Origin of the sequence: Lachnoanaerobaculum sp. Marseille-Q4761 (assembly GCF_017565785.1) — a bacterium.
GTDB lineage: Bacteria > Bacillota > Clostridia > Lachnospirales > Lachnospiraceae > Lachnoanaerobaculum.
This window is the reverse complement of the sequence record NZ_JAGEKB010000003.1, coordinates 461,372-519,042: the sequence shown is the minus strand read 5'-3', so window position 1 is coordinate 519,042 and position 57,671 is coordinate 461,372. Positions and strand designations below refer to the sequence as shown.

Below are 57,671 nucleotides of genomic sequence, written 5' to 3'. Positions count from 1 at the left end.
TCATACTATGGAAAATTATATAAAAGTAAAAGAGGATATCAGCAAAAATCAGGATGAAAATGATTTTTGTATATTGAATTATGAGGATGTTATTCTCAGAGAATTTGCAAAAAATGTAAAGGCAAAGGTGGTATTTTTTTCAAGTAAGACTAAGCTTGACAAAGGCTTTTACTTGGATAATGATATTATTGTTAAAACTGAGAACGGTAAAGTAAGCGAGATATTGGACACAAAGAAGTTAAATATTTTGGGAAGACATAATTATGAGAATGTTATGGCTGCTATAGCTATAGCGGAGTCATACGGTGTTCCTATGGAAAATATTGTAAAAAGCTGCTATGATTTTCATGCTGTTGAGCATAGAATCGAGTTTGTTAAAGAAGTAAATGGGGTAAAATATTATAATGACTCCAAGGGAACAAATCCCGATGCCGCAATACAGGCGGTGCTTGCTATGCCTTCATTTACTTATATAATTGCCGGAGGCTATGATAAGGGTTCGGAGTATGATGAATGGATAGATAGCTTTGGAGGTAAGGTAAAAAAACTTATACTTATGGGAGCTACAGCCAAGAATATAGCGGATTGTGCAAACAGACACGGCTTTAAAGATATAGATATGGTAAACAGCATGGAAGAAGCTGTGAATATATGTGCAAGAGAGGCAAAGTCCGGAGAATATGTACTACTTTCACCTGCATGTGCCAGTTGGGGCATGTTTAAAAACTATGAAGAGCGTGGAAGAATATTTAAGGACTGTGTCAAGGAATTAAGATAATATGGCTGATGATATAAAAAATAAAAAGGCCACAAAAAAAGAGCAGGAAAAGAAAACCAAAGAGCAGGATAAGAAAACTCCTGAAAAAAAAGGTTTTATAAAAAGTTTGCAAAAAAGAAAAATAAAAGTTGAAAAAAACGGGAAAACAAAGGCTGAAATTACAAAAACGGAAGCTGATGAACAAAATAAAGATAATATAAAAAAGATTAAAATCGAAAAAACGAAAGCGGATATATCAAAAAATGACAATAAAAAGAAAGCCAAAGAGTATTATGACTACAGCTTTATCTTTGCTATTTTGTTTTTGCTGGTTTTCGGTCTGATAATGATTTTTTCGGCAAGCTCATATACTGCAGAGTTAAAGTTTAAAAGCTCAGCTTTTTTTGTAAAAAAACAATTAGGCTATGTGGTTTTTGGCTGTATAATTATGATGGGTGTGTCAAGGATTCCCTATACTTTATGGATAAAGCTCTCAAAGTTTATTTATGCCGTGACGACATTCCTTGCCTTATTGGTTTTGATTATAGGAAAGGATGTAAACGGTGCAAAGAGATGGCTAAAAATAGGACCTATAAACTTTCAGCCTTCAGAGACTGTAAAGGTGGCAATTATTATATTTTTGGCTTATTATCTGGTGAAGTATAAGGATGAACTTCATTCGGACGACAGGAAAGTTGTAGAGAAAAAACTTTGGATTTTATTTGCAATAGTATCCGTTCCTACTCTTTTGGTAATGAAAGAGAATCTGAGTACCGCCATAATCATTTTTCTTATAGCTTTTTGTATGAGTTTTATGGGAACAGTAAATAAAAGACTTCATTTGTCAGGTGCTCTGGCTATGGGCGTTGCTTTATTTACAGCTAAACCCTTGGTGAAGTTTATATATGACAGGGGTATCAGGGATTACCATCTTACAAGATTTCTTGTTTGGGCGGAGCCTGAGAAGTTCAGCAGGGATGGCGGCTATCAGGTAATGCAGGGACTTTATGCCATAGGCTCGGGAAAAATATTAGGTAAGGGACTTGGTCTCGGTATGCAAAAGTTTTTCCTTCCGGAGTCACAAAATGATATGATTTTTGCTATAATAGTGGAAGAAATGGGGCTTTTCGGTGCCGGACTTGTAATGGCAATATTTGCCTTTATGATATACAGGATGTTAATAATAACATTCTCGGTTAAAGAGCCTGAGGGGGTTTATCTGGTGGTAGGTGTTTTGATACATCTTTCATTACAGGTTATACTGAATATAGCGGTAGTTACAGGAGTATTGCCAAATACGGGAGTTTCACTTCCATTTATAAGCTTTGGAGGAAGTTCTATTTTGATATTACTTGCTGAAATGGGCATTGTTCTCAGTGTCGCCAGAACGATAAAGATGGAATGATAATATGAAGAAGTTTTATATTGTTTTATTCAGCTTTGCTATTATACTTGCAAGTATTTACTCCATGAGATTAACAAATCTCAACTTCGGAGGAAATACAAGATATAGCGATGAAGAAATGGAAAAAATGCTTTTTCCGAATGAACTGTCAAAAATAACGGTATATAATCTGATTCGAAGTAAAGTAAAAAGAAATTATAATATACCCTTCATTCAAGATGTGGATATATATATAACAGGAATAAACAGTGCCGATATCATAGTATATGAAAAAAGTGTGGTGGGCTGTGTAAAATATATGAGCTCATATATGTACTTTGATAAGGACGGCATTGTAGTGGAGAGTTCAAATAATTTTTTGGAGGGCATTCCTCTGATAGACGGATTGGACTTTGGAAGAGTTGTACTTTATGAAAAATTACCTATATCCAATGAAAATGTTTTTGATCAGATGCTTGATATAACTCAGGTTTTGGTGGGCAATGACATAACTGTTGATAAAATTACGATATCGTCAGATAATAACATTACATTATATATAGGTGATATAGAAGTTTATTTGGGAGATTCCAAAGAATTGAATGGGAAAATAGGTGAGTTGAGAGATATGTGGGAAAAAATAAAAGGTTTATCAGGTATACTTTATCTGGATAATTATAATCCTCTAAATGAGAATACGACATATACTTTTAAGAAAAGGTAAGTATATGCTATAATAAAAATATTCTTTTTATTTTATTTCAATATTACAATTTACTTTAAAGAAAAATAAGTTGATATTTATATAAAAAACCTTTATGATAAGATGAGAGTTTGCTTAAGCGTAGGGGTAACAGGAGGAATATATCTGTGTTAGAAATAAATAAGCCGGTTAATGAGAATGCAGCGAAGATTATCGTGGTTGGTGTCGGAGGTGCCGGAAATAATGCCGTTAACAGAATGATTGATGAAAATGTGGAAGGTGTGGAGTTTATCGGGGTAAATACCGATAAGCAGGCATTGGTGAACTGCAAAGCGGGTACCATCATACAGATAGGAGAGAAGCTTACAAAGGGACTTGGTGCAGGTGCAAAGCCCGAAGTAGGTGAAAAGGCGGCGGAAGAAAATATCGAGGATATTACAAATAAATTAAAAAATGCAGATATGGTTTTTGTTACCTGCGGAATGGGCGGCGGTACCGGAACAGGTGCATCACCGGTTATTGCAAGAGCTTCAAGAGAGCTTGGAATTCTTACAGTAGGTGTTGTAACAAAGCCTTTCCCTTTTGAGGGCAAACAAAGAATGAAGAATGCTCTTGAGGGTATTGATAATCTGAAGCAGTATGTGGATACCTTGATAGTAATACCTAATGAGAAATTACTTCAGATAGTGGATAGAAAGACCACAATGCCTGATGCTCTTAAAAAAGCGGATGAGGTGTTACAGCAAAGTGTACAGGGTATTACAGACCTTATCAGTGAGACCGCTATAATTAATCTTGACTTTGCAGATGTACAAACAGTAATGACAGGCAAGGGACTTGCACATATCGGAATAGGATATGGAGCAGGTGATAATAAGGCATTGGATGCTGTAAAAGCTGCCGTATCATCACCTCTTCTTGAAACCAGCATTGATAATGCAACTCATGTGCTTATATCCGTATCGGGAGATGTCAGCCTTATTGAGGCTTATGAGGCGACCGACTATGTGCGTGAGCTTGTAAGTGAAGAGGCTAATATCATATTCGGTGCTTCATGTAATGATAATGAGCCGGATACAGTAAAGATTACCGTGATAGCTACAGGAGTGACCACTTCAATAAATGATACTCCGGTGGGAGATTTGATAAGAGATGTCAACAGCAAGCATCAAAATGACGGTATTCAAAAAAGAAATGATTTGTATTCACAGAATATAAATAATATGAATAAAGTAGGTATTGAAAGACCTGTACCAAGCCAGCCTGAACAAAATAATTATATGAATAATACAGGAAGCTATACAGGTGAGAATTATTCCGATACTTATACCGGAGTTTATACCGGAAATTATTCTCAGTACCAAAATGATTTAAACAATCAGAATAATATAAATCCCGGAGTTCCAACAGGTATTCAAGGATTAAACGGACAAAGCTCAGCTAATCAAAATCCTAACAATCAGGGGCTGAATAATCAAAACTATAATGGAAATTACACATATGGACAGTCTCCAACTATAAAGCCGGTAAGACCTTATGGTGAGGCAAAAATAAATGTGCCTGATTTCTTAAAGAGAAAAAAATAAATGAGGACGGCTCTACCTAGACGCTTCAATAAAGGGAGGGTGTGACTGAAACGGTCATACCCTCCCTAAGCTTTGTTTTTATTGATTTTTCATATATAATTTTAAAAGTCCTTTAAGGAGCAGGCTGTCATCCACTACAATACTATGTGTACAAAGCGGTGCTACAAAGGGCGCAAGACCGCCTGTGGCGACTACATTTAATTTTTCACCAAGCTCTTCTTCCATACGGGAGATAATGCCGTCCATCATACCTGCATGCCCGAAGAGTATACCGCTTCGCATACTGTCAATAGTATTTTTGGCTATTACCTTTTTTGGAATATCCAGATTGACCTGTGGAAGCTGGGCGGTCTTTGAACTTAGAGTATCAAGCGATATACGAAGCCCCGGATGTATGATACCGCCTATATAATTTCCTTTACTATCTACAACCGATATGGTGGTAGCCGTACCCATATCAACAACAGCCAACGGAAGCGGATATTCATCCATAGCAGCCACAGCATCAACTATCATATCGGAACCTACGGATTTGGGATTGTCCATAATTATATTTAAACCCGTTTTCATACCGGATTCGACAAGCATACAATCTATGCCTATTATTTTTTTGACGGCTTTTTTAACGGTTTCATTTAGTGGAGGTACAACACTTGAAAGTATAGCGCCTTCTATATCTAAGGGGGTTACACCATAAATATCAAGTATTCCCTTGATATACATGGAATATTCAAGGTCCGTTCTGGTGGTGTAGGTGGTGATTCTTTCAAGAAAATATGTTTTGGTATTGTCGATACCGCCTATAACAATATTTGTGTTACCCATATCAATTGCTAATATCATAAAATTATCCTTCTTAAACAAGTAGATTTAAAACTTTTAAAACATATAAGATATTTTATGCAGTTTAAATTAAAAGCTTTATATTTATATAAAGTATACTAATCTCTATCCTTGCTTGCAATAATAAAATAGCGTATAATCTTTTAAGCATTATATCTAAAATAAAATTAAGATTTGTGGAGGCTTTATGCTGGAAAATAAAAATATATTACTTGGTGTGACCGGTGGAATAGCGGCATATAAGATTGCAAACCTTGCAAGTATGCTAAAAAAGCAAAAAGCAAATGTAAGGGTTATTATGACAAAGAATGCCTGTCAGTTTATAACACCGATAACATTTGAAACATTGACTGCGCAGAAGGTATATACAGATACATTTGATAGAGATTTTGAGTTTAAGGTAGATCATATAGAGCTTGGAAAATGGGCGGATGTATTTTTGATTGCTCCGGCTACTGCAAATGTAATAGGCAAGTTGGCAAACGGTATTGCGGATGATATGCTTACGACTACCGCACTTGCTATGAGATGCCCTTTAGTGGTGGCGCCTGCAATGAATACCGCAATGTATGAAAACAGGGCGGTAAAACATAATATTATGAAGCTTAGAACAAACGGTATGGAAATCATACTTCCCGCAAGCGGAGCTCTTGCCTGCGGAGATACAGGAGCCGGAAAGATGCCGGAGCCTGAGCTTCTTATGGAGTATATAAAGAGAGCTGCATATAAGAAAAAGGATCTGGCAGGTAAAAAGGTATGTGTAAGTGCAGGACCTACAAGAGAGGCTATAGATCCTGTAAGATATATTTCCAATAATTCCACAGGTAAGATGGGAGTGGAAATAGCAAAGATGGCGGCTTACAGAGGAGCTAAAGTAAGTCTGGTACTTGGACCTTCAAATGTATTTGTGCCTGATTTTATAAACAGAATAGATATAAAATCGGCAGAGGATATGTATGAAGAGATAATAAAGATATCGGATGCACAGGATATAATTATAAAGGCTGCAGCTGTAGCTGATTATACGCCGGCAAACTACAGCAGTGAGAAGATAAAGAAAAAAGAGGGAGATCTGACTATAGAACTTTCAAGAACCAAGGATATATTAAAGGAACTTGGTGAGAGGAAAAATAACAATCCCAAAAGACAATTTATCTGCGGATTTTCTATGGAAACAGAGAATATGGAGGAAAATTCCAGAAAAAAACTTGTAAGCAAAAATGTGGATATGATAGTTGCAAACAATTTAAAGGTGGAAGGTGCGGGCTTTGGTACCGATACAAATGTGGTTAGCATATTTACAAAAGATCAGGAAGTAATACTTGATAAGCTGTCAAAACTTGAGGTGGCAGAAAAGATATTTGATGAGATAGTGAGGAATTTTTAGTGAACTTTGGAGAGATAAGTAAGAGAAGAACATTTGCCATAATATCGCACCCGGATGCCGGAAAAACTACATTGACCGAGAAATTTTTGCTATACGGAGGTGCTATAAATTTAGCAGGAAGTGTAAAGGGAAAAAAGACAGCCAAATATGCGGTAAGTGACTGGATGGAAATAGAAAAGGAAAGAGGTATTTCCGTAACATCATCTGTAATGCAGTTTAACTATGACGGATTTTGTATAAATATCCTTGATACTCCGGGACATCAGGATTTCTCAGAGGATACATACAGAACACTTATGGCGGCAGATTCCGCTGTGATGGTAATAGATGCAAGCAAGGGTGTTGAGGCACAGACAATCAAGCTTTTTAAGGTCTGTGTTATGAGAAAAATACCGATATTTACATTTGTAAATAAGCTGGACAGAGAGGCGAGAGATCCTTTTGAGCTTATGGATGAGATAGAAAATGTGCTTGGAATCAGAACCTGCCCTGTAAACTGGCCTATAGGTTCAGGTAAAAACTTTAAGGGTGTATATGACAGACAGACAAAGCATATAAATAAATTTACACCTACACATGCGGGAATGAAGGAGGTCGATACACAGATTATCAATCTTGAAGACAGTAAGCTTGATGATTATATAGGGGTTGATTATGCGGATATACTTAGAGGGGATATAGAACTTCTGGACGGTGCCAGTGATGATCTTGATATGTCAAAGGTGTCTGTGGGAGAGTTAAGTCCGGTGTTTTTCGGTTCCGCTCTTACCAATTTCGGTGTGGAGACCTTCCTTGATCATTTTTTGAAAATGACTACTTCACCGCTTAAGAGAAAGACACATGAAGGCATGGTAGATCCTATGAAGGATGAGTTTTTCTCTGCATTTGTATTTAAAATACAGGCAAATATGAATAAGGCACATAGAGACAGAATCGCCTTTATGAGAATATGTTCGGGTGAATATGATGCCGGAATGGATGTTTTCCATGTGCAGGGAAACAATAAAAAAATAAAGCTCAATCAGTCCACTCAGATGATGGCTGATGAGAGAAAGATAGTTGAAAAAGCGTATGCCGGAGATATTATCGGAGTCTTTGATCCCGGCATATTCGGTATAGGAGATACTCTTACCACCGCAAATAATGTGGAGTTTGAGGGTATTCCAACCTTTGCACCTGAGCATTTTGCCAGAGTAAGACAGGTGGATACCATGAAGAGAAAGCAATTTCTAAAGGGTGTGTACCAGATAGCACAGGAAGGTGCAATACAGATCTTTCAGGAGTACAACACCGGTATGGAAGAGATAATAGTAGGTGTTGTAGGTGTGCTTCAGTTTGAAGTTTTACTCTACAGACTGAAAAATGAATATAATGTAGATGTAAAGCTTGATAAACTGCCTTATGAGCATATAAGATGGATTGATGAAACTTCCACTGTAGATATAGATAAGATACAGGGAACAAGTGATATGAAAAAGATCAAAGATTTAAAGAATCGTCCGCTTCTTATTTTTACACATCCATGGAGTGTAAGAATGGTGGAGGAGAGAAATGAAGGATTGGTTCTTAGTGAGTTCGGAAAGAACTAGGAAAGGAATTTTATGAGAAAATACAGACAGGAAATAGAGAAATTTATTGATGAGCATAGAGATGAGATGGTGGCTGATATTATCAGATTATGTTCTATAAACAGCCAGAAAAGTGAATATGTGGAGGGTGCTCCATTTGGTGACGGTCCGAGAAAAGCATTGGCTTTGGCACTTTCAATGGCTGAAAAATACGGATTTGATATTACAAATTATGATAATTATGCAGGTGCAATAGATCTGAATGATAAGGAAAAGGGACTGGATATACTTGCGCATCTGGATGTGGTACCTGAGGGTGAGGGATGGAGTGTTACGGCACCTTTTGATCCGAAGGAAGTGGACGGAAAAATCTATGGAAGAGGAACTTCTGATGATAAGGGACCTGCTGTTGCCGCACTTTTTGCACTTCGTGCGGTAAAGGAATTAAGTATTCCTGTAAAAAAGAATACAAGACTGGTGCTTGGTACTGATGAAGAATGTGGAAGCAGTTGTATAAAATATTATTATACAAAGGAAAAAGAAGCACCTATGACATTCTCACCCGATGGAGAATTTCCGGTGGTAAATATCGAGAAAGGACAGCTTCAGGGAGAGTTTTCGGCAGCACTTGAGGGTGACGGTGAAAAAAGGCTTGTCAGCATAAGCGCCGGAACAAAGGTAAATGTGGTACCTCCAAAGGCAAAGGCTGTTATAGAGGGCTTTAGCATTGATGAAGTTGAAGAAAAGGCTAAGGAAGTGACTGAGAAAACAGGTATTAAATTCACCTATGATTTGGTACCGGTTTTTGAAATAACGGCACTTGGAGCCAATGCACATGCATCCACTCCGGACAATGGAAACAATGCTATTACAGGACTTTTGGAATTACTTTGCAGACTTGATTTTTCACCTTCAAAGAAAATAGATACTATTAAAAGATTATATGCCCTTATGCCTCATGGAGATACAAAGGGAAAGACTATGGGCATTGATGTGGAGGATGATAGAAGCGGTGCACTTACACTTGTATTTTCAATGCTAAGCTTAAAGAATAATATACTTCACGGTTTCTTTGACAGCAGAATACCTGTAAGCGGTGATGGTGATAAGATATTAAAGACTGTAAGTCAGAAGTTTAAGGATATTGATATAGAGTTTTTAAATAACTCTGTGGTAAAGCCTCATGAGGTTGACGGAAATTCTCCTTTTGTAAAAACATTGCTCTCAATATATGAGGACTATACAGGACTTAAGGGAGAATGTATTGCAATGGGTGGAGGAACCTATGTGCATAATATTGAAAACGGTGTGGCATTCGGGGCGGTTTTCCCTGGAACCGATACAAAAATGCATGGTGCCGACGAGTTTGTGGTAATAGATGAGCTGTTGGCGGCTGCAAAGATATTTGCACAATCCATAGTGGAGCTGTGCAGTTAAGGGGGAGTATGGATTCTATTGTAAGTTTAAAATCCATGGGCAAGGTTTTTCATACAAAAAATGGGGATGTAAAGGCTCTGGATGATATAAATCTTGATATAAAAAAAGGTGAGATCTTCGGAATAATAGGTCTATCCGGTGCAGGCAAGTCCACCTTGGTCAGATGTATCAACTATCTTGAGATACCTACAGAGGGTGATGTATTCTTTGAAGGAAAAGGTTTAAAGACAATGACCGAGGCGCAGATAAGGGATGTCAGAAGGAATATGGGAATGATATTCCAGCAGTTTAACCTGCTCTCACAGAGAAATATATTAAAGAATGTATGCTTTCCTCTTGAAATCAGCGGAGTAGGAAAGGCGGAAGCTATAAAAAGAGCAAGAGAACTTTTAAAGCTTGTAGGACTCTCCGACAGGGAGAAGGCTTATCCTGCACAGCTTTCAGGAGGTCAAAAGCAGAGGGTGGCAATCGCAAGGGCTATTGCCACAAATCCTAAATTACTTTTATGTGATGAGGCTACATCTGCACTGGATCCTAAGACTACCAAGCAGATTTTGGAACTTGTAAAGGATATAAATAAAAATATGGGTATTACCGTAATAGTAATTACCCATGAGATGAAGGTTATTGAGAGTATATGTGACAGAGTTGCAATTATTGAAAACAGTAAAATAGCCGAGATGGGGAAAGTGGAGGATATCTTTTCAAATCCTAAGTCGGATATAGGTAAAAAACTTATATTAGGAGATGCGTTCCAAAGTAAGGAAATCGTTTCAGGAGTGAAGCTTCGAATAGAGTTTGACGGAAGAAGCTCCTTTGAGCCTGTACTTTCAAATATGATACTTTCATGCGGTATTCCTGTAAATATTTTATATGCAAAGACCAAGGATATAGGCGGTGCGGCAGTCGGACATATGATTATACAGATATCAGGTGAAGAAGAGGCTCTAAAAGTAAAAAGATATATGGACAGTATCGGCATGATTTATCATGAAGTGGAATTTGCGGAGGAAAAGGAGGAGATTGAATAGTATGACGGCAATGATTTTAAAAGGTCTGTATGAAACCTTACTTATGACTGTCGCTTCTTCATTATTTTCATATCTACTGGGTATTCCTCTGGGTGTTATTCTTGTAGTTACCGACAATACAGGTATAAAGCCCATGCCGAAGCTAAACGGTGTTTTGGGGATGATTATAAATCTGATAAGATCGGTTCCTTTTATGATTTTGCTTATTATGGTAATACCTTTTACAAGATTTCTGGTTCGTACATCCATAGGGCCTGTAGCGGTTATTCCGCCACTTGTAATAGCGGCATCACCATATATAGCCAGAATGGTGGAATCATCATTAAAAGAGGTGGATGCAGGGGTAATAGAGGCTGCCAAATCAATGGGAGCAAGCAATGCTCAGATAATATTTAAGGTGCTTTTACCTGAGTCAAAGCCGTCACTTTTAGTAGGTGCCGCGATATCTGTGACCACAATCCTCGGATATTCGGCTATGGCGGGATTTACAGGCGGAGGCGGTCTTGGAACTATTGCCATTAACTATGGATACTACAGATATCAGACAGATATAATGCTTATAACAGTGGCTATTTTGGTTATTCTTGTGCAAATAATACAGGAAATATTTATGAGAAGCTCAAAACGCTCCGATAAGAGAATCAGATAAAAGCTTATATGTAACCAGCTATAAAAAAAGACTATAAACATGCTTGTTATAAATTATTGACATAATATATTGTATGGTCTATATATTGTATAAGAAAAACATGGAGGAGAAAAAAATGAAAAAAAGAATTTTATTGGCATTAGGTTTAGTATCACTTCTTGCTTTGGCAGGATGTACAAAGAAGGCGGCAGATACCCCTTCAAGTGAGAGCGCAACAGAATCGGTAAGTGAGTCTGCAAGCGAGTCTGCAAGCGCAAGCAAGGAATTAAAGACTATTGTAATAGGAGCAACACCGGCACCACATGCAGAGATTTTAGAGGCTGCAAAACCGGTTTTACAGGAAGAGGGATATGATTTAAAGATAGTTGAGTACAATGACTATATTCAGCCGAATGTAGCACTTGATACAAAGGAATTGGATGCAAACTATTTCCAGCATTATCCATATCTTGAGAACTTTAACAAGGAGCATAATACAACACTTGTTTCAGCAGGAGCAATTCACTATGAGCCGTTCGGTATCTATGCAGGAAAGACAGCTTCACTTGACGCACTTGCAGACGGTGCAAAGATTTCAGTACCGAATGATGCTACAAATGAGGCAAGAGCCCTTCTTTTACTTGAGGCTAACGGTCTTATCAAGTTAAAAGAAGGTGTAGGTATCAATGCTACAAAGCAGGATATTGTAGAAAATCCAAAGAATCTTGATATACAGGAAATCGAGGCTGCTCAGGTAGCAAGAACACTTCAGGATGTGGATATTGCGGTAGTTAACGGAAACTATGCAATAGAGGCAGGTTTAAAGGTAGGCGATGCACTTGCAATAGAGGATTCAAAATCACTTGCAGCTACAACTTATGCAAATATCATAGCTGTAAGAGCCGGAGATGAGAAATCAGATGCAATACTTGCACTTATAAAGGCTCTTGAAAGCGATGCTGTAAAGAAATTTATAGAAAGCAAGTACAATGGTGCGGTTGTACCGATGTTCTAATCTTTTGCAATAAAAGACGGCTATAATTCAGGATAAATATATGATACTAAAGACTTCGGGGTTTAGCTTCGGAGTCTTTTTAATACAGTTTAAGATCTTTTTATTTGCAATAAAAAATAAATAAGTGCAAAATACCAAGAACTATAGTAAAATAAATATACAAATATAGTAAAATATAAGGAAAATAGGAGGGCATATTGTGAATTGTAAAAAATGTGATTCACCTGTAGAACAAAATGAGATGTTTTGTGCGAATTGTGGGGAGAAAAATCCTGATTTTAAAGAGGATGGCACTAGTGCATTTTCTTCCTATGACAATGGTGGAAAGAAGAAAAAGGGTGTAGCAAAAATAGCTATTGGTGTTGCCGCGGCATTGGCGGTAGCCGGTGTGGCATTTGCCGGAATAAATGTAGTAAGCGGAATATTTATTTCTCCTACAGATCAGTTTAAAAAGGCTGTAAGGAGTGACATAGATTCATCAGTATCTTTTTTAGGAAATGTTATAGATACGGCAAAGGAAAAATATAAATTGTATGAAGAAGGGATTGGAACAACAGGCAGAGTCAGTTTGGAAGTTTCACCTGAGGGAAAGTCTGCACTGGAATCCGAATTTCCATACTATATGAGTGAAATAAGCTGGCTTGATAATTTTACAATAAACTATCAGGGTAATATGTCGGAAAGCGCAGTTAGTTTTGATTTAAATACCTTGATAAACGACAAGGAATTTATGGATGCAAATCTATACCTTGATAATAAGGAGTTACAGGTAAAGTTACCTGATCTTTCAGATGATGTAATAACTGCTGATGCAGGCTCTTTGTCAAGCGAGTTCGGATATGGAAGTTCTGTTAGTTTATTTGATGTAATGGGTAAGAATATTGCTCTTATGAATGCTACTCCGGATTCAAAAAGGATAAACAAGATAACAGCAAAGTATACCGATATTATATTAAAAGGCATAAAGGATGTGGAGAGAACATCTGACAGTGTAAGTGCCGAAGGCATAAATGTAAAAGCAACAAAGCTTACAGCAAATATATCAGGTGAAGAGGCAAGGGATTTAAAGATTGAGGTTTTAAATCAACTGATTGCAGATGAAGATATAAAGGAAATACTTACAGGATATCAGGAAGTATATGAAAACATGCCGGGCAAAGCACTTAAATACGGTGACAGCGATATATACGGTGAGTTCATAGATGAAATCAAATCCGAGCTTGAGTTTGTTGAATACGATACCTTACATGATATTAAATACAGTGTATGGATCGGATCCGGAAAAAAGATAATGGCAAGAGAATTGCTTGTTGATGATAAAAAAGTAATGCTTTTAAAAACACCTAGGAAAGGTTCGGATATAGGTGTTGAGTTTACTTCTATGGAAGATAGCAGTGATATAAAATTCAGCGGAAAGGGCAAAATCAACGGCTCTAATATAGAGGGTGATTTTGTTTTGGAAGCAGGCGGTAAAACTGTTTATATAAAATCAAATAAATTCGACCTGAAAAAATTGGAAGAAGATAAGACTGATATAGAAGTGGAGCTGTCTACCTCAGCAGATGAGGAATACGGAGATTACAGTTTATTTGTTAAACTCTTAGGTGACAGCAAGAAGAAAACAATTACCGTTGATTTAAAGAAAAAGGGACAAAGTCTTGTAAAGATTGAAAGTTATGAAGAGCTGGCAAAAATGACAGGAATAGATGAACTTGACGGCAAGAAACTCAGTTCGGACAGCTATGCGGATATAATGGCATATATGGCAGGCATCAAATCCGATAAATTTATTGAGAAACTTAGAAAGACGGATATTCCTAAGGAATATGTGGATATACTTGAAAGTCAGCTTCCATAGAGATAGAGTACAGAGATATTATGAAGGCTGATTCTGTGGAAAGTAAGATAAATATAGTCGGCATAAAGAAAAAATACGGAAAGAAAGAGGTTTTAAAGGATGTAAATCTTACAATTCCTTTTTCAAGCTGTATAGGGATTCTTGGGGGGAACGGCAGTGGAAAGACCACCCTTCTCTCCATATTGGCAGGTATAACAGATGCCGATGCGGGAGCATTTTACTGCGAGGGTTTTGACCTTTTAAAAGATGTGGGCAGGAGAAGATTTCTGGTAGGCATTATACCGCAAAAAAATCCGCTTATAGAAGAATTGACATGCTATGATAATCTTAGACTATGGCATGATAAGGCTTATCTGGATACAGCTATAGGTACAGGTATGGTAAAAAAACTGGGTGTTACAAACTTTTTAAAAAGAAGAGTTGGTGAACTTAGTGAGGGTATGAAAAAAAGACTGTCAATAGCCTGCGCTGTATACAGACATTCTAAAATATTGCTTATGGACGAACCGAGTGCGGCACTTGATATAGCCGCAAAGAATGTAATATATAATTATATAAGGGATTTTGTTTCAGAGGGTGGTATAGTGATTCTGGTAACACATGATGAGGGAGAACTGAAGTTATGTGATAAACATTATATTCTAAGAGATGGAATGCTTTCAGAATATAATTTTGACGGAGATATTAAAAATCTTGCCGATATGATGGGTGATTAAATGTTTAGAGCTTATCTGAAAGTTCAAATAAAGAGATTATTAAGAGTACTTCCTATGGCGGTACTCTTTAATTTCATAATGATTTTAGGAATTTGTGCAATATTTGTTTTTACGATAGCTATACAAAGCCGCGGAGAAAAAAGAATAGGCGTAGGAGTGGTCGGCAATATAGAAAATAAATATATGAAGCTTGGAGTTGAAATGCTCAATAATATGGATGCTTCAAGATTTTCTGTAAAGTTTGAAAGCCTGGATGAGGAGAATGCCAAAAAGGCATTAAGAGAGGGCAGGATAGCAGGATATTTTAAAATAGATAAAGATTTTATCGAAGGATTGGAAAACGGTGAAAACAGACCTGTAATATATGTAAGCTCATCCGGAGGATTGATGAATGAATTGTCAAAGGAAGTGGCATCGGTATTTTCAGTACTTATAGTTAATTCTGAAAGGGTGATTTATGCGGTGGATGAATATTTAAGCGAGCATAAAAATGTATATGACAGAGAAACCGCCAATACTGAATTAAATATGAGTCTTTTAAAAAATGTATTTACAAGAGGAAAAATCTACAATATAGAAACGAAGGCTTTAACAGGGGAGGTATCGGTTAAAGATAATTATATCTGTGCTATGATAATTATCTTAACGGCATTATCGGGAGTGGGACTTGGCAGTCTTTTATCCGGAAAGAAGGATACATTGCAGGAAGTTTTAAAATCAAGAGGGCTTTCATATATATCTTCCATTATTTGTGAACTGATTACAGTAACTCTTTATATTCTGATTTTGATTATATTCGGATTTGGTATTTTTCTTCTTGCTATAAATTTTTTACAGGATGAAAGCTTTATAAGCCCTGATTATTTTGAGTTTTTTTGCAATATATTTGCAGTTTCAATTATGTTTGCTTCGATGCATTTATTTATATATGAGCTTATATATCAAAGAGTGACAGCTGTACTTACGGAGATAATACTTGGGATATCACTGTGCTATATAGGTGGCTGTATATATCCTTTAAGCTTTTTCCCGGATATTATACAAAAAATATCGGTATTTTTGCCTTCAACTGCCGGAAAGAATATTTTAATCAGTGGATTGGGATATAGGCTTGACTTGTTCTCATTAGCAGTGGTCTTTTTATATACTGTATTGTTTATGGGAGGTGTATATGTTTTACGATGTAAAAAATAATATACATACAGCAATAAAATGGTATATAACATTAAATAAAAGACTTTTAAGAAGATTTGAGTTTATAGTAATGCTTTTAATACTCCCGATACTTGTGCTTGGTATGATGGCGGTTTCATCAAGGAAAAAAGGTCTGCTTGATATAGGTATCGTGGTGGAAAAAGGCTCGGATAATGAAGTGAAGAGAGTTGCACATACTTTAATGGAGGGTGAGAGTGTAATTGATTTTTCCATATACGAAGAAGAGGAGCTTGCAAAAGAGGAAATACTTAAGGGAAAACTTGATGCTATATGGGTACTTCCACATTCCTTAGAAAGTATAGATAATGGTAGCATAAAAATTTATCAGACAGATAACAGTACCATAAAAAATATAGCAAGAGAAAAACTGTATTCGGCATTATATCCCTACATTGCGTATTCGGAGTATATAAAATATATGAATAAAATCAATGTATATGAAAAGGATATCTTGGATAAGTACTTTAAAAATATAAGTATAGACGGTGATTTTATAAAATTTGAAGGTCCGGACAGTGAAAACACCTATGATAAGCTTAATTATCTGACATATCCGATAAGAGGCTTTATGTGTGTATGGCTGTTTGTAGGAGTGATGACGGCAAATATATATTTTCTTGCTGATGAAAAAAAAGGACTCTTTTCAATGATGGATAAGCAATTAAAAAGAGTTGTGGCACCGGTTTACAGTGTGGGTATTTCGGTGAATATGGCTGTAGTGATGCTTGTTACATTGATTTTAACAAAGCAGTCAGGAGGTATTTTCAGGGAGTTGATAGGAATAGTAATGCTTTTAACTGCATTTATCATTTTGGCGGATATTCTTAAACAAAGCTTTGACTTTCATATACTTGAAGCTGTGATTTTGCCTTCTGTTTTATTTTTGATTGTTTTTGCTCCGATAATATTTGATATAAGGATGTTTGGAGTAGCGTATATATACAGGCTTAATCCTATATATTATTATCTGAATCTGATTAATGACAGAGAAGTTGTTTTTGAGTTTGCTGTATTTATTTTAGTGATTTTTATTTTAGATATTATATTTTATAAAATCAAATGTAAAAAATGAATAAAGGAGGGTATTGATGTTCTGTTCAAAATGTGGTGAAAAGGTGATGGACGGCTCTAAGTTCTGCGCAAACTGCGGAGCGGCTATAGGCGGCAATGCTTCGGGAGCCGGTATGAAAGTTGACTTAAATAAGTCCGGTGATTTGCCGCCTCAGGGAAATTACAGCAGTGCAGCGGCGAATAATCCTAAGAGGAATAAGCCCGGTAAAAAAAGACGGCTCAAGATGATTATTGTCATTATTCTTGCTTTATTATTGGCTGTTTTAACAGTAGCTACGGCTTTAGTTAAAGCGGGAATTATAAGTGTAGCCGTTGTGGATAATAAAACTAAAGAAAGAGTTTTTGATACCGATAGAAAATCTGAAATCGCAAAAGACGGGAAAACTGAAGATGATAAGAGTAGTCAGAATCAGGATAAAAAATCAGCCGGTAGCGATAAAAATGAGAAGTCTATTGATGAAAGTACAAAAATAAGTGAAAGGCAAACAGAGAGTATGTCAAGTGAAGCTGTTACCGAGCCGGTAAATAATGAGTATATTTTGCCGGAGAGCAGTACAAGATTATTGGAGAGAAAAGACCTCGAAAATCTAAGTGCAGAGCAGTGTCGCCTGGCAAGAAATGAGCTCTATGCCAGACATGGACGAATGTTTGATGATGCCGCTTTACAAAGTTATTTTGAGTCATGCAGCTGGTATCAGGGAAGTATACCGGCAGCAAATTTCAGTGATACTGTATTAAGTGAGATTGAAGTTAAGAACAGAGATTTTATAGTAGCCTATGAAAAGGAGAAGGGGTATATAAAATAGCAATGTATTAGTCTTTGAATATTGACTTAATATATATCAAGATATATACTGAATAAAAAAGGGCGGTGATTTTATGTTGACAGCAAAAATTTTTGAAAATGGGCGAAGCCAGACAGTAATATTGCCAAAGGAATGCAGATTTTTATCAGATGAGGTTTTGGTAAATAAGATAGGTGATATAGTGATATTATTGCCCAAAAGCAGCAATTGGGATTCTTTTGCAGCAGCTATAGATATGTTCTCAGACGATTTTATGGACGATAGGAGAATTTGAAATAGTACCGGATATTAAATTGGTGAATTGGGCGTAATACTTGTGTAGATGTATTTTTAAGTGGTGAAAGCCGGATAAGGTGATAATAAAAGCTGAGTAAGGCTATTTAGTCCTTGCATTTAAACGAAAAGTGTGGTATAGTGAATAAAATATGTTCGACAGGAAAGTGGGCCGAGGGGTCCACTTTTTTATGCATATTATGAAAGGATGGAAATGAGCAAAAGCGAAACTTATGTAAAAAGAACGGAAGAGTTCTTGGAAAAACTTAGCAGTGAATTGGATTTTGAGGTAGTGGATGTTGAATTTGTCAAGGAAGCGGGAGAACACTACCTGCGTGCATACTGTGACAAGGATGGCGGCATAGGAATAGAGGACTGTGCAGATATTTCAAGACATCTCAGCGACTGGCTGGATGAGAATGATTTTATTGACGAGGGGTATATTTTAGAGGTTTCTTCCCCCGGGCTTGGCAGGACTTTAAAAAAGGATAAAGATTTTCTAAGAGAGCTCGGAAAAGAGGTTGAGCTTAAGCTCTACAAAGCGAGAGAAGGTGTAAAGGATTTCGAGGGAGTACTTAAGTCATTTGACGGTGAGAATATCACCGTAGAAACAGAAAATAAAGATGAAGTCTTTACAAAAAAAGAAATTGCAAATATCAGATTAAAGATAGATTTTTGATGGAGGATAATACAAAGGATGAATAAGGAATTACTGGAGGCACTTGATCTCTTGGAAAAAGAAAAAAATATAAGTAAGGCGGCAATTTTAGAAGCGATTGAGAATTCTTTGATTTCTGCATGTAAAAATAATTTCGGCACAGCGGACAATGTAAAGGTAAGTGTAAATCCGGATACCTGTGACTATTCCATAATACAGGCAAAGGAAGTGGTGGAGACATTGGGAAATAAGCCTACCATCGAGGATAAGGCTACCAAGATATCACTTGCCGAGGCAAGGATGAAAAATCCTAATTTAAGTGTAGGTGATACCGTACTTGTACCTGTTATTTCAAAGGAATTCGGAAGAATAGCTGCCGGAGTTGCAAAGAATGTTATTTTGCAAAAGATAAGAGAAGAAGAAAGAAAAGTAATATTTAACGATTACTATATGAAGGAAAGAGATATAGTAAGCGGTGCGGTTACAAGATTTATGGGTAAGAATATTGCTATAAACCTTGGAAGAATAGATGCCGTGTTAGCTGAGAGCGAGCAGGTAAAAACAGAGGGGTTAAAGCTTGGAGACAGATTAAAGGTATTTGTGCTTGAGGTTAAGGACAATCCGAAGGGACCCAGAATATCAGTATCAAGAACACATCCCGAATTTGTAAAAAGACTCTTTGAGTCGGAAGTACCTGAAATCAGAGACGGTGTGGTAGAGATAAAGTCCATATCCAGAGAGGCAGGCTCCAGAACAAAGATTGCCGTATTCAGCCATGAGGCGGATATTGATCCTGTCGGTGCCTGTGTAGGTGTGGACGGAGTCAGAGTAAATGCGGTAGTTGAAGAGTTAAGAGGTGAAAAGGTTGATATAGTAAACTGGGATGATAATCCGGGTTACCTGATTGAGAATGCTCTTTCACCGGCAAAGGTAATAGCCGTAGTTGCGGATGAGGAGACAAAAGAGGCGGATGTAATAGTTCCGGATTATCAGCTTTCACTTGCAATAGGTAAGGAAGGACAGAATGCAAGACTTGCAGCCAGACTTACAGGATATAAGATAGATATAAAGAGTGAGAGCCAGGCAAGAGAACTGGGAGTATTTGATTCTTTAGACGGTAGTGACGATATATCTGATAATATGCCTGTTGATGAGGAGTATACAGAGGATAATGAAGGATTGGATGTTGGGGCAGAAAGCGAAGATGACAACGACATTGAAGAATAAAACACCTCAAAGAAAATGCATTGGATGCAATGAGTCAAAGCCTAAAAAAGAATTGATTAGAATAGTGAAGACACCTGAGGATGAAATACTTTTAGACAGTACGGGAAGAGCAAACGGTAGAGGAGCTTATATTTGTAATAATCTTGAATGTTTACAAAAGGCTGTAAAAACAAAGGGTTTAAACAGAGCATTTAAGATGAATGTAGATACGGATGTTTTAGTAAAGCTTAGTGAGGAGATGGCAGAGCTTGACAAAGGATAAGGTATTAAGACTGATAGGTCTTGCTATGAAGGCAGGAAAAGTGGTGTCAGGAGAGTTTTCAGTTGAAAAATGCATAAAATCAGGTAAGGCAAAATTGGTAATAGTAGCAGCGGATGCGTCTGAAAACACTAAAAAGAAATTTGAAGATAAATGTAAATTTTATAATGTTCCGATATTGATATATTCCACAAAGGAAGATTTGGGAATTGCTTTGGGCAAGGGGCTTAGATCATCAATGACATTGACTGAGGACGGATTTAAAAATGCAATATTAAAAATCACGGAGGAATGATAATTGAGAGTAAACGATCTGGCAAAAGAAATAGGCAAAAATAATACTGAGTTGATAGGATATTTGAAGGAAAAGGGCATATCAAAGGTTGCCATGTCAAATATTACAGCTGATGAAGAAAAAATGCTTAGAGAAAAATTTGATAAAATAGATGGAAATAAAGCGGTGAATAACAAAGAAAATATGGAAAACGACAGAACGGTAGAGACCAAGAAGGAAGTATCAGAAACAAAGAAGGAGGAAACTCCAAAGAAAAAGGTTGTTGTATTCAGACCACAGAATGCACAGCAGATGCCTACAAAAAAATCAGGCTCAAAATCAGCTCCGGCAGCAAAGAAAAACACAAAGAAAAATGCCGAAGCCGATGAGCAAAAGCAGCTTGTTAAGAAGAATGTAAATGAAGAAAAAAACAAGTCTGATATGCCAAAGGATAAAGAGATAAAGAAAGAAGAGAAGATAGCACAAGTGACAAATACACAAGAAGTGGTTACATCAAAAGAGTCTGTAAAGCAGGAGGTTTTAGAAACTTTAAAACAGGAAGTTGAAAAGGAAAAACAGCCTGAAACAGTTGCGGAAGCTTCAAAGCCAAGAAATGTCTATGCTGAGATGGAAGCTGCAAAGAAGGCAAAGGAAAATGCCAAGCCTATCAGAAATATCTTTAAGGAAAGAGAAGAAAGAGATAAGGCAAGAGGCAAGGATGCCCGTCCTCAAAACAAGGATAAAAAGACTTTTAATAAAGATAAGGACCAAAAGGGCAATTTTAAGAATGACAGAAATCCAAGGGGCAAAGACGGAGACAGAAATACAGACAGAAACAGAAACTTTGCAGGAAAAGACGGCAAGGGCTTTGCAGGTTCAAATGATAAGAACAGCAGAAATGACAGAAGCAAAGACTATGCAAAGGATGAAAATAACAGCAGAAGTTTCGGCAATAAGCAGCAGGGATTTAAGAAAAACGAATCATCGGGCAATGTAGCTGTACTTGACGGCTTAGGCAAGAAGACTACAAACAGAGTTAATAAAAACAACTTTAAAAACAATAAGAATGATAAAAAGCACAGAACCGAGGACGGACCGGCAAAGGGCAAGATAAGTAAGCATCCGTTTATAATGCCTACAAAGCAAAAGGTTGAAGAGGTACAGGATGATATTAAAGAGATTATTATTCCTGAGACAATTACATTAAAGGATTTTGCTTCAAAGCTTAAGCTTCAGCCTTCAACAATTGTTAAAAAGCTTTTCCTCAAAGGTCAGATAGTTACAATCAATACAGAGCTTACATTTGAGCAGGCTGAGGAAATAGCACTTGAGTATGATGTTATATGTACTATGGAGGAGAAGGTGGATGTTATAGGAGAGCTTCTTGCAGAAGAGGAAGATCCGGAGAGCACATTGGTTCCAAGACCTCCTGTAGTGGTTGTAATGGGACATGTCGATCATGGTAAAACATCCTTACTTGATGCTATAAGAAAAACAAATGTTACAAGCAGAGAGGCGGGCGGTATCACACAGCATATCGGTGCATATATGGTAAAAATCAATGGAGAGCCTATTACTTTCCTTGATACTCCGGGACATGAGGCGTTTACGGCAATGCGTATGCGTGGTGCTCAGGCTACAGATATTGCGATACTTGTTGTAGCTGCGGATGACGGCGTGATGCCTCAGACTGTAGAAGCTATCAACCATGCCAAGGCGGCGGGGGTTGAGATAATAGTTGCTATCAATAAGATAGACAGACCTGCCGCAAATATTGATAAAGTAAAGCAGGAGCTTTCAGAGCATGAGCTTATACCTGAGGATTGGGGCGGTTCAACCATATTTGTACCTGTATCCGCAAAGACCGGAGAAGGTATATCAAATCTTTTGGAGATGGTAATACTTACAGCAGAGGTAAAGGAGCTTAAGGCAAATCCTAACAGAAGGGCAAGAGGTCTTGTAATAGAGGCTGAGCTTGATAAGGGTAAGGGTTCGGTTGCAAGAATACTTGTACAAAAGGGAACTCTTCATGTAGGAGACTTTATTGCGGCAGGATCATGCTCGGGTAAGGTTCGTGCCATGATGAATGACAGAGGTATAAAGGTTAAGGAGGCTACACCTTCCACACCTGTTGAGATCCTTGGACTTGACAGTGTACCGAATGCAGGTGAAGTATTTGTAGCTACAGAAAATGACAAGGAAGCAAAGGCATTTGCCGCTACATTTATCTCGGAGAGCAAGAATAAGCTTATCGAGGATACAAAGGCAAAGCTTTCACTGGATGATCTTTTCAGCCAGATTAAGGCAGGAAATGTTAAGGAACTTCCGATAGTGGTAAAAGCCGATGTTCAAGGTTCTGTAGAAGCTGTGAAGCAATCCCTTACCAAGCTTTCAAATGATGAAGTTGCTGTTAAGGTTATCCACGGCGGTGTAGGTGCCATAAATGAAAGTGATGTGGTACTTGCAGCGGCAAGTAATGCAATTATAATAGGATTTAATGTAAAACCCGATCTCATGGCAAAGGCTACCGCCGAAAGAGAAAATGTGGATCTCAGACTTTATAAGGTTATCTATCAGGCGATAGAGGATATAGAGAGCGCTATGACCGGTATGCTTGAGCCTATCTATGAGGAGAAAGTTATCGGACATGCGGAGATCAGACAGATCTTTAAAGCATCAGGTGTCGGAAATATTGCAGGAAGCTATATACTTGACGGTAAGTTTGTAAGAGGCTGTAAGGTTAGAATCACAAGAGACGGAGAGCAGATCTTTGACGGAAATCTGGCATCACTTAAGAGATTTAAAGATGATGTTAAGGAAGTTGCTACAGGCTATGAATGCGGTCTTGTATTCGAGAAATTTAATGATATACAGGAATTTGACCAGGTAGAGGCTTATGCTATGGTAGAGGTTCCAAGAAGCTGACAGAAAGGAATGTATGAGAAAGAATAGTTTAAAGTCTACTATGATAAACTCAGAAGTGATGAAGGCTGTATCGGAAATCATAAGAGGAGAGGTAAAAGACCCGAGGGTTGCTCCTATGACAAGTGTTACAGATGCGGAAGTTACCACAGATCTTAAATATGCTACAATATATGTGAGTGTATTGGGAGATGATGAGCAATCAAAGAAGACATTGGCAGGTTTAAAATCTTCTTCAGGCTTTATAAGAAAGGAACTTGCAAGAAGATTAAACCTTAGAAACACTCCTGAATTAAAATTTGTTTTAGACGAATCATTGGCTTATGGTATGAAAATGGATAAGTTAATAGATGAAGTAATAAAAAAAGATGAGAAGGGCAATGAATAAACTGATAGAGCTTATTGAGAAATCAAAAAATATAGCTATTACCGGACATGTAAGTCCGGATGGGGATTGTACAGGCTCCACACTCGGTCTGTATAATTATATAACAGAAAATTATAAGGATAAGCAGGTAAGAGTATGCCTTGAAAAGCCATCAATGAAATTTTCATATATGAACGGGTTTGGACTGATAAGTGAGAACCCGTTTATGGATGCTGATTTAGTGGTATCTTTGGATGCGTCAGATAGAGAAAGGCTTGGAAGCAGGGGAGTACTGCTTGATATTGCAAAGGAAAGCCTATGCATAGACCATCATATTACAAATACCGATTTTGCAAAATTCAATATAGTGGAAGATTTTAGAAGTTCTACATGTGAGCTTTTATATACATTACTTGAAAAAGAAAAGGTAAGTGTAAATACCGCAATCTGCCTTTACACAGGCATAGTACATGATTCCGGAGTTTTTAAATATCAATCCACAACAAAAGAAACGATGGATATTGCCGGTGAATTGATAGCAAAAGGCTTTGACTTTACTAAAATAATAGATGATACTTATTTTAAGAAGGATTTTAATGCAAGCAAGCTTCTCGGTCTGGTACTTACAAATGCAAAACTTGAATTTGAAGGCAAATGCTGTTATGGTGTTTTGGACTTTGATACATGGAGTAAGTATATTTCAGATAAGAAAAAAATGGATGGAATCATAGACAATCTTAGAAATATCAATGGTGTGGAAATAGCATTATTTATGTATGAGACTGAAAAAAATGAATATAAAGTAAGCCTTCGTTCCATAAATAAAAATGTCAGCACTATCGCAGCCGCACTTGGCGGCGGTGGGCATATAAGAGCAGCAGGTGCTACAGTTTACGGAAATGCCGATGAAATTTTAAAAGACAAAATATTGCCCATGATTGAGAAAGAATTAAATGGCTAAGAATACTTATAACGGAATAATAAATATTTTCAAGGAAAAAGGCTATACCTCACATGATGTTGTTGCTAAAATGAGGGGTATTTTAAAGCAAAAAAAGATCGGCCATTCGGGCACATTGGATCCGGATGCGACAGGTGTACTTCCGGTATTGTTAGGCAATGCTACCGTACTGTCCGATATGTTGACGGATAAGTCAAAGGAATATGAAGCGGTACTTCTTTTGGGCGTTTCTACGGATACTCAAGATTCAACCGGAAATAAACTCAAAGAGAGTGATATTTCTTCTTTGACAAAGGAAAAGGTCAAAGAAGCGATAAATTCATTCCTTGGGGAATATATGCAACTTCCACCTATGTATTCAGCTTTAAAAGTAGGTGGAAAAAAGCTTGTAGATCTGGCAAGAGAGGGCAAGGAAGTTAAAAGAGAGCCGAGAAAAGTCTATATTTTTGATATTGAAATAATAGAAATGGACTTGCCAAGAGTCAGATACAGAGCTAAAGTATCAAAGGGGACTTATATCAGAACTTTATGTCATGATATTGGAGAAAAACTTTTGGTAGGGGGATGTATGGAGTCGCTTATCAGAAAAAGAGTGGATAGATTTGATGTAGATGAAGCAATCACTCTGAATCAAGTTGAAGCAGAGAGAGATAATATAGATAAAAGAATAATGAGCGTGGAGGAGTATTTTTCCTTCCTGCCCAAAATAAATACATCCCTTGAATTTGATAAATATCTGCATAATGGCAATAAATTAAAATTTGAAGAAAAGTATAGTGAAAGTGACTTATACAGAGTCTATGATTCTAATGACATATTTATTGCAATATATAAAAAGGAATCTAAGGAGCTAAAGCCATTTAAGATGTTTTTATAGACAGGTGATAATGTGATTACATTTATAAATACTACTGATATAAATATAACAGAGAAAACTGCTGTTGTTATAGGGAAGTTTGACGGTGAACATAGAGGACATAGAAAGCTGTTCAGAACTCTAAAGGAAGAGGCGAATAAAAAAGGTTTAAAAACCGTGGTCTTTTCATTCAGAACATTGCCGTCAAATATCGTAAGAAATAAAAATACCACACAGATTTTTACAAATGTGGAAAGAAGAAGAAAACTGGAAGAACTGGGGATTGACTATTATATAGAATATCCCTTTGATATGAATATTGCCAGACTGACAGGTGAAGAGTTTTTGGTGGATATTCTGATAGGTAAGCTTGGAATGGCGGAAATAGTTGCAGGGGATGATGCCGCCTTCGGTTATAAAAAGAGTGGAAATATCGAGCTGTTAAATAAATTATCAAAGAGCTTAGGCTTTGATTTAAGGATAATTACAAAGGAAAAAGACGATTTCCAAAATGATATAAGCTCCACTCTTATCAGGTCAAAGCTTGATGAAGGAGATATGGAAGAAGCCAATAAATTACTGGGGAGTGTATATTCCATCACCGGAACAGTGGAAGAAGGAAATAAAATAGGTGCCAAAATAGGCTTTCCTACATTAAACATTTTCCCACCAAAGGAAAAGCATCTTCCAAAGCCGGGAGTTTATGCTTCCAGAGTAAGAATCGGTGATGATGATACCATGTATTTGGGGCTTACAAATGTAGGTTCAAACCCAAGTATTGAAAACGATAAGAGAAATCATATTTACAGAGTGGAAACATATCTTTATAATTTTGATGCGAGCCTTTATGGTAGAGAGATTGAGGTATTTCTTTACAAGTATATAAGGCAGGAGATTAAGTTTCAAAGTCTGGATGAGTTAAAAAGTCAGATAAGCAAGGATAAAATAGAGGTTTTAAACTTTTTAAACAGTCAGGCAAAATAAATTTGTATTTTAAAGGAAGGTGAGCTATGGAAGATAAGGATTTATTTGAAAACGGCATTGTTGAGGAAGGTAATGTATCGGTTTCTATAACACTTGAGGATGATACTGTACTTGAATGTGTTGTACTGAATATTTTCAGTGCAGGTGAGAGAGAGTATATTGCTGTAATGCCTGAGGATGATAATGATGAAGGAACGGTATATCTTTACAGATATTCAGAGACAGCGGACGGACAGCCTGAGCTTACAAATATAGAGACGGATGAGGAATATGAAATAGTGGCAGATGCTTTTGACGAGCTTCTTGATGAAGAAGAGTTTGAAGATTTGCTTGGTGATGAAGATTTATAATTTTTTGATTGGAGCAATGTGGTACTTTAAAGTATTATATTGCTCCAAAATTTTAGAGAGAATATGAAAAAAGAATTGAATTATTTTTTAATTGACGGAAAATATGGCTGGAATCAAGAGGATTTTAAAAATCTCTGGATGAATAAAGGCGGTTGTGCCTGTGTAACAGCTTGTGACAGCTTTGTATATATGAGTAAATATCTTGGAAAAGATAATCTATATCCATACGATAAAGAAAACTTAAATGCACTTGATTATGTGGATTTTTCAAATAATGTAAAACCTTATCTCAGACCGAGATGGACAGGCATAGACAGGTTGGAGATATATGTGGACGGTATAAGCGACTTTTTAAAAGATATCGGAGAATATGGCATAAATTTGGAAGAATACTCGGGAGATAATGATATAGAAGATGCCATAAATGTGGTAAAATATCAAATAGATAAAAAGATGCCTGTACCGATGCTTGTGTTGATGCATAAAAATCCTAAATTCAAAGATTTTGTATGGCATTGGTTTTTGCTTACGGGATATGAAGAAAACAATGAAAAATTTATGGTAAAAGTGGTAAGCTATGGCAGCTATAGATGGTTTGATTTTAGAGAGTTGTGGAATACCGGGCATAAAAGAAAAGGTGGACTGATATTGTTTAATGATTAGTTACAGTTCAGGTATACCCTTTAGAGCTTTTGTTTTACAATCCTAATCGCAACTCTTTCTTAAAACTTCGCAGGATTTTACGCAGTCTGCGGAACTCGTTTGTTCGCTTGGGGAGCAGCGAACTACACTCAAACAAGTCCTCGACAGCTTAATCCTGCCTTGTTTTGCGAAAGAGTTAAACGCTACAAGGATTGTAAAATTAAAAGCCTCAAAACATATGGCACCTGAACTATAACAATGATTATAAATGATTTATATTATTTTAAGCTTAATTCACTTGACAATATCATAAATAAGGCATAGATTGGTATACAAAGCTTAAGTAGTTACTTTAAAAAGGATGGGAAAAAATGGATAAAAGAAATTTGACATTATTGACTGACTTATATGAACTTACAATGATGCAGGGTTATCATTTGGAGAACAATGCAAATGAAACAGTGATCTTTGATATGTTTTACAGATCAAATCCGAATAAAAACGGATATGCAATCTGTGCCGGACTTGATCAGGTAATAGATTATATTAAAAATCTGCATTTTGATGATGAGGATATAGAGTACCTGAGAAAAGTAAAATTATTTAGAGAAGATTTTTTGGATTATTTGAGAGATTTTAAGTTTACAGGTGATATCTATGCTATACCTGAGGGAAGTGTAATATTCCCGAGAGAGCCGCTTGTAAAGGTGATTGCTCCGATAATGCAGGCACAGCTTATAGAAACAGCATTGTTAAATATTATAAATCATCAATCACTTATTGCTACAAAAGCGGCGAGAGTGGTTTTGGCGGCGGATGGCGACGGTGTAATGGAGTTCGGACTTAGAAGAGCACAGGGACCTGATGCAGGTGTTTATGGTGCAAGAGCCGCTGTTATAGGAGGTTGTGTAGGTACCAGCAATGTTCTTTGCGGAAGAATGTTTGATGTTCCCATACTTGGAACACATGCACATAGCTGGATAATGAGCTTTCCGGATGAATTGTCCGCATTCAGAACCTATGCAAAGACCTTCCCTACAGCATGTACACTTCTTGTGGATACTTATGATACATTAAAATCGGGCGTACCGAATGCTATTACAGTATTTAAAGAAATGAGAGAAGCCGGAATACCGCTTAAAAATTACGGTATAAGACTTGACAGCGGAGATCTTGCATACCTTTCAAAGAGAGCCAAGGAGATGCTTGATGAAGCCGGATTTAATGATGCTATTATTTCAGCCTCAAATGATCTGGATGAAAATATCATCTCTTCTTTAAAATTACAGGGTGCAACCATCAATAAATGGGGTGTTGGAACTAATCTTATTACATCAAAGGATTGCCCTGCATTTGGAGGTGTATATAAATTGGCTGCGGTTATGAATGAAGATACAGGTGAGTTTATACCTAAGATAAAGCTGTCTGAGAATGCGGAAAAGATTACAAATCCGGGAAATAAAAAAATATACAGGATCTATAATAAGAAAACAGGAAAGATAATAGCCGATTATATATGTCTGGAAGAGGAGAACCTGTCCACAGAAGAATCACTGATGCTTTTTGATCCTGTGGAAACATGGAAAAGAACAAAGTTAAGCGCCGGCTCATTTGAAACAAAGGAGCTGTTGGTGCCTATATTTAAAAATGGAGAATGTGTATACAAGTCTCCATCTGTTATGGAGATAAGAGAGTTTTGTAAAAAAGAGCTTGACACCCTTTGGGATGAGTCAAAGAGACTTGCATATCCTCATGAGACCTATGTGGACCTTTCACAGAAATTATGGGATATGAGATATGAGCTATTACAAAAGTATAATTATCAGGAGTTATAGTTTTAAGCAGTAAAAGAAAGAATATTATGATACAGGAAATATATCCGAAAGTATTTTATCCTGAATACAGGAGAAAGAAAGCCACCAAGGAAAATAATAAAAAGTCATTTGTTTTACATTTTGAATACAATAAAATAATGCTTATAAAGGATGCTTTGACAGGTCAGATAAGTATTCCGAGATTTGAAAATCTGGAAGATGAGGATGAAAATATATATGAAAAATCCTATTATGTAAACTCTGTGGATGATGAAGAATTTTATCTGGTGGAGGATATGAGTTTGCCGGAGTTTGGGGGATTTTATCTGGAAGGTATACATGCTTTGCGTGAGTTTGAGCCAAGATATCAGGCTTTTGCAAGTGTAAGCGCCTCACAGGTGTACAGATGGTTGCAAAGCAGAAAATATTGCGGATATTGCGGAACAAAGACTGAAAAATCTCTTACGGAAAGAGCATTGATATGTCCGAAATGTAAGTATATAGAATATCCTAAGATATCTCCTGCCGTCATAGTGGCAATCAGAAACGGTAACAGGCTGTTACTGACAAAGAATGCAAAGGGTGTATATAATTACTATGCATTGGTGGCAGGTTTTGTAGAAGTCGGAGAGACTCTTGAAGATGCGGTAGCCAGAGAAGTAAGGGAAGAAGTGGGTTTAAAGGTAAAAAACATACAGCCTTATAAATCACAGCCTTGGTCTTTTTCCGATACCATAATGCTGGCATTTATTGCAGACCTTGACGGAGATGATAAGATTACCTTACAGGAGGAGGAATTATCTGAGGCAAGATGGTTTGAAAGAGAAGATGTACCTGTTCTGCCTTTCCACATAAGTGTGGGGCATGAACTTATTCAAAAATTCAGAGACGGGGAAATATAAAAAGTCGGGGAAACCCGACTTTTTTATGGCAGTTTATATGGATAAAAGGGCATATTTCTTATAATGCCATATAGTATCAATATAACTATTAAAATTATCATGATAATATTTTCTACAGCAGTTGTTTTTCTTTGACCTGTTAATATATATCTTATCTGATAAAAAGCATAGTAAAGAGCTATGATAGGAAAAAGGAAAACAAGTATTTGATTATAGAAAAATGCCGACCTGATATCTCCATGTGAGAGCGAGACACACATCCTGCTTACTCCGCAACTCGGACAGTCCAGATGAGTTATTGTTTTAAACATACAGGGGATTCGTATATGTATTGAATATAGTATATATAAAAAGATACCAAGGCAAATAATTGCAATGGTATCTTTTATTGTCCTTTTGATTCGATTCGGCATATTAATTAAAATGTAGTTTTATTAATATTATTCTGAGAATCTGCAAGTTTATTTATGCTGTCCTGCATAAGAGCATATGTAACGATTGCAAGACCGAAGATTGAAAGCACAACATAAAGAACCGGACGACTCTCTGCCGCTCTGCCTGCTTCTATAGACTTTTGATCTAAAAGAGTTCCTGCCTTGTAAGCCCAGTAAATGAAATATATTCCACAGGTAACAAAGCTTAATACTATAACGAGAACCGGTGACATAGCATCAGGATCTCCTGAGATAGTATTGATATCATTAATCAGGCAATACAGCCAATAGATACCATAGATGCCACATGTAACAATAGATAAGATTACACATGTGACAATATTTTTACTCTCTAAAGAATTCATAAAAATACTCCTTTCAAGCTAATGGTAAGTATGCTGAATATTAAGGAAAACATACATACACCATCCTAATAAATCCTAGAGAAGTCTATCAAAAAAACATAATCTAGTAAATAGTATAAATGTAATTGTAATATTTTATAAAGAATAATGTAATAATGCTATGAGAAGTTCGATTTATAGTCCACTTGTATTTAATAAATTGCCATATATCCATATTCTATAGACAAAGTTTACTTATTTCACTATGCTTAATCTAAACAAATATATTTGTATTTTATTAAGGGAGGTGCTATATGAATGTAATCTATCAAAATGATGACAGTATTGACTCGGACAGTGCACTGATAAAAACGCATAGTAAATTTGAAGATTTAGAAAAACTTTTAGAATATGTAAGGGCTTATAATAATAAGCTGAATGTAAAAAAAGATGATCATCTTTATCAAATTGCTATCAATAAGTTTATAAGATTTTATTCGGGGGCAAAGCTTGTATATGCACAGACTGAAAAAGAAGAGTATCATATTTCAAAAAGGCTGTATGAGCTTGAAGAAATCTTGCCTGTACAGTTTGTCAGAGTATCAAATTCCGAAATCATAAATCTTGATTATGTCTCACATTTTTCAATGAGTGTGGGAGGGATTATAAATATTGAGTTCAAAAACGGTACAATGACCAGCTCATTAAGAAGATATCTAAAAAAAATAAAGGAGATTTTATATCATGAAAAATAAAATTATAAATAGAGTAATAGTTGGAATATTTATAGGAATTGATATAGGCTTATTTATATCTATGCTGTTTTCATACTTATCAGGCAGCGGAGCCTATCAGCCGGCGCCGAATAAATTTTTGGAAGCATTTCCAAATGAGATCATGGCAATGCTTGTATCTGTTTTTATATGGGCAGCGATAGGTACATTGTTCTCGGTCACAAGCCTTATATTTACAGATACTGAATTCAGTATAAGTAAAATGACTGTTTCGCATTGTATTATAAATTATGTGATTTTTATTCCTCTTGCAATACTTGCATGTTGGTATTCATTTAGTATCGCAAGTTTGCTTTCATTTACAATAATATATATTTCAATATATTTTATAATCTGGCTTATATTTATACTTATAAATAAAAAGCATGTGGAAGAAATCAATGAAAGACTTAAGAAGTCATAATTGCCGTAAAAATATCTCTTATAAATGGATTAACTATTGCTTTGTAATAGCTCATATGTTAAAATACTGTAGTTGTGAATAAGGCGATGGTCCTCTGGAAGAAATTTTAAGAACATCAAAATAATAGGAGGTTTCACATGAATGATTTAATAAGAAGTATTGAGGCAGAGCAACTTAAGGCAAGTGTTGATGATTTTAGTGTAGGTGATACAGTAAGAGTACACAACAAGATCCGTGAGGGTAACAGAGAGAGAATCCAGATTTTTGAGGGTACAGTTATCAAGAGACAAAACGGCGGTGCAAGAGAGACTTTCACAGTTAGAAAGAACTCTAACGGTATCGGTGTTGAGAAGACATGGCCATTACATTCTCCATCTGTTGACAGAGTAGAAGTTGTAAGAAAAGGTAAAGTTAGAAGAGCGAAATTATATTATCTTCGTGACAGAGTCGGTAAGGCTGCCAAGGTTAAAGAGGCAGGCGTAAGATAATCTGAACTTAATATTTTAGGCTGCTACATATGTAGCAGCCTTTTTTACATAAATCTGAATAATCCGATAACCTTTCCGAGAATAGAAACTTCTTTTACCAAAATAGGTTCCATAAAATCATTCTCGGGCTGGAGTCGATAGAAGTTTTTTTCTTTATAAAATGTCTTTACAGTGGCTGAGTCTTCCACCAAAGCAACGATAATATCACCGTTTTTGGCAGTGTTTTGCTTAGATACAATAATTTGATCACCATCATGTATGCCTACATTTATCATGGAATCTCCCTTTACCTTGAGCATAAATATATCTGTATTAGGCAATAACTCGCTTGGAATAGGAAAATAGTCTGTGATATTTTCAGATGCGAGTATCGGCATACCGGCAGCGACAGTACCGACCATAGGTACATTAACGACCTCTCTTCTGGTGAGGTTAAAACTGTCATCGGTAATCTCTATAGTCCTTGGCTTGGTAGGATCCTTTCTGATATATCCTTTCTTTTCAAGGCTGTTTAGATGAGCATGTACGGAAGAAGTGGACTTAAGTCCGACAAGTTCACCTATTTCACGAACAGATGGCGGATATCCCTTGTTTAAGATGGAATCCTTAATAACATTAAATATTTCTTTTTGCTTATCAGTCAGTGTATCCATCGAATCTCCTTTATATATTGGTATATTTACATATATCCTAACATATGTTCGAGTTAAAAGCAAACAAAAGTTCGAGAATATTGGAATATAATAAGATAAAAATAATTTAATGAAATAAAAAAAGCCTTGAAATCAAGACTTTTAAAAGTGGAGATGACGGGAGTTGAACCCGTGTCCAAAAAACAATTCCCTGTTCTTCTACTATTATAGTTGCTTGTTAAAATTCCCCTTTAAAACAGTCAAACAACAAACTGCAGAAAAGAGTAGCTTCATAATACATCTATATACTCAAAGCTTTGTATATAAGGTTTCTCACATAAGTCGATACAGATTCTGTAAGTGTGAGTGCTTACAGGTCTGCAACTGCCTTAGGCAGCGTATGCTAAATTATCTTCAGCGTTTATATTTAATTTTGCCATTTAACGCATTGCATACGAATAGCTTCACCAGCTGCATGTTCCCTGTCGAAACCGGTACATCCCCAAATAAATGTAAATACAGCGTTTACACTCGATATTCTAGCATATAAAAAGAAAAATACCAATTAAAATTTTCTTACATCATAAATAACCGGTTATAGGCTATATGTATAATGTAAAACTTTACTTTTAGTATAAATTATCTTACTATAGTAAAACGAAAAGAGTTATAAGATGGAAAGAAGAGAAATGTTCAATATAGATATAAAACTTACAAAGGATGATGAGTCGGAGGTGCTTAGGTATCTCCAACATAACAGCAAAGATATAGATGAAAACCTGCATACACAGGTGCTCGAATGTATGGAGAAAATAAATGCCGTAGCAAAGCCTAATTTTGTTTTCAGAGAATGGGAATTGGAAAATAAGGGAGAGTTTCCGGCTGAGCTGGACTTTTTTGTGGGAGAAAGCATAAAAAAACATATAAAGGATTGCCATAAGCTGATTTTGATGGCTGCCACCATAGGTGTAGGCGTTGACAATGCAATAAGAAAAGAAGAATTAAAAAATGTGGCAAATGCGCTTATTATGGATTCCTGCGGCTCAACTCTTATTGAGGCTGTATGTGACAGTATAGAAGCAGGATTTAGAGAGCAATATTTAAAGGAAAATAAATATTTGACATTCAGATTCTCGCCGGGCTATGGTGATTTGCCTATAACCATACAAAGGCAGTTTGTAAATGTGGTAAATGCCACAAGGAGGATAGGTGTGAATGTCAGTGACAGCGGCATAATGTTACCAAGAAAATCGGTAACAGCAATAATAGGAGTCAGTGACCAAAAGCTTGAAACATTAAAAAAGAGTTGTGCGGGATGCAATCTTTTGAAATCCTGCAGGTACAGAAAAATAGGAGTCAGATGTTATGCATAAATTGTTTATACTTGACGGGGCAATGGGTACAATGCTCCAGGCAGCCGGAATGAAGGCGGGGGAGCATCCTGAGGTCTTCGGATTTGACAATCCGGATATAGTTAAAAATATACATTTAAAATATATAGAATCAGGCAGTAATGTAATATATACAAATACCTTCGGCGCAAATGCACATAAACTTGAAGGATGTAAGATAGATGTGGATACCGCTATAGCTACAGCTATGAAATCAGCCAAGGAAGCTGTGGCAGAGAGTAAAGAGCAAGTAAAAGTGGCACTTGATATCGGACCTATAGGAGAGCTTTTGGAGCCGCTTGGAGTACTTAGATTTGAAGATGCCTATGAAATATATAAGGAAATGGTGGTAGCAGGAGAGAAATACGGTGCAGATATTATTATATTTGAGACCTTCACCGACCTTTATGATGTAAGAGCAGGTGTACTTGCCGCAAAGGAAAATACAAATCTTCCTGTATGGGTGACTATGACCTATGAAACAACCGGAAGAACCTTTACCGGAACAAAGATAGAGTCAATGGCTGTTACACTTGAAGGACTGGGAGTGGATGCTGTAGGCTTTAACTGCTCTCTGGGACCAAAGGAGATATTACCGCTTGCAAAAAAACTTAAGGAATGGACCAATCTGCCCATTATAATAAAGCCGAATGCAGGACTTCCAAATCCGTCAACAGGCGAATATGATCTGCTTGCAAGCGATTTTGCAAAGTTGATGGCTGATTTTGGCGAAATAGGAATAGAATATGCGGGAGGATGCTGCGGTACCTCACCTGAATTTATCAGTGAGTTAAAAAAAGAGTTTGAAAATAGAAAGTTCTCCAAGATAAAGCCCATAAAAGTAAAAACCGGTATATGCTCCGGAAATGAAATGGTTGAGTTAAACGGTGTAAGGGTTGTAGGAGAGAGATTAAACCCTACAGGTAAGAAAAGATTTCAGGAAGCACTTTTAAACCATGAGATGGAGTATATATGTAAGGTTGCAATAGAGGAAGAGGAATCGGGAGCCGATATACTGGATATAAATGTGGGTGTTCCGGGCGGTGATGAAGTTGCACTGATGATAGAAGCCGTAAAGGCGGTACAATCTGTAGTTAATATTCCTTTGCAGATAGACTCATCAAATCCTGAGGCGATAGAGGCGGGACTTCGTGTATACAACGGTAGAGCGATTGTAAACTCTGTAAATGCGGAGGATGAAAGACTTGACCTGATACTGCCAATTGTTAAAAAATACGGTGCGGCGGTTATAGGACTTGCACTAAATGAGAACGGCATACCTACTACAGCACAGGAAAGATTTGATAATGCAAAACATATACTTGATAAGGCAATTGAACATGGGTTAAAGAAAGAGGATGTGATCATAGACTGCCTTACACTTACAGTTTCAGCGCAGCAGGATCAGGCAAAAGAAACACTTGAGGCAGTAAGAAGGGTAACAAGGAAGCTTGGACTTCATACAACTCTGGGTGTAAGCAATATTTCCTTCGGTCTTCCGGCAAGAAGTCATATTACAGAGAACTTCCTGATACAGGCAATGTATGCAGGACTTGATCTGCCCATTGTAAATCCGAATATTGAAGGCATTATGGATGCAATTTATTCATTTAAGGTGCTTTCAGGTGAGGATAAGGATTCTGCGAAATATATCGACAGATTTGCAGCTGTAAAAGCCGAGACCAAGATTATACAGGTATCGGCTACAGGGGAAGTTACAAAGGAAGTGGTACAGGATGCAATATTAAAGGGGCTAAAGGAAGAAACCTATAATAATGCAAAAAAACTTTTAGAGAGCCACAGTGAACTGGAGATAATAAATGAGTATCTGATACCTGCACTGGATAAGGTAGGTGATTTGTATGAAAAGCAGATTATATTTTTACCACAGCTTATAAATGCAGCCAATGCCGCAAGCAGTGCCTTTGAGCTTATCAAAGAGGAGATAGCTAAAAAGGGCGATAAGAATGTAAGTAAGGGAAAGATAGTGGTATGTACCGTAAAGGGAGATATACATGATATCGGTAAAAATATAGTCAAGGTAATCTTAGAAAACTATGGTTACAGAATGATAGACCTTGGAAGAGATGTGGATATTCAAAGGGTTGTGGACACAGTAATCAGAGAGGATGTAAAGCTTGTAGGGCTTTCGGCACTTATGACTACAACATTGCCTGCGATGAAGAGCACTATCGAGGAGATAAGAAAGGTATCAAATGATTGCAAGATATGGGTAGGCGGTGCGGTGCTTACCAAGGAGTATGCGGATGAGATGGGAGCGGATTTTTACGCACCTGATGCCAGAAGCTCGGTAGATATTGCAAAGACAGTTTTAGGATGATAAATTATGGAAAATATTAGAGAATATTTAAAGAATAATGTATTGCTCTTTGACGGGGCAATGGGAACATATTATGATGAACTGACAGATGACGGTATCGGATGTGAACTTGCGAATATCAAAAACTCCGAGCTTATAAGGGGAATTCATAAGGAATATATAGAAGCAGGTGCAAAGGCTATACTTACAAACACATTTGCCACAGGCATAGATGCATTTCTTGGTGACAGAGATTTACAAAAAAAGGTGATAAATGCAGGTATTGATATAGCAATTGAAGCCGCTAAGGAAGAGGCTTATGTTTTTGCCGATATGGGCTCTTTAAGTGCGGACAGCAATAATGCGGCATTTGAAGAATACAAGATTATAGCTGATATATTTCTTGAAAAAGGAATAAAAAATTTCTTTTTTGAAACAAGAAACAGTACTATAGGTTTAAAGTCAATAGGTGAATATATCAAGGAAAAATCGCCGGATTCATTTATAATAGTTTCATTTGCAGTTATGCCAGACGGATATTCAAGTGAGGGATATTATTATAAGACTATGTTTAAGGAGATTTGTGAATCGGGTTTTTTTGATGCTGTGGGATTAAACTGTATGACCGGAGCCAATCATATGGCAAAGCTTTTAAAGGATGTAAATACAGAGGGCTTATACCTTGTAGCAATGCCGAATGCAGGCTATCCGATAGTAAGGGATAACAGAATATATTACGGTTCACTGGCAAATTATTTTGCGACTCAGATTGAGGATATACTTGATATGGGTGTAAATATAGTGGGAGGCTGTTGCGGAACCACTCCAAAGCATATAGAACTGCTTAAAAAGAGTATGAGCGGAAAACTCATAAAGCCCAGAAGAGCTATAAAGCAGGAAAAGGGCATAACACAAAATATCAGATTAAACAGATTTAAAAACAAGCTTGAATTGGGGCAAAAGGCAATAGCTGTGGAACTGGATTCTCCGATAGATACAAATGTAGCCAAGTTTATGGAGAATACAAAGAAGCTGAAGCTTGCCGGTGCGGATATTGTAACCATTGCGGATAATCCTATAGCCAGAGCAAGAATGGACAGCTGTTTGCTTGCATGTAAGGTGAGAAATGAGCTTGATTTTGATGTACTTCCTCATATGACTTGCAGAGACAGGAATGTTAATGCAGCCAAGGGATTATTACTTGGTGCAAGTGCTTTTGGAGTTGACAATGTACTTGTAATTACAGGAGATCCGATACCGAATGCTCAAAGAGATGAGATCAGATCGGTATTTGAGTTTAATTCAGTGAAATTTGCAAACTTTATCAAATCTTTAAATGATGAGGTATTTGAAAGCCCTATGAATATATGTGCGGCTTTAAATGTAAATTCAAGGAATTTCAGTGCGGAACTTAAGAAAGCGAAAAGAAAGCAGGAAAACGGTGTAGAGGTACTCTTTACACAGCCTGTTTTGACAAAGAGAGCTGTTGAAAACTTAAAAACAGCCAGAGAAAATCTTGATATTAAGATAATGGGAGGAATCATTCCGATTGTCAGTGAAAGAAATGCCAGATATATGCAAAGTGAAGTAAACGGCATATATATTACAGATGATATTGTAGAAAAGTATATCGGCAAGGAAAGAGAAGAGGCTGAAGAAATTGCCCTCTCTATGTCAAAAGAGATAGCAAATGAAATCTATGATCTGGTGGACGGATATTATCTTATCACCGTTTTAAACAGGGTGAGTCTGATGGAAAAGCTTATAAAAACAGTAAAAGAGGTTTGTGAAAACCGATAATATTTAAAAATTCGACTTCATAGAGTGAGCCGGCATAAATGTTATAATATAATCCTGTGAGTTGAGTTCAAATCACAGGATTATATTATAACTCAGGCTCTAAGTTTATTGACACATAATTTTAATATCTCAAAGGTTTTATTGACCTCATCTTCCGTATTGTACTTACTAAGTGTGAGTCTAAGGGAGGATGAGGCTCTTTTTTTATCATTTGAAATAGCCATTATTACATGTGAGGGATCTATACTTCCTGTGGTGCAGGCTGAGCCAAGAGAGGCACAGATACCGTTTTGATTTAATAAAATTAGGAGCAGTTCACCGCTTATATTTTCAAAGTAGATATTTATGTTATTAAAAAGTCGGTTATTTATATCACCGTTTATATGAGAGCCTTCGATATTTTCAAGTATTAGAGAAAGCAACTTATCTCTGAGAGATTTTACATATAAGCTGTCTTTTTCTAAGGACTCATAGCAGTTTTTCAAAGAATTTGCCATAGCAATTATACCGAAAGTATTTTCAGTACCGGCTCTTCGATTTCTTTCCTGACTGCCGCCATGTATTAAAGATGTAAGCTTAATACCGGATTTGATATATAAAAATCCTATGCCCTTTGGTGCATGGAATTTATGCCCGCTTGCACTGAGTAAATCTATATTAAGCTCATTTACATCTATTGACAGATGCCCTACAGCCTGTACCGCATCTGTATGAAATAAAACATTGTGCTCACGGGCAAGCTTTCCGATTTCTTTAACAGGTTGTATCGTTCCTATTTCATTGTTTGCAAACATTATACTGATAAGAATAGTATCCTCTCTTATAGCGTCTTTAAGTTCATTTATATCAATAATACCTTTTTCATCAGTACTTAGATAAGTAATTTCATATCCTCTTTTTTCAAGGTATGAGAGTGTATGTAGCACAGAGTGATGCTCAATCTTTGAACTGATGATATGTTTCCCCTTATTTTCCATAAGTTCACATGATTTTAGTATTGCCCAGTTATTTGCTTCACTGCCGCCGGAGGTAAAATAGATTTCATTATATCTTGCACCGAGGATATCCGCTATCATCTCTCTTGCATCTTGTATATCAGCCTTTACATCATTTGCCATAGAATAGCTTGATGAAGGATTTGCATAGTTTTCCAATAAATATTTTTTTGCTATATCAAAAGCCTCAGGATCCACCTTGGTGGTGGAGGCATTGTCCATATATATCATAGTACTCCAATCTTTTTGTAAAAGTATGGCACGTAATCCTTTATTAAACAGGTTATATCCGCATCATACAGTATAAATAGTATTAACAATAAAATAGTAAATGATTGAATTTGAATTGACAAGTACAATATGAGTATTGTATAAAAAATCTATAGTTTAAATAGAGGTGATTATGGGCTGGAGCGTAGATATTTTAAGGAAAAACGGAGAAGGAAATATTCAGGATATAAAAAATATAATAAATATATTTATGTCAAGAGGCTATACGAACTGTGGAGCATATGATAATAGAAGTTATTATAGTCTTTCAATAAATAAACCCATGTTTGATGATGAACTACCATATTATTTGCAGGATAAATCGGACAGTATTCTTGCAAATGTAGATTTAATACCATCAGATGACTGGTGGTCTAATGTGAGGATAAAGGATTTTCCTGAAAAGTTTAAAGGTTATAAAGATTATTTTGACTTTGAAAAAATATCGGGTAGATCATTTATGCTGTTAAATTTTTTTCATGAATATTTTAAACTTGTACCGGAGGATGTACTCTGGAATTGTTATTCAAAGGATAAACATTTTTATACTAAAGCTGATATAGACAGGATTTATAATAAAAAAGAGTGGACTGCCGAATGGATATATACCGATCCGGATGAGCGTTTGATATAGGGGTGATTATGAGATACGAAGGTAGAATACTGGGTAAAGCCGGTGTCAATAAGATGGAGGCAGCATATATATTAGTTCATATTCTTATAGATATGGGACATAGTATGAGATTTTCTATTTCTAAGGAAGAGTATAGTATATCATATATGAAAGAAGAGAATGATATTTTATTCTTTGAGGATGCAGAGCATATGATAGAGGTGTACTCCTATCAAAGAAATATGGAAATACCTACTGAAAGGGCAAATGAAACGGGGCTTGAAACATATTATCGTTTTTCAAATATATTCGGGAAAGAACTTATTATTTTGGAGCTGTTACATAGATATTTACAAGAGCATCCAAATGATATCTTTTATGTGGATAATGGGAGATATTATAATAAAGCGATGATGGACAGTATTTATAATGGTAAACCTGATAAAAACTGGATATACAGATCTTCATACAGTATAAAAAGCATAGACTATTATATAGATAGATGCATTACTACATTAGCAGCTTTTACAAGCGGTATGCTAAAAACATTGTACTCTAAAAATATTATTGAAGGTGTAGAACTTAGATACGAAGGAAGAATAATTGGCAAAAGACTTAACTCAAAGCAGGGGCTTCCTCACAGAATGATACATACATTGAGGACAATGAATAATAGAAAAATTGTTAATATAAAAAGAGAAAGCTATAATATAGTCTATGTAAAATTCAATAATGATGATTGCTTTTATGATGGTGACAAGGTGATTGAAATATATTGTAATACACAGATGACGGATATTCCTATAAAGAGTATTGAAAATATAGGTTTTGAAACATATTTTAGAATTACAGATCTTATCGGAAAAGAAATGCAGGTACTTGAAATAGTACATAACTATCTAAATAGGTTTCCTGAGGATATTTTTTATATTGACAACGGTTGTTTCTTTACAAAAGCACAGATTGATGAAATATTTAACAATAAGGATAAGAATGAAAAATGGATATTTAAAGAAAGAGAGAGGAGCACTTTTTAGTCGGTAGAATGGCAGGAGATGTAGAAATTTTAAGAAGAAAAGATGATAATAGCTGTAGGGATATAAAAGCTATTGTAAACATATTGATGTCACGAGGATTTACCAATGAATTTTTGAGTGACCATGGTGATTATTATATGTTTTCCGTAAATAAACCGGATTACGATGATGATTTCAGATGGTATTTGGATGACGCCTCTTCATGGGCAGTTATGTATATTGATATAATAAAAAGGGAGTATTTGTATCGCTGTACGGTAGAAGATTCTTCCGGACAAAAGACAGATTACTACAGATACATATATATTGAAGGGTACGGAGACAGAGCCTTTATGTATTTGAATTTTTTGCATGAGTATTTCAAACTGTTTCCGGATGATATTTTCGCCGGTGCAGCAGATTATTTATATACAAAAGAAGATATTGACAGGATATATGAAAAAGAAATATGGCTTGGGAATTGGTATGGTCTTGATCCGAAGACTTTATAGTATAATTAATACAAGTATATGATATACTATCAAGCATAGATTTTAATTTTGGAGAATATATGGAAAAGAAAAAAGTAGTGGTAGGTATGTCGGGTGGAGTGGACTCCTCAGTGGCAGCCTATCTTTTAAAAGAGGCCGGATATGATGTCACAGGTGTGACTATGCAGATATGGCAAAGTGAAGATGAAGAAGATATGTCAGGCAGCGGAGGATGCTGTGGTCTGTCTGCTGTAGATGATGCCAGAAGAGTGGCAAGAGATATCGGCATACCTTATTATGTAATGAATTTTAGAGATGAATTTAAAGATAAGGTAATAGATTATTTTGTAAATGAATATGTACAGGCAAGGACACCAAATCCATGTATTGCCTGCAACAGATATGTAAAATGGGAATCCCTTTTGGAGAGAAGTATGATGCTTGGAGCTGATTATATTGCAACAGGTCATTATGCCAGAATAGAAAAGCTTGAAAACGGAAGGTTTGCACTTAGAATGTCAAAAACAAGTGCAAAAGATCAGACCTATGCACTTTATAATCTTACTCAGGATCAGCTCTCAAAAACATTGATGCCTGTAGGAGATTATGAAAAGGATGAGATAAGAGAAATTGCAAAAAAGTTTAATCTCAGAGTGGCAAATAAGCCCGACAGTCAGGAGATTTGCTTTGTTTCAGATAATGACTATGCTTCATTTGTAGAGAGTGAAATAGGAAAAAAGATGCCTGTGGGAAACTTTGTGACAGCTGACGGGGAGATACTGGGGAAACATAAGGGTATACTTCACTATACCATAGGACAGAGAAAAGGACTTGGCATTGCACTGGGGCATCCCATCTTTGTGACAGAGATAAGGCCTGACACAAATGAGGTCGTAATAGGTGAAAATGAAGATGTGTTCGGATACAGTCTGGAAGCAAATAATCTTAATGCAATGGCGGTGGAAAGCTTTTTTGACGGTATGAGAGCTGTCGGAAAGATAAGATATTCACATAAGGGCGAACACTGCACCATTAAGGTACTTGGAGAAGACAGAATAAGGATTGATTTTGATAAAAAGGTAAGAGCCATTACGCCGGGGCAGGCAGTTGTTTTATATGATGAGAGCGGACTTGTACTTGGTGGCGGAACTATTATAAAAAGATGTGATTAAACTGATTTGCACTGTATAAAGGGTTGTACGGAGAAGAATATGAAAAAATATATATTTAGAATTTCCATACTGAACAGTATTATTATAAGCTATGTAATAGGATTATTTTTAGTTATAGGATGGACTATGATTGCCGCAATATCTTCCATTGGAGAATATGGAGAATTTAAGGATATAGCTGTCGGGGTTGTAGCCATTCCATTATGGGGAGGATTTGTAGGCGCCTTATTTGTATATCCTATAGTGTTGGCAGCATATCAACTGGCGATGCTCATCCTTGAAACAGATAAAACGATGACAAAAACAGGGGTGGGTTTTGACCAGATTGTAATATGGTATGGGCTTATTTTAGAATTTTTATATATTACACAGGCAAAATATACTACGGGTTCCGACTGGTATGAGCAGTTGCATAATTTAGAAAAACATACACCGATTTACTCAGGCTCCCTACTTACGGTTATTGTAATATTTTTGATAGGTGTTATAGGGTATTTTTATTTAAGATTTTGTCCGCTTAAGAAAATGCCGCCGCTTATGGCAGTATTTTCAATATCCGCCATGTATCTTTGGTTGATAGGAATAATTGTTTTTACCGTACAGGTTTACGGTGGTGAATCTATGATAGAAAGTACTCTTGATACATACCTTTTGACTTATCCTATTTGTATTTCTTTTATTATAATAAGGACAGTGCTTTGCAAGGTTCGTGAGTGGCATGAACTTGAGATGGAAAAAGAAAAAATAGAAAAAAACTCTTGTTTAAGCTTTTTTAATAAAATATTGTCAAAATCCGAACATTGGCCTGTATATGCCCTTATTCTTATGCTGCCTTTGCTTGGAATCATTATAGGTATATTATTACTTTTCGGCCAGGCACCGGATTCTGTTATAAAGGCTTGGACGGAGACTGCCGACTGGAGATTGTCAATGAAGGAAGCACCTCAAAATATCTATTATGATGAACACTATCTATGTACGGTAGCGGCAGGCGGGCATAAAAAGATTGTAAAGCCCTTAAGAAAAGGGGTACGCCACGGACATGAGGTAATTGTAAACAGGCAGCTCTGTGTGGCAAATGCCTTTGAACAGATCTTAGAAGAAAAAACACCACGCTTTCACAAACTTGTCAGGGGAATATATGACAGATACGGCTTTCCTGTTGCAAGGCTTATAAAGAGTAAATGGATTGCGGATATTATATATATTATGATGAAGCCTTTGGAATGGATATTCTTGATGGTGATTTATATGATTGATGTTCATCCGGAAAACAGAATAGCCACCCAGTATATGGGGAGGAAAATAGAATTAAAGTAAAAAAATGCTCCCAAGTCAGGGAGCATTTTTATAACCGGAGGCGAAGAGATTCGAACTCTCGTGCCACAAAAAGTGACAACCTGATTTCGAGTCAGGCTCGTTATGACCACTTCGATACACCTCCATGCTTAAGTATACCTAAATATGCCGATTAAATCAACTGAATTATTGCTTAATACGGATACAATTAATATATAAAATACAGGATTATAATACACAAATCTTACGAAAAATTGCAAATGGGAATAATTATAAATATATTATGGGTTGAATTATATAAGCAATTATGTAGAATAGTATAAATGAGGGCTGACAATTGTCAGCCCTCATTTATAACTTAATAGTCTGAATATCAGACAGATCTAAAGTAACAGTAGCTGTTTTAAAGTGTATTTCATATAATAACAATAAATTTCCTGCATGTTCTATTGTATTTTTGTAATCGGGTATCTTGTTACAAAAGCAATCTGCCAAATCAAAAACAGTTTGTTCGCTTCTTATGGCAATTCCTCTTGCCTTTATATGTTCATTGCCTTTTTTGGGGATTGTTGTAAAGGCTACGTTTCGATTTTGCTCTATTTCTTGTACTTTTTCATTATCTTTAAATGTTGCAAAATATATGACATTATTTTTAGGATTAAAATAATAGTTGACTATTCTAACATTTGGAATGCCGTCTGTTCCGATAGTTGCTAAAGCAAGGTCAGCCTGTGTGTCCATAATTCTTTGGAATTCTTTTATTGTATCCATGAAAACCTCCATTTTTATGATAAATGAATAATAAAATATGTATTTAAATATGATTAGTATAACAGATTTTTTATATGAGTACACAATATTTTTATACTTTACTATAGTAGAGAAATAAAGTGTTGACAGTTATACTTTAGCATGCTACTATAAGAAAGTGTTAAGGCAAAGCAGTAAAGAAAGTTATGAGGTGTATTTATGAAAAAAATTTATTTACTTGGAGTTTTAGCAACAATTATGTTGGCAGGCTGTTCATCAGCATCAACGGATACAAGTATAGCAGAAAGTAAGTTGACAGATGAGACTTCTATTGCAGGCACAGACACTAATACAACTTTTACGGTGGGATTTGATCAGGATTTTCCACCTATGGGGTTTGTTGGAGATGACGGGGAATTTACCGGATTTGATTTAGATCTGGCAGCAGAGGTGGCAAAGCGATTGGGCAAAGAGATAAAGTATCAGCCTATAGCCTGGGATGCAAAAGATATGGAACTTACATCCGGTAATATTGACTGTATTTGGAACGGCTTCAGCACACAGAACAGAGAAGATAAATATACATGGACAAAGCCATATATGAAAAATGATCAGGTATTTGTAGTAAGATCTGATTCTGATATCAATTCATTTGAGGATTTAGCAGGAAAAACAGTGGAGGTTCAGACGGATTCGTCAGCCGAAGCGGTATTAAAAGAAAATACGGAACTGTCAGGTACATTCGGTAAATTGCAAACTGTGGCTGATTTTAACACAGGTTTTATGGATCTTGAAATGGGTGGTGTGGATGCTTTGGCTATGAACAGCGTAGTGGCAAATTATCAGATCACAAAAAGAGGTGGAGAAGGTTTCAAGGTTTTGGATAAGCCACTTTCAAGTGAAGAATATGCGGTAGGATTTAAACTTGGAAATACAATATTGATGGATGAGGTGCAGACGGCACTTGAAGAGATGAAGGCAGACGGTACATTAAAGAGTATTTCTGAGAAATGGTTCGGTAAAGATGTTACTACATTAGAGTAACAGCATATATAGTGAACAATAATTTACCTGAACCATAAAATTAACAAATGACATGTACTTTTTCAATATCTTTAAATGTCGCAAAGTATATGACATTATTCTTAGAATTAAATAATAGTTGACTATTTTGACATTTGGAGTGCCGTCTGTTCCTATAGTTGCTAAAGCAAGTTCAGTCTGTGTGGCCATAATTCTTTGGAATTCTTTTATTGTATTCATGAAAACCTACATTTTTATGGTAAATGAATAATACAATATAGAAAAAGTGTTTTATCAAGCCGATATTGCGTGCAACTCAATACCAAGTTGGAATAGACATAAAAGCTCATTTGATGTATACTTTTTTCTATGTAAGATATCAGATGATATCATCTAAATATTGAGATATATGATAGAAGAAGGGGAAGCCATGATTGACATTAAATTTTTAAGAGAAAATCCGGATGTTGTAAGACAGAACATAAAAAATAAATTTCAGGATTTCAAACTTCCAATGGTTGACGAAGTTATAGAGCTTGATGAAAAGCTTAGAAAGACAAAGGCTGAGGCTGATGAACTCAGATCAAAGAGAAATAAGATATCAAAAGAAATCGGTGCATTGATGGCACAGGGTAAAAGGGAAGAGGCTGAGCAGGTAAAGGCATCTGTGGCAAGCATTGGTGAGACTTTGGCAGGTTTGGAGCCGCTTGAGGCTGAACTTGAAGAAAAAGTAAAAAAGATTATGATGACCATTCCAAATATCATTGATCCAAGTGTACCTATAGGCAAGGATGACAGTGAGAATGTGGAAATCGAGAAATTCGGTGAGCCTTTTGTACCTGAGTTTGAGATACCGTATCATACAGATATTATGGAAAAGCTAAGCGGTATAGATCTTGACAGTGCAAGAAAAGTAGCCGGAAACGGATTCTACTATCTTATGGGAGATATTGCAAGACTTCATTCCGCAGTGATATCTTATGCCAGAGACTTTATGATTGAGAGAGGATTTACATACTGCGTACCTCCGTTTATGATAAGATCGGAAGTGGTTACAGGTGTAATGAGCTTTGCGGAGATGGATGCTATGATGTATAAGATAGAGGGAGAGGATCTTTATCTTATAGGAACAAGTGAGCATTCTATGATTGGAAAGTTTATTGATACCTTAAATGAAGAGGCTAAGCTGCCATATACTCTTACATCTTATTCACCATGTTTCAGAAAAGAAAAGGGAGCACATGGTATTGAGGAGAGAGGAGTTTATCGTATACATCAGTTTGAAAAGCAGGAGATGATTGTTGTCTGCAAGCCTGAAGAGTCAAAGATGTGGTATGAGAAATTATGGCAAAACACAGTAGATCTTTTCAGGTCTCTTGATGTACCTGTAAGAACACTTGAGTGCTGCTCGGGAGACCTTGCAGATCTTAAGGTGAAATCCTGTGATGTGGAAGCATGGTCACCAAGACAGAAAAAATACTTTGAGGTAGGAAGCTGCTCAAATCTTGGAGATGCGCAGAGTAGAAGACTCAGAATCAGAGTAAAGGATGAAAACGGCAATAAATATTTTGCACATACACTCAATAATACAGTGGTTGCACCGCCTCGTATGCTTATCGCATTCCTTGAAAACAATCTAAATGAAGACGGAAGCATCAGAATACCGGTGGCACTCAGGCCATATATGGGTGGAAAAGAAGTTATAAAATAATATAAATATTATATACACCCTGTAGATATGCAGGGTGTATATTGCAATGAAAGGAGTACGGTTTGAATTTTTCATTTGCACATTTTAATTTTAATGTTTTTGATTTAGAGAAAAGCTTAAAGTTTTATAAGGAGGCACTGGGACTTGAGCCTGTAAGAACAAAGGAGGCATCTGACGGTTCCTTTACATTAGTTTATCTTGGAGATAAGTCCACAGGCTTTTTGCTGGAGCTTACATATCTTAGAGATAGAAAAGAGCCTTATAATTTAGGAGAACTTGAATATCACCTTGCTCTTGAGACGGATGATATGGAGGCGGCTCATAAGTTGCATGAGGAAATGGGTGTAATATGTTATGAAAATCCGGGGATGGGAATATATTTTATAAGTGATCCTGACGGATATTGGATAGAGATAGTACCTAAAAAATAATAGTATATTGTATTTGGAATGACAGTTATTTAAATTCTAAGAGTTTAATCGGCAAAATTTTATAAAAACAGATTTAGAGGTAAATATGGCAAAGATACAGATGATTACTCCACTTGTTGAGATGGATGGAGATGAGATGACAAGGATTCTTTGGAAGATGATTAAGGATGAACTTATTCTTCCATTTGTAGATTTAAAGAGTGAATATTATGACCTGGGATTAAAGCATAGAGATGAAACAGATGATAAGGTAACTGTAGAATCTGCAAATGCCACAAAGAGACTGGGGGTGGCTGTAAAATGTGCCACAATTACTCCTAATGCCGCAAGAGTAAAGGAATACGACTTAAAGGAGATGTGGAAATCTCCAAACGGTACTATCAGAGCCATATTGGATGGAACCGTGTTTAGAAAGCCTATATTGGTAAAGGGCATAGAGCCGAATGTCAGAACATGGAAAAAGCCTATTACCATTGCCCGCCACGCCTATGGTGATGTATATAAGAATACGGAGATGATTATAGACGAACCGGGTAAGGTGGAACTTGTATTTACAGACAGCAAGGGAAATGAGAAGAGAAGTCTTGTACATGAGTTTAAAGGAGCAGGTATAGCACAGGGGGTTCATAATGTGGATGCCTCTATAGAGAGCTTTGCAAGAGCCTGCTTTGAGTATGCTCTGAGCCAAAAGGAAGATTTGTGGTTTGCTACAAAGGATACCATCTCAAAGCAGTATGACCACACCTTTAAGGATATATTTGAAGAAATATATGAGGCTGAGTATAGAGAAAGGTTTGAAAAGCAAAATATCAGCTATTTTTATACTTTGATAGATGATGCTGTAGCCAGAGTAATGAAGTCTGAGGGCGGATTTATCTGGGCTTGTAAAAACTATGACGGTGATGTTATGAGTGATATGCTCTCATCAGCCTTCGGCTCTCTTGCGATGATGACCTCGGTTTTGGTTTCACCTGACGGCTGTTATGAATATGAGGCGGCACATGGTACCGTACAAAGGCATTATTATAAATACCTGAAAGGTGAGAGTACATCTTCAAATTCGGTTGCGACTATTTTTGCGTGGAGCGGAGCCCTAAGAAAGAGGGGAGAACTTGATAATCTCCCTGATTTGGTGGATTTTGCAAACAGACTTGAGAAGGCGACTCTTGATACCATTGAATCCGGTAAGATGACAGGAGACCTTGGTGCAATCTCAAATCTTGAAAATATTCAAATATTAAACAGTGAAGAATTTATACATGAGATTGCAAAAAAATTAAAATAATGTAATTTTAGGGGGATTACCCTTATACATGGTAATAAATGGCGGTTTCCTAAGGAAGCTGCCATTTTTAGAATTAGGAGAAATATGGGATATAGATTTTACATTGGAGCCTCAGGGGCGGGAAAAACATACAGGGCTTTTAATGATATTATAAATGAGTCGATAGAAAACAAAGATAAAAACTTTTTTATTATTGTGCCTGAGCAGTTTACCATGCAAACTCAAAAGGATATAGTGCAGATGCATCCAAGTCATGCAAGCAATAATATAGATGTACTGAGTTTTAACAGGCTTGCCTACAGAATATTTGAGGAACTTGATATTGAAAATCCGAAGCTTATAGATGAGCTTGATAAGGCACTTATACTTAGAAGAATAGCAAATAAGGTGGAACTTAAAGCATGGAAAAAGCAATTTCAAAAAGCAGGGTTTATAGATAATATAAAAGCACTTATTTCAGAATTTATGATGTATGATATAAGTGATGAATTTATAAAAGAGCAGCAGGAAAATAAGGATATAAATTCTCTTTTAAAAATCAAGCTGGAGGATATATATAAGCTGAAAAAGGGATTCGGCGATTATATAGCCGGGAAATACTTTACCAATGAACAGGTATTGGATATTTTAAATGAAAATATAATAAACAGTGAACTTTTGAAGGATTCCATTATTTTGCTGGACGGCTTTGCAGGCTTTACTCCTGTACAAAATCGTATAATATCCAATTTGATGAAGGCATGTGATGAGATAAGATTTTGTATAACTCTTGGTAAGAGGGTAAATCCGGATATAGAGCTTTCTGAAAGTGATTTATTTTTTACAAGCGGCAAAATGATATCTCAAATAAATGAGATGGCAAAAAAGGCTGATGTTAAAAGATTGGATGATATAAATCTGAATACAGGGGAAAATACCGGTTTTAGAAATTCTAAGGACCTGAATTTTTTCGAGGAACATTTTTTAAGATATGACGGAGAAAAGTCAGAGGATGTCTCCGATATTGAAATAAATTATTGTATGAATCCTTTAGAGGAAATAGATTTTGTGGCAAATAAGATATTAAAGCTTGTAAAGGATGAGGGATACAGATACAGAGATATTGCTATAATATACGGTGATTTGGAAGGAGTATCGGATTCTCTTATTAACAGATTTTCACAGCTTGAAATACCCTACTATCTGGATGAAAAGATGGATGTAAATAATAATGAACTGGTGGAATTTATCAATGCCTGTATAGCTTTGATAAGTGAAAACTTTTCTTATGATGCGGTCAACAGATATCTAAGACTTGGGCTTTTGGGATTTGAATGCAGAAAGGTATCATTACTGGATAATTATTTGCTTGAGAGCGGAATAAGGGGATATAAGAGATTGCACAGTGATTTTACATATCTCACCAAAAGCTTTACGGAGTCGGAACTTGAAGAGATAAATGAGTTTAAAAAGCTTGCAATGGAGAAAGTCTCTGTACTTTATACAGCTATGAGTAAGAGCAAAATAAATATAAAGGATGTATGTGATGCTTTCAGAAAAATATTTACAGAGCAGAATATAGAGGAAAAACTTGAAATTGTAAGAACAGAGCTGGAAGAGGTAAAGGATTTAAAAAGAGCCAGAGAATATGAAGGAGTATTGGATGAAGTATTAAGTCTGTTTGAAAGGCTGGAGCTTATACTTGAGGGAGAGAGTATAAGTAAAAAAGAACTTATTGATCTACTCCATACAGGTTTTGAAGAGATAAAGCTTGGAATGATACCTGACAGAGTTGACAGAGTGGTCATAGGTGATTTAAAAAGAACCAGACTTAGTGCTATAAAGGCTCTGTTTGTATGTGGAGCAAATGACGGCAAGCTGCCTACGGTAAAGGATGGCGGAGGTCTTATAAATGACAGAGAAAAAAGAGAATTAAAATCCATCGGGTTTAATCTTTCCGATACTGTAAGAGAGGATCTGTATACAGGAAGATTTTATTTATACAGGATGCTTACAAAACCGTCAAACAAGCTCTTTATAAGCCTTACAGGTATGGACTTTGACGGAAAGACAAACAGGCCTTCTATACTTATAAATATGATAAAAAGTATTTTTCCGAATATTGAAATCAAAAACAAAGAAGAGTTGGAAATTTATTCAAAGTTTGAAGCAAAGGAGTATTTAACTGAAAATCTCAGAAGATTGAGGGCAAAGGAGAATATAGACGAAAAGCTGTTAAAATATATATCCACATTCTTTGACAGAGATTTTATAAAGAAAATCACAGCAGCTGCAATGTATATATATAAAGACAGCGGTATAGGTGAGAGTGCGGCAAGAGAGCTTTTCGGTGAGGAGCTTCGTGTAAGTGTTACAAGACTTGAAAATTATAATGCCTGTCCTTTTGAGCATTTTATAAGTTATGGACTTGGAGTAGAGGAGAGAACGATTCACTCCTTTAATGCTGCGGATATAGGCAGTTTGGTACATGATATGCTTGAAAAATGCTTTAAATATGCAAAGTTTTCTAAAAAGAAAATTGCGGGAATGAGTGAAGGTGAGTTATATGCCTTGGTGGATGAAGCGGTAAAGGAAAGCATGGCTTATGACAAAAACAGTATCTTGGAGGAAAGTAAAAAGTCTAAAGTTCAACTTGAAAAGATAGTAAGAATGACTAAGCTTACAATGCTTGTGCTTGCAAAACAGCTTGAAGCCGGCAACTTTATACCATTTGATTTTGAGAGGATTTTCGGTGAAAAAGATAATCTTGAAGCATTAAATATTGATTTGAAAAACAATGCAAAGATGTATCTGAGAGGTAAAATTGACAGAGTGGATATCTGCGAGGAGAATGATAAAACACTTGTAAAAATAATTGATTACAAGACCGGAAATATGAAATGGGAAATGGATATGCCATATTACGGAAGAGCCTTGCAGCTTGTAATATATCTTGATGCGGTAATGGAACAATTGGCAAAGGAAGGAAGGGAGATTCTTCCGGCTGCATTTTTTTATTATCATATTGATGCGCCTTTTTTGACCAGAGATGAGGCAAAAAAGGAAAATGCCTTTTTAAAAAAGCTTAAGCCAAGCGGCATTGTAAATACCGATTTGGATATTATAAAACATTTGGATAAGAGCATTGAAACAGACAGTGATGTAATACCTGTATCAATAAAAAAAGACGGAAGTTTTTCGCAGTATTCAACTGTTGCAAGTACACAAAGGATAAATCTGCTTAGAAAATATGTAAAACAAAAGGCAAAAAAAACCGCCGAGAGTATTCTTAGCGGTGATATCGCTATCAAACCTTCACTAAGGCGAGGAGCTGCCAGATGCGATTATTGCCCATATAGTGCTATATGCGGATTTGATGAGGGAATAGAAGGATTTTCCTACAATAATCTGGCAAGAATAAAAGATAATGATGTTTGGGAAAAGATGGAGAGTGAAGAGCATGTGGACTGAGGCACAACAGGCGGCAATTGATATAAAAAAGGGAAGTATTCTGGTATCAGCCGCAGCCGGAAGCGGAAAGACCGCTGTTTTGGTGGAAAGAATTATAAAAAAGATAACGGATAGTAAAAATCCGATAGATGTGGATTCTCTTTTGGTAATGACCTTTACAAGAGCCGCAGCCGCATCTATGAAGGAAAAAATATACAATGCCCTCTTAAAGGAAATGGAAAAGTATGAGAATAATACAAAAGAATTTAAAAGATTAAAAGAACAGTCCATACTGCTTTCCTCGGCAAAGATAATGACCACCGACAGTTTCTGCCTTAGTATAATAAAAGAAAATATTGATAAAATTGATATCGATCCGGCATTTAATGTGGCTGATGAGAGTGAGATTTCACTTTTAAGGGCGGATACAATGGAAGAATTGCTTGAAAGTGAATATGAGGCGGCAAATGAGGATTTTATGGATCTTACGGATGCCTTTGCAAATACCAAGGGAGACAGAAGTATTTCCGAGTTTGTAGAAAGGCTCTACAGATTTGCAATCAGTAAGCCATGGCCGATAGAATGGCTGGACTCTTTGGTCGAGGGGGAAAGTAAATGGCAGGATTATATATACAGTGAGATTATAAAAAGTATTGATTCCATACTGGCTGATATAGAGGAAATTATAGGTATCTGCAATGAAGAGGAAGGACCGGCAAATTATTTGGATACTGTTTTGGAGGAGCAGTCTGCAATAGGTAAAATAAAGAAATCAGCGGATATATTTGAGCTTTCAAAAAATCTAAATAATATAAGTTTCGGCAGATTAAAAGCAGTAAGAAATGTTGATGAGGAGCTTAAAAACAAAGCTAAAGCATTGAGAGATAATTATAAGGAGACTATATCAAAGCTGGCGCAGGAGTATCTTTTTGATAAAGAAAGACTACTTGAAGAGGAAAGCAAAGAAAAGTCAAAGGTAAGAGCAATTGTCGATTTAACCAAAAAATATATTGCACTTTTTAATGAAAAAAAGAGGGAAAAGAATCTGGTGGATTTTTCCGATATAGAGCATTTGGCATTGGGCATATTGCTTGATGAAGAGAAGAAACCTACAGAGGTTGCATTAAGCTATAAAAGAGAGTTCAGTGAGATATATATTGATGAATATCAGGATTCAAACTATTTGCAGGAAGCTATAGTAATGGCTATAGAAAAGAACAATATCTTTATGGTAGGTGATGTAAAGCAGTCAATATACGGTTTCCGTCAGGCATCACCTGAACTTTTTATGGATAAATATAAGAGGTTCTCGCATTTTGAGAATACAAATCTTGAGGGTGAGGATGCAAAAAAGGTCATACTCAGTAAGAATTTCAGAAGCAGAAATAATGTATTAAAATCGGCAAATATCATTTTTAAAAAGGTGATGAAGGAAGATACCGGAGGCATTGAATATGATGATGATGCAGCCCTTTATCCGGGAGCGGATTTTGAAGAGGGAAATGAATATATAAGCGAAATAATGCTTACAGAGACCGGAGGTATTGAAGATGATACCTCATCTATAGAGCTTGAAGCAAGAGCCATTGCACAAAGAATAAAGGAGTTAAAGTCTGAGCTTAGAGTTGACGGAGGTCGCAAATTAAGGTATAGCGATATTGTAATTCTTGTTCGCACAAATATAGGAGAGGGAATTGCAAAGGTTTTAAATGATGAGAATATACCTGCATATGCGGAAAATAATAAGGGATATTTTAAAACCTTTGAGGTCAGAAAGATACTGGCGGTTCTGGCGGCAATTGACAATCCTTATTCAGATGTTGATCTTTGCGCTTTTCTTAATTCAAGCCTTGTAGGTATGACAGATCTTGAGATGGCTACTACAGTATCGGATTACAGGAAAGCACAGAATATAGAAAAGTCTGAAAAGATAAGAATGATGGATGCCATATTATATGAGAATGAGTCGGGGGATATATCGGAGGAAACAAGGAAAAAAATACAAAATGCGATTAAATTTTTAAATGAATACAGAAAAAAATCGGCATATATGAATATCGCCGCACTTTTACAGGATATCTATAATGAAACGGACTTTTTAAATCTGATATCCGCTATGCCGGGAGGTCAGGTCAGAAGAGCAAATCTGATGCTTCTTATAAATAAAGCCGGAACTTTCAGTAATTCAGGCTATAGCGGACTTTATAATTTTATCAGATATATTTCAAAGCTTAAGGACTTTGACAATGATTTCGGTGAGGCAAGTATTCTTTCAGAGAATGATGACATTGTAAGGATAATGACCATACATAAGTCAAAAGGGCTTGAGTTCCCGGTATGCTTCCTTGCATGCGCAAATAAACTTTTTAATAAGATGGACTTAAAGCAGGGTATGGTAATTGACAGCGAATTCGGACTTGGAGTTCAATATGTGGACAGCAAAAAAAATATAAAGGACAGCTCGATAAAACAGAATGTAATAAAACATAAGCTGAATGCAGATCTTATGGGTGAGGAATTAAGAGTATTATATGTAGCACTTACAAGAGCTATGGAGAAAATGATTATTTCAGGAAGTTGTAAGGATATAGATAAGGCTTTGGAAAAAAATAAGGATAATCCTAATTTCCTTGATATAAGATCCTGTAATTCATATCTGGATATGATACTTTTAAGTTTTGACAATGTAAATTTTGATATAAGAAAATATGACTATACCATGCTTTTAAAGGAGGAAGAAGAAACTCAAAAAGAGGTGGGGGATCTGCATAAGGTTTTTGAGTCTATTGATATAAAAGAGCATAATATATTAAAAAACAGGTTGGATTATGTCTATCCATACCTTGAAAACATTGATTTAAAGACCAAATTCTCCGTATCCGAAATAAAAAAGCTTTCACAAAGCGAAGAGTTTGAGATAAAGGATGTAAAAAGAGCAAAATCAAATTCATCGGATGCAAGCGAGCGAGGTAATGCATATCATAAACTTTTACAAAAAATGCATTATGAAAATATCGGTAAATTCAGTGATATAAAGGATTTTATAAGAGAGGAAATATCTTTATTAAAAAATAAAAAATACAGGGAACTTATAGATATAGATGATATTGTTAAATTTTTAAATACAAATCTTGGAGGAGAGTTTGTAAAACAGCATCAAAATCTTAAAAGAGAAAATCAGTTTATAATGGGATTATCCGCAAAGGAAGCAGGTATGGGAAGCAGTGACGAAACCATACTTATACAGGGAGTAATAGATGCCTATATAGAAAATGAGAACGGTATAATCTTAGTGGATTATAAGACGGATAATGTAAATAATGAGGATGTTCTTATAAACAGATATAGATCTCAGTTAATGCTGTATAAAAAGTCTCTGGAGATGAGTGCAGGTAAGACAGTACAGACTGTATATATATATTCATTTGCACTGGGAAAAGAGATTAGTTTGAAATAAAATAATCAGCATTTTGCATAAAAAAATAACATATTTTTCTACTATATCAATATATAAAAGTGGTATATAATGTAATTAGGATATTTTCCTGTAAACTTAAAAGAAAGGAAGTTTGGGTATAGTATGGATTTTGTACTTGATAGTTTTGAGTTGTCAACGGTGGTTGCCGTTGCAGTGGTTATTTTACTTATTCTTTTAATAATGGTGCTTGGTTATATAAAATCTCCACCGGATAAGGCTATTATTATATCAGGTTTTAGAAAGCCCAGAGTGCTTATCGGACAGGCAGGTATAAGGATTCCGTTTTTGGAGAGAGTGGATGTGCTTATAGTAAAGCAGATATCCGTAGATATAAAGACAAACGGTTATATTCCTACCAATGACTATATCGGTGTTGATATTGACGCTATAGCAAAGGTAAGGATAAAAACCGACAAAGACGGTATAGCATTGGCACAAAGAAACTTCCTGAATATGAAGGAAGGACAGATAGTGACTGCACTTACAGATTCCCTACAGGGAAATATGCGTGAGATTATAGGTACCGTAAAGCTTCAGGATCTGTGTACCAACAGAAAAGCATTCGGAGATCAGGTGCAGGAAAAAGCGCAGAATGATATGGCTGCTTT

The 57,671-nt window shown here is 36.2% G+C and carries 53 protein-coding genes, 1 tRNA gene, 1 other RNA gene and 1 pseudogene (2 of these 56 running past the window's edge); 47 read left to right on the top strand and 9 right to left on the bottom strand.

The features are described 5' to 3' along the window. The 4 genes from murD to ftsZ all read left to right on the top strand — a co-directional run. Positions 1 to 778, top strand: partial view of a UDP-N-acetylmuramoyl-L-alanine--D-glutamate ligase gene (gene murD, locus J4O15_RS13590; RefSeq protein WP_208101134.1) — the 3' portion only. The gene continues 569 nt to the left of window position 1, outside the view; the window shows 778 of its 1,347 coding nt (coding positions 570-1,347); the start codon falls outside the window, past its left edge; the stop codon is at positions 776 to 778. Between the two features lies 1 nt (position 779). Continuing rightward, positions 780 to 2,162, top strand: a complete 1,383-nt coding sequence (locus tag J4O15_RS13585; RefSeq protein ID WP_208101133.1) for an FtsW/RodA/SpoVE family cell cycle protein — start codon at positions 780 to 782, stop codon at positions 2,160 to 2,162. Positions 2,163 to 2,166: 4 nt separating this feature from the next. Then, a complete protein-coding gene (locus J4O15_RS13580) occupies positions 2,167 to 2,865 on the top strand; it encodes a cell division protein FtsQ/DivIB (RefSeq protein WP_208101132.1) in 699 nt (232 codons plus the stop codon). 146 nt (positions 2,866 to 3,011) lie between these two features. Continuing rightward, positions 3,012 to 4,430, top strand: coding sequence for a cell division protein FtsZ (gene ftsZ / locus J4O15_RS13575; protein ID WP_208101131.1), 1,419 nt, complete (start codon positions 3,012 to 3,014; stop codon positions 4,428 to 4,430). A 78-nt stretch (positions 4,431 to 4,508) separates the two neighbouring features. Here the strand turns inward: ftsZ and J4O15_RS13570 are convergent, their stop codons facing one another. Continuing rightward, positions 4,509 to 5,273, bottom strand: coding sequence for a type III pantothenate kinase (locus J4O15_RS13570; RefSeq protein ID WP_208101130.1), 765 nt, complete (start codon positions 5,271 to 5,273; stop codon positions 4,509 to 4,511). Positions 5,274 to 5,460: 187 nt separating this feature from the next. Here J4O15_RS13570 and coaBC point away from each other — a divergent pair, with 187 nt between their 5' ends. The 25 genes from coaBC to nudC all read left to right on the top strand — a co-directional run bounded on the left by coaBC (position 5,461) and on the right by nudC (position 30,494). Next, positions 5,461 to 6,660 carry a bifunctional phosphopantothenoylcysteine decarboxylase/phosphopantothenate--cysteine ligase CoaBC gene (gene coaBC / locus J4O15_RS13565; RefSeq protein ID WP_208101129.1) on the top strand — a complete coding sequence of 400 codons (1,200 nt, stop codon included), beginning with the start codon at positions 5,461 to 5,463 and terminating at the stop codon, positions 6,658 to 6,660. Then, a complete protein-coding gene (locus tag J4O15_RS13560) occupies positions 6,660 to 8,249 on the top strand; it encodes a peptide chain release factor 3 (protein WP_208101128.1) in 1,590 nt (529 codons plus the stop codon). The genes coaBC and J4O15_RS13560 overlap by 1 nt, the downstream gene beginning before the upstream one ends. 12 nt (positions 8,250 to 8,261) lie before the next feature. Then, on the top strand, positions 8,262 to 9,665 hold the full coding sequence (pepV, locus tag J4O15_RS13555) for a dipeptidase PepV (protein ID WP_208101127.1): 1,404 nt from the start codon (positions 8,262 to 8,264) through the stop codon (positions 9,663 to 9,665). 8 nt (positions 9,666 to 9,673) lie between these two features. Then, positions 9,674 to 10,696, top strand: a complete 1,023-nt coding sequence (locus J4O15_RS13550) for a methionine ABC transporter ATP-binding protein (RefSeq protein ID WP_009219145.1) — start codon at positions 9,674 to 9,676, stop codon at positions 10,694 to 10,696. Between the two features lies 1 nt (position 10,697). Continuing rightward, positions 10,698 to 11,345 carry a methionine ABC transporter permease gene (locus J4O15_RS13545; RefSeq protein WP_009219144.1) on the top strand — a complete coding sequence of 216 codons (648 nt, stop codon included), beginning with the start codon at positions 10,698 to 10,700 and terminating at the stop codon, positions 11,343 to 11,345. 115 nt (positions 11,346 to 11,460) lie between these two features. After that, the gene (locus J4O15_RS13540; RefSeq protein ID WP_208101126.1) at positions 11,461 to 12,339 is read left to right on the top strand and encodes a MetQ/NlpA family ABC transporter substrate-binding protein; all 879 of its coding nucleotides are present in this window, start codon (positions 11,461 to 11,463) and stop codon (positions 12,337 to 12,339) included. Between the two features lie 199 nt (positions 12,340 to 12,538). Further along, positions 12,539 to 14,197, top strand: coding sequence for a zinc ribbon domain-containing protein (locus tag J4O15_RS13535; protein WP_208101125.1), 1,659 nt, complete (start codon positions 12,539 to 12,541; stop codon positions 14,195 to 14,197). A 20-nt stretch (positions 14,198 to 14,217) separates the two neighbouring features. Next, the gene (locus J4O15_RS13530) at positions 14,218 to 14,913 is read left to right on the top strand and encodes an ATP-binding cassette domain-containing protein (RefSeq protein WP_208101124.1); all 696 of its coding nucleotides are present in this window, start codon (positions 14,218 to 14,220) and stop codon (positions 14,911 to 14,913) included. Then, complete coding sequence (locus tag J4O15_RS13525; protein ID WP_243762070.1) at positions 14,914 to 16,107, top strand: ABC transporter permease; 1,194 nt, start codon at positions 14,914 to 14,916, stop codon at positions 16,105 to 16,107. Continuing rightward, positions 16,085 to 17,200: a hypothetical protein gene (locus J4O15_RS13520; RefSeq protein WP_208101123.1), complete on the top strand. Its 1,116-nt coding sequence runs from the start codon at positions 16,085 to 16,087 to the stop codon at positions 17,198 to 17,200. The genes J4O15_RS13525 and J4O15_RS13520 overlap by 23 nt, the downstream gene beginning before the upstream one ends. 16 nt (positions 17,201 to 17,216) lie before the next feature. Beyond that, positions 17,217 to 18,005 carry a YARHG domain-containing protein gene (locus J4O15_RS13515; RefSeq protein WP_208101312.1) on the top strand — a complete coding sequence of 263 codons (789 nt, stop codon included), beginning with the start codon at positions 17,217 to 17,219 and terminating at the stop codon, positions 18,003 to 18,005. A gap of 73 nt (positions 18,006 to 18,078) precedes the next feature. Beyond that, a complete protein-coding gene (locus J4O15_RS13510; RefSeq protein ID WP_208101122.1) occupies positions 18,079 to 18,279 on the top strand; it encodes an antitoxin in 201 nt (66 codons plus the stop codon). 213 nt (positions 18,280 to 18,492) lie between these two features. Continuing rightward, positions 18,493 to 18,957 (top strand): ribosome maturation factor RimP, encoded by a 465-nt coding sequence (rimP, locus tag J4O15_RS13505; RefSeq protein WP_208101121.1) that lies wholly within the window; start codon positions 18,493 to 18,495, stop codon positions 18,955 to 18,957. Positions 18,958 to 18,975: 18 nt separating this feature from the next. After that, positions 18,976 to 20,163, top strand: coding sequence for a transcription termination factor NusA (gene nusA / locus J4O15_RS13500; RefSeq protein ID WP_208101120.1), 1,188 nt, complete (start codon positions 18,976 to 18,978; stop codon positions 20,161 to 20,163). Further along, positions 20,141 to 20,425, top strand: a complete 285-nt coding sequence (gene rnpM, locus J4O15_RS13495) for an RNase P modulator RnpM (RefSeq protein ID WP_040457564.1) — start codon at positions 20,141 to 20,143, stop codon at positions 20,423 to 20,425. Before nusA ends, rnpM begins: the two co-directional genes overlap by 23 nt. Beyond that, a complete protein-coding gene (locus tag J4O15_RS13490) occupies positions 20,412 to 20,717 on the top strand; it encodes a L7Ae/L30e/S12e/Gadd45 family ribosomal protein (RefSeq protein WP_009219133.1) in 306 nt (101 codons plus the stop codon). Before rnpM ends, J4O15_RS13490 begins: the two co-directional genes overlap by 14 nt. Positions 20,718 to 20,720: 3 nt before the next feature. Then, positions 20,721 to 23,621, top strand: a complete 2,901-nt coding sequence (gene infB / locus J4O15_RS13485; RefSeq protein WP_208101119.1) for a translation initiation factor IF-2 — start codon at positions 20,721 to 20,723, stop codon at positions 23,619 to 23,621. A 13-nt stretch (positions 23,622 to 23,634) separates the two neighbouring features. Next, positions 23,635 to 24,006, top strand: coding sequence for a 30S ribosome-binding factor RbfA (gene rbfA / locus J4O15_RS13480; RefSeq protein ID WP_208101118.1), 372 nt, complete (start codon positions 23,635 to 23,637; stop codon positions 24,004 to 24,006). Then, on the top strand, positions 23,999 to 24,946 hold the full coding sequence (locus tag J4O15_RS13475; RefSeq protein WP_208101117.1) for a DHH family phosphoesterase: 948 nt from the start codon (positions 23,999 to 24,001) through the stop codon (positions 24,944 to 24,946). The genes rbfA and J4O15_RS13475 overlap by 8 nt, the downstream gene beginning before the upstream one ends. After that, on the top strand, positions 24,939 to 25,823 hold the full coding sequence (gene truB, locus J4O15_RS13470) for a tRNA pseudouridine(55) synthase TruB (protein WP_208101116.1): 885 nt from the start codon (positions 24,939 to 24,941) through the stop codon (positions 25,821 to 25,823). Before J4O15_RS13475 ends, truB begins: the two co-directional genes overlap by 8 nt. A 12-nt stretch (positions 25,824 to 25,835) precedes the next feature. Next, positions 25,836 to 26,786 carry a bifunctional riboflavin kinase/FAD synthetase gene (locus J4O15_RS13465; RefSeq protein WP_009219128.1) on the top strand — a complete coding sequence of 317 codons (951 nt, stop codon included), beginning with the start codon at positions 25,836 to 25,838 and terminating at the stop codon, positions 26,784 to 26,786. Between the two features lie 26 nt (positions 26,787 to 26,812). Beyond that, positions 26,813 to 27,136 (top strand): DUF1292 domain-containing protein, encoded by a 324-nt coding sequence (locus J4O15_RS13460; RefSeq protein ID WP_009219127.1) that lies wholly within the window; start codon positions 26,813 to 26,815, stop codon positions 27,134 to 27,136. Positions 27,137 to 27,199: 63 nt separating this feature from the next. Then, positions 27,200 to 27,799: a hypothetical protein gene (locus tag J4O15_RS13455; RefSeq protein WP_009219126.1), complete on the top strand. Its 600-nt coding sequence runs from the start codon at positions 27,200 to 27,202 to the stop codon at positions 27,797 to 27,799. 350 nt (positions 27,800 to 28,149) lie between these two features. Beyond that, complete coding sequence (locus tag J4O15_RS13450; RefSeq protein ID WP_009219125.1) at positions 28,150 to 29,613, top strand: nicotinate phosphoribosyltransferase; 1,464 nt, start codon at positions 28,150 to 28,152, stop codon at positions 29,611 to 29,613. Between the two features lie 26 nt (positions 29,614 to 29,639). Beyond that, complete coding sequence (gene nudC, locus J4O15_RS13445) at positions 29,640 to 30,494, top strand: NAD(+) diphosphatase (protein WP_009219124.1); 855 nt, start codon at positions 29,640 to 29,642, stop codon at positions 30,492 to 30,494. 23 nt (positions 30,495 to 30,517) lie between these two features. Here nudC and J4O15_RS16475 read toward each other — a convergent pair whose 3' ends face one another. After that, entirely contained in the window at positions 30,518 to 30,805 is a 288-nt protein-coding gene (locus J4O15_RS16475; protein WP_279546213.1) for a DUF2752 domain-containing protein, read from the bottom strand. Between the two features lie 107 nt (positions 30,806 to 30,912). Continuing rightward, positions 30,913 to 31,293, bottom strand: coding sequence for a DUF4234 domain-containing protein (locus J4O15_RS13435; protein ID WP_009219122.1), 381 nt, complete (start codon positions 31,291 to 31,293; stop codon positions 30,913 to 30,915). Positions 31,294 to 31,586: 293 nt separating this feature from the next. Between J4O15_RS13435 and J4O15_RS13430 the strand changes: the two genes are divergently transcribed. From J4O15_RS13430 to rplS, 3 genes are all read left to right on the top strand, one after another. Beyond that, positions 31,587 to 32,027, top strand: coding sequence for a LytTR family DNA-binding domain-containing protein (locus J4O15_RS13430; protein WP_208101115.1), 441 nt, complete (start codon positions 31,587 to 31,589; stop codon positions 32,025 to 32,027). Then, a complete protein-coding gene (locus J4O15_RS13425) occupies positions 32,017 to 32,469 on the top strand; it encodes a DUF3021 domain-containing protein (RefSeq protein ID WP_208101114.1) in 453 nt (150 codons plus the stop codon). The genes J4O15_RS13430 and J4O15_RS13425 overlap by 11 nt, the downstream gene beginning before the upstream one ends. Before the next feature lie 137 nt (positions 32,470 to 32,606). Further along, on the top strand, positions 32,607 to 32,957 hold the full coding sequence (gene rplS, locus J4O15_RS13420) for a 50S ribosomal protein L19 (RefSeq protein ID WP_009219119.1): 351 nt from the start codon (positions 32,607 to 32,609) through the stop codon (positions 32,955 to 32,957). A 44-nt stretch (positions 32,958 to 33,001) separates the two neighbouring features. Here rplS and lexA read toward each other — a convergent pair whose 3' ends face one another. Further along, the gene (gene lexA, locus J4O15_RS13415; RefSeq protein WP_208101113.1) at positions 33,002 to 33,610 is read right to left on the bottom strand and encodes a transcriptional repressor LexA; all 609 of its coding nucleotides are present in this window, start codon (positions 33,608 to 33,610) and stop codon (positions 33,002 to 33,004) included. A gap of 145 nt (positions 33,611 to 33,755) precedes the next feature. Then, positions 33,756 to 34,093, bottom strand: a transfer-messenger RNA (tmRNA) gene (gene ssrA, locus J4O15_RS13410). A gap of 170 nt (positions 34,094 to 34,263) precedes the next feature. On the opposite strand from ssrA, the gene J4O15_RS13405 reads away from it, so the two are divergent. The 3 genes from J4O15_RS13405 to J4O15_RS13395 are packed head-to-tail and all read left to right on the top strand — an operon-like array spanning position 34,264 to position 39,100. Then, the gene (locus J4O15_RS13405) at positions 34,264 to 34,962 is read left to right on the top strand and encodes a vitamin B12 dependent-methionine synthase activation domain-containing protein (protein ID WP_208101112.1); all 699 of its coding nucleotides are present in this window, start codon (positions 34,264 to 34,266) and stop codon (positions 34,960 to 34,962) included. After that, positions 34,955 to 37,321, top strand: coding sequence for a homocysteine S-methyltransferase family protein (locus J4O15_RS13400; RefSeq protein ID WP_208101111.1), 2,367 nt, complete (start codon positions 34,955 to 34,957; stop codon positions 37,319 to 37,321). Before J4O15_RS13405 ends, J4O15_RS13400 begins: the two co-directional genes overlap by 8 nt. Before the next feature lie 6 nt (positions 37,322 to 37,327). After that, a complete protein-coding gene (locus J4O15_RS13395; protein WP_009219114.1) occupies positions 37,328 to 39,100 on the top strand; it encodes a bifunctional homocysteine S-methyltransferase/methylenetetrahydrofolate reductase in 1,773 nt (590 codons plus the stop codon). Between the two features lie 92 nt (positions 39,101 to 39,192). On the opposite strand, the gene J4O15_RS13390 is transcribed toward J4O15_RS13395, so the two are convergent. Then, positions 39,193 to 40,326, bottom strand: a complete 1,134-nt coding sequence (locus J4O15_RS13390; RefSeq protein ID WP_208101110.1) for a cysteine desulfurase family protein — start codon at positions 40,324 to 40,326, stop codon at positions 39,193 to 39,195. Between the two features lie 172 nt (positions 40,327 to 40,498). Between J4O15_RS13390 and J4O15_RS13385 the strand changes: the two genes are divergently transcribed. The 5 genes from J4O15_RS13385 to J4O15_RS13365 are packed head-to-tail and all read left to right on the top strand — an operon-like array spanning position 40,499 to position 44,977. Then, positions 40,499 to 40,999 (top strand): hypothetical protein, encoded by a 501-nt coding sequence (locus tag J4O15_RS13385; RefSeq protein WP_009219112.1) that lies wholly within the window; start codon positions 40,499 to 40,501, stop codon positions 40,997 to 40,999. Positions 41,000 to 41,007: 8 nt separating this feature from the next. After that, complete coding sequence (locus J4O15_RS13380; RefSeq protein WP_208101109.1) at positions 41,008 to 42,015, top strand: hypothetical protein; 1,008 nt, start codon at positions 41,008 to 41,010, stop codon at positions 42,013 to 42,015. A gap of 8 nt (positions 42,016 to 42,023) precedes the next feature. After that, on the top strand, positions 42,024 to 42,506 hold the full coding sequence (locus J4O15_RS13375; RefSeq protein ID WP_009219110.1) for a hypothetical protein: 483 nt from the start codon (positions 42,024 to 42,026) through the stop codon (positions 42,504 to 42,506). A 59-nt stretch (positions 42,507 to 42,565) separates the two neighbouring features. Further along, positions 42,566 to 43,657, top strand: a complete 1,092-nt coding sequence (mnmA, locus tag J4O15_RS13370; RefSeq protein ID WP_009219109.1) for a tRNA 2-thiouridine(34) synthase MnmA — start codon at positions 42,566 to 42,568, stop codon at positions 43,655 to 43,657. A 39-nt stretch (positions 43,658 to 43,696) separates the two neighbouring features. Next, a complete protein-coding gene (locus J4O15_RS13365; RefSeq protein WP_009219108.1) occupies positions 43,697 to 44,977 on the top strand; it encodes a DUF6688 domain-containing protein in 1,281 nt (426 codons plus the stop codon). Between the two features lie 35 nt (positions 44,978 to 45,012). On the opposite strand, the gene J4O15_RS13360 is transcribed toward J4O15_RS13365, so the two are convergent. Together J4O15_RS13360 and J4O15_RS13355 are read right to left on the bottom strand one after the other, a co-directional pair. Next, positions 45,013 to 45,101: transfer RNA gene (locus tag J4O15_RS13360), tRNA-Ser, on the bottom strand. Positions 45,102 to 45,307: 206 nt separating this feature from the next. Next, the gene (locus J4O15_RS13355; protein ID WP_009219107.1) at positions 45,308 to 45,727 is read right to left on the bottom strand and encodes a pyridoxamine 5'-phosphate oxidase family protein; all 420 of its coding nucleotides are present in this window, start codon (positions 45,725 to 45,727) and stop codon (positions 45,308 to 45,310) included. 198 nt (positions 45,728 to 45,925) lie between these two features. On the opposite strand from J4O15_RS13355, the gene J4O15_RS13350 reads away from it, so the two are divergent. After that, positions 45,926 to 46,750 (top strand): amino acid ABC transporter substrate-binding protein, encoded by an 825-nt coding sequence (locus J4O15_RS13350; RefSeq protein ID WP_208101108.1) that lies wholly within the window; start codon positions 45,926 to 45,928, stop codon positions 46,748 to 46,750. Positions 46,751 to 46,805: 55 nt separating this feature from the next. On the opposite strand, the pseudogene J4O15_RS16560 reads toward J4O15_RS13350, so the two are convergent. Continuing rightward, positions 46,806 to 46,969, bottom strand: a pseudogene (locus J4O15_RS16560) (pyridoxamine 5'-phosphate oxidase family protein); the annotation flags it as partial. Between the two features lie 190 nt (positions 46,970 to 47,159). Between J4O15_RS16560 and serS the strand changes: the two are divergent. The 6 genes from serS to J4O15_RS13320 all read left to right on the top strand — a co-directional run. Next, a complete protein-coding gene (serS, locus tag J4O15_RS13345; RefSeq protein ID WP_208101107.1) occupies positions 47,160 to 48,440 on the top strand; it encodes a serine--tRNA ligase in 1,281 nt (426 codons plus the stop codon). Positions 48,441 to 48,502: 62 nt separating this feature from the next. Further along, entirely contained in the window at positions 48,503 to 48,871 is a 369-nt protein-coding gene (locus tag J4O15_RS13340) for a VOC family protein (RefSeq protein WP_208101106.1), read from the top strand. Positions 48,872 to 48,956: 85 nt separating this feature from the next. Beyond that, entirely contained in the window at positions 48,957 to 50,156 is a 1,200-nt protein-coding gene (locus tag J4O15_RS13335; RefSeq protein WP_208101105.1) for an NADP-dependent isocitrate dehydrogenase, read from the top strand. An 84-nt stretch (positions 50,157 to 50,240) separates the two neighbouring features. Further along, on the top strand, positions 50,241 to 53,606 hold the full coding sequence (locus J4O15_RS13330; protein ID WP_208101104.1) for a PD-(D/E)XK nuclease family protein: 3,366 nt from the start codon (positions 50,241 to 50,243) through the stop codon (positions 53,604 to 53,606). Then, on the top strand, positions 53,596 to 57,042 hold the full coding sequence (gene addA, locus J4O15_RS13325; protein ID WP_208101311.1) for a helicase-exonuclease AddAB subunit AddA: 3,447 nt from the start codon (positions 53,596 to 53,598) through the stop codon (positions 57,040 to 57,042). The genes J4O15_RS13330 and addA overlap by 11 nt, the downstream gene beginning before the upstream one ends. Positions 57,043 to 57,165: 123 nt before the next feature. After that, positions 57,166 to 57,671: the 5' portion of a flotillin family protein gene (locus J4O15_RS13320; protein ID WP_208101103.1), read on the top strand. It continues 1,192 nt past the right edge of the window; the window shows 506 of its 1,698 coding nt (coding positions 1-506); the start codon lies at positions 57,166 to 57,168; its stop codon lies off the right edge, out of view.

Excerpts from the sequence above, each read along its gene's own strand:
- J4O15_RS13520 (WP_208101123.1), top strand. The coding sequence starts at position 16,085 with ATGTTTTACGATGTAAAAAATAATATACATACAGCAATAAAATGGTAT.
- nusA (WP_208101120.1), top strand. The coding sequence starts at position 18,976 with ATGAATAAGGAATTACTGGAGGCACTTGATCTCTTGGAAAAAGAAAAA.
- J4O15_RS13435 (WP_009219122.1), bottom strand. The coding sequence starts at position 31,293 with ATGAATTCTTTAGAGAGTAAAAATATTGTCACATGTGTAATCTTATCT.
- J4O15_RS13585 (WP_208101133.1), top strand. The coding sequence starts at position 780 with ATGGCTGATGATATAAAAAATAAAAAGGCCACAAAAAAAGAGCAGGAA.
- J4O15_RS13330 (WP_208101104.1), top strand. The coding sequence starts at position 50,241 with ATGGGATATAGATTTTACATTGGAGCCTCAGGGGCGGGAAAAACATAC.
- J4O15_RS13450 (WP_009219125.1), top strand. The coding sequence starts at position 28,150 with ATGGATAAAAGAAATTTGACATTATTGACTGACTTATATGAACTTACA.
- J4O15_RS13355 (WP_009219107.1), bottom strand. The coding sequence starts at position 45,727 with ATGGATACAATAAAAGAATTCCAAAGAATTATGGACACACAGGCTGAC.
- J4O15_RS13510 (WP_208101122.1), top strand. The coding sequence starts at position 18,079 with ATGTTGACAGCAAAAATTTTTGAAAATGGGCGAAGCCAGACAGTAATA.
- J4O15_RS13375 (WP_009219110.1), top strand. The coding sequence starts at position 42,024 with ATGGCAGGAGATGTAGAAATTTTAAGAAGAAAAGATGATAATAGCTGT.
- J4O15_RS13335 (WP_208101105.1), top strand. The coding sequence starts at position 48,957 with ATGGCAAAGATACAGATGATTACTCCACTTGTTGAGATGGATGGAGAT.
- rimP (WP_208101121.1), top strand. The coding sequence starts at position 18,493 with ATGAGCAAAAGCGAAACTTATGTAAAAAGAACGGAAGAGTTCTTGGAA.
- truB (WP_208101116.1), top strand. The coding sequence starts at position 24,939 with ATGGCTAAGAATACTTATAACGGAATAATAAATATTTTCAAGGAAAAA.
- J4O15_RS13400 (WP_208101111.1), top strand. The coding sequence starts at position 34,955 with ATGCATAAATTGTTTATACTTGACGGGGCAATGGGTACAATGCTCCAG.
- J4O15_RS13570 (WP_208101130.1), bottom strand. The coding sequence starts at position 5,273 with ATGATATTAGCAATTGATATGGGTAACACAAATATTGTTATAGGCGGT.
- nudC (WP_009219124.1), top strand. The coding sequence starts at position 29,640 with ATGATACAGGAAATATATCCGAAAGTATTTTATCCTGAATACAGGAGA.
- addA (WP_208101311.1), top strand. The coding sequence starts at position 53,596 with ATGTGGACTGAGGCACAACAGGCGGCAATTGATATAAAAAAGGGAAGT.
- J4O15_RS13475 (WP_208101117.1), top strand. The coding sequence starts at position 23,999 with ATGAATAAACTGATAGAGCTTATTGAGAAATCAAAAAATATAGCTATT.
- serS (WP_208101107.1), top strand. The coding sequence starts at position 47,160 with ATGATTGACATTAAATTTTTAAGAGAAAATCCGGATGTTGTAAGACAG.
- J4O15_RS13515 (WP_208101312.1), top strand. The coding sequence starts at position 17,217 with ATGTTCTGTTCAAAATGTGGTGAAAAGGTGATGGACGGCTCTAAGTTC.
- J4O15_RS13385 (WP_009219112.1), top strand. The coding sequence starts at position 40,499 with ATGGGCTGGAGCGTAGATATTTTAAGGAAAAACGGAGAAGGAAATATT.
- J4O15_RS13455 (WP_009219126.1), top strand. The coding sequence starts at position 27,200 with ATGAAAAAAGAATTGAATTATTTTTTAATTGACGGAAAATATGGCTGG.
- coaBC (WP_208101129.1), top strand. The coding sequence starts at position 5,461 with ATGCTGGAAAATAAAAATATATTACTTGGTGTGACCGGTGGAATAGCG.
- J4O15_RS13350 (WP_208101108.1), top strand. The coding sequence starts at position 45,926 with ATGAAAAAAATTTATTTACTTGGAGTTTTAGCAACAATTATGTTGGCA.
- lexA (WP_208101113.1), bottom strand. The coding sequence starts at position 33,610 with ATGGATACACTGACTGATAAGCAAAAAGAAATATTTAATGTTATTAAG.
- J4O15_RS13460 (WP_009219127.1), top strand. The coding sequence starts at position 26,813 with ATGGAAGATAAGGATTTATTTGAAAACGGCATTGTTGAGGAAGGTAAT.
- rbfA (WP_208101118.1), top strand. The coding sequence starts at position 23,635 with ATGAGAAAGAATAGTTTAAAGTCTACTATGATAAACTCAGAAGTGATG.
- J4O15_RS13405 (WP_208101112.1), top strand. The coding sequence starts at position 34,264 with ATGGAAAGAAGAGAAATGTTCAATATAGATATAAAACTTACAAAGGAT.
- J4O15_RS13365 (WP_009219108.1), top strand. The coding sequence starts at position 43,697 with ATGAAAAAATATATATTTAGAATTTCCATACTGAACAGTATTATTATA.
- pepV (WP_208101127.1), top strand. The coding sequence starts at position 8,262 with ATGAGAAAATACAGACAGGAAATAGAGAAATTTATTGATGAGCATAGA.
- rplS (WP_009219119.1), top strand. The coding sequence starts at position 32,607 with ATGAATGATTTAATAAGAAGTATTGAGGCAGAGCAACTTAAGGCAAGT.
- J4O15_RS13525 (WP_243762070.1), top strand. The coding sequence starts at position 14,914 with ATGTTTAGAGCTTATCTGAAAGTTCAAATAAAGAGATTATTAAGAGTA.
- rnpM (WP_040457564.1), top strand. The coding sequence starts at position 20,141 with ATGACAACGACATTGAAGAATAAAACACCTCAAAGAAAATGCATTGGA.
- J4O15_RS13430 (WP_208101115.1), top strand. The coding sequence starts at position 31,587 with ATGAATGTAATCTATCAAAATGATGACAGTATTGACTCGGACAGTGCA.
- J4O15_RS13380 (WP_208101109.1), top strand. The coding sequence starts at position 41,008 with ATGAGATACGAAGGTAGAATACTGGGTAAAGCCGGTGTCAATAAGATG.
- J4O15_RS13425 (WP_208101114.1), top strand. The coding sequence starts at position 32,017 with ATGAAAAATAAAATTATAAATAGAGTAATAGTTGGAATATTTATAGGA.
- J4O15_RS13395 (WP_009219114.1), top strand. The coding sequence starts at position 37,328 with ATGGAAAATATTAGAGAATATTTAAAGAATAATGTATTGCTCTTTGAC.
- J4O15_RS16475 (WP_279546213.1), bottom strand. The coding sequence starts at position 30,805 with ATGTTTAAAACAATAACTCATCTGGACTGTCCGAGTTGCGGAGTAAGC.
- J4O15_RS13545 (WP_009219144.1), top strand. The coding sequence starts at position 10,698 with ATGACGGCAATGATTTTAAAAGGTCTGTATGAAACCTTACTTATGACT.
- J4O15_RS13550 (WP_009219145.1), top strand. The coding sequence starts at position 9,674 with ATGGATTCTATTGTAAGTTTAAAATCCATGGGCAAGGTTTTTCATACA.
- J4O15_RS13540 (WP_208101126.1), top strand. The coding sequence starts at position 11,461 with ATGAAAAAAAGAATTTTATTGGCATTAGGTTTAGTATCACTTCTTGCT.
- J4O15_RS13390 (WP_208101110.1), bottom strand. The coding sequence starts at position 40,326 with ATGATATATATGGACAATGCCTCCACCACCAAGGTGGATCCTGAGGCT.
- mnmA (WP_009219109.1), top strand. The coding sequence starts at position 42,566 with ATGGAAAAGAAAAAAGTAGTGGTAGGTATGTCGGGTGGAGTGGACTCC.
- J4O15_RS13530 (WP_208101124.1), top strand. The coding sequence starts at position 14,218 with ATGAAGGCTGATTCTGTGGAAAGTAAGATAAATATAGTCGGCATAAAG.
- J4O15_RS13580 (WP_208101132.1), top strand. The coding sequence starts at position 2,167 with ATGAAGAAGTTTTATATTGTTTTATTCAGCTTTGCTATTATACTTGCA.